Annotated in this window: 44 protein-coding genes, 1 tRNA gene and 1 rRNA gene; 21 read left to right on the top strand and 25 right to left on the bottom strand. The window is 55.5% G+C overall.

The annotated features are described in order from the left end of the window. Both rrf and ACXAIA_RS19595 read left to right on the top strand, forming a co-directional pair. Window positions 1-76: ribosomal RNA gene (gene rrf, locus ACXAIA_RS19590) — 5S ribosomal RNA — on the top strand; the annotation flags it as partial. Window positions 77-259: 183 nt separating this feature from the next. After that, window positions 260-336 (top strand) — tRNA-Met (locus tag ACXAIA_RS19595). Window positions 337-590: 254 nt separating this feature from the next. Here ACXAIA_RS19595 and ACXAIA_RS19600 read toward each other — a convergent pair. Continuing rightward, window positions 591-1,433 (bottom strand): COG3904 family protein, encoded by an 843-nt coding sequence (locus ACXAIA_RS19600; RefSeq protein WP_475350833.1) that lies wholly within the window; start codon window positions 1,431-1,433, stop codon window positions 591-593. Between the two features lie 1,010 nt (window positions 1,434-2,443). Here ACXAIA_RS19600 and ACXAIA_RS19605 point away from each other — a divergent pair. Genes ACXAIA_RS19605 through ACXAIA_RS19615 form a run of 3 tightly spaced genes read left to right on the top strand, consistent with a single transcriptional unit; the run spans window position 2,444 to window position 4,394 of the window. Further along, window positions 2,444-2,962 carry a hypothetical protein gene (locus ACXAIA_RS19605; RefSeq protein ID WP_475350834.1) on the top strand — a complete coding sequence of 173 codons (519 nt, stop codon included), beginning with the start codon at window positions 2,444-2,446 and terminating at the stop codon, window positions 2,960-2,962. A 12-nt stretch (window positions 2,963-2,974) separates the two neighbouring features. Continuing rightward, window positions 2,975-3,409 carry a type II toxin-antitoxin system VapC family toxin gene (locus tag ACXAIA_RS19610; protein ID WP_475350835.1) on the top strand — a complete coding sequence of 145 codons (435 nt, stop codon included), beginning with the start codon at window positions 2,975-2,977 and terminating at the stop codon, window positions 3,407-3,409. A gap of 4 nt (window positions 3,410-3,413) precedes the next feature. Then, window positions 3,414-4,394, top strand: coding sequence for a CBASS cGAMP-activated phospholipase (locus ACXAIA_RS19615; protein WP_475350836.1), 981 nt, complete (start codon window positions 3,414-3,416; stop codon window positions 4,392-4,394). Window positions 4,395-4,709: 315 nt separating this feature from the next. Here ACXAIA_RS19615 and katG read toward each other — a convergent pair whose 3' ends face one another. Then, the gene (gene katG, locus ACXAIA_RS19620; RefSeq protein ID WP_475350837.1) at window positions 4,710-6,893 is read right to left on the bottom strand and encodes a catalase/peroxidase HPI; all 2,184 of its coding nucleotides are present in this window, start codon (window positions 6,891-6,893) and stop codon (window positions 4,710-4,712) included. Between the two features lie 521 nt (window positions 6,894-7,414). Between katG and ACXAIA_RS19625 the strand changes: the two genes are divergently transcribed. From ACXAIA_RS19625 to ACXAIA_RS19650, 6 genes are all read left to right on the top strand, one after another. Further along, window positions 7,415-8,425 carry a cation diffusion facilitator family transporter gene (locus ACXAIA_RS19625; RefSeq protein ID WP_475350838.1) on the top strand — a complete coding sequence of 337 codons (1,011 nt, stop codon included), beginning with the start codon at window positions 7,415-7,417 and terminating at the stop codon, window positions 8,423-8,425. 93 nt (window positions 8,426-8,518) lie between these two features. Next, window positions 8,519-9,481: a 2-dehydro-3-deoxygalactonokinase gene (locus ACXAIA_RS19630; RefSeq protein ID WP_475350839.1), complete on the top strand. Its 963-nt coding sequence runs from the start codon at window positions 8,519-8,521 to the stop codon at window positions 9,479-9,481. Window positions 9,482-9,484: 3 nt separating this feature from the next. Beyond that, the gene (locus ACXAIA_RS19635; protein ID WP_475350840.1) at window positions 9,485-10,138 is read left to right on the top strand and encodes a 2-dehydro-3-deoxy-6-phosphogalactonate aldolase; all 654 of its coding nucleotides are present in this window, start codon (window positions 9,485-9,487) and stop codon (window positions 10,136-10,138) included. A 145-nt stretch (window positions 10,139-10,283) separates the two neighbouring features. Beyond that, a complete protein-coding gene (locus ACXAIA_RS19640) occupies window positions 10,284-11,063 on the top strand; it encodes an SDR family oxidoreductase (RefSeq protein WP_475350841.1) in 780 nt (259 codons plus the stop codon). A gap of 152 nt (window positions 11,064-11,215) precedes the next feature. After that, window positions 11,216-11,488: a GIY-YIG nuclease family protein gene (locus ACXAIA_RS19645; RefSeq protein WP_475350842.1), complete on the top strand. Its 273-nt coding sequence runs from the start codon at window positions 11,216-11,218 to the stop codon at window positions 11,486-11,488. Window positions 11,489-11,585: 97 nt separating this feature from the next. After that, entirely contained in the window at window positions 11,586-11,933 is a 348-nt protein-coding gene (locus tag ACXAIA_RS19650; protein WP_475350843.1) for a hypothetical protein, read from the top strand. A gap of 86 nt (window positions 11,934-12,019) precedes the next feature. Here ACXAIA_RS19650 and ACXAIA_RS19655 read toward each other — a convergent pair whose 3' ends face one another. The 8 genes from ACXAIA_RS19655 to cysD all read right to left on the bottom strand — a co-directional run bounded on the left by ACXAIA_RS19655 (window position 12,020) and on the right by cysD (window position 23,572). Next, complete coding sequence (locus tag ACXAIA_RS19655; RefSeq protein ID WP_475350844.1) at window positions 12,020-13,123, bottom strand: ABC transporter substrate-binding protein; 1,104 nt, start codon at window positions 13,121-13,123, stop codon at window positions 12,020-12,022. A gap of 153 nt (window positions 13,124-13,276) precedes the next feature. Continuing rightward, window positions 13,277-13,915, bottom strand: coding sequence for a CDP-alcohol phosphatidyltransferase family protein (locus ACXAIA_RS19660; RefSeq protein WP_475350845.1), 639 nt, complete (start codon window positions 13,913-13,915; stop codon window positions 13,277-13,279). 118 nt (window positions 13,916-14,033) lie between these two features. Next, window positions 14,034-14,744: a GNAT family N-acetyltransferase gene (locus tag ACXAIA_RS19665; protein WP_475350846.1), complete on the bottom strand. Its 711-nt coding sequence runs from the start codon at window positions 14,742-14,744 to the stop codon at window positions 14,034-14,036. A gap of 121 nt (window positions 14,745-14,865) precedes the next feature. Next, the gene (locus tag ACXAIA_RS19670; RefSeq protein WP_475350847.1) at window positions 14,866-18,246 is read right to left on the bottom strand and encodes an error-prone DNA polymerase; all 3,381 of its coding nucleotides are present in this window, start codon (window positions 18,244-18,246) and stop codon (window positions 14,866-14,868) included. A 4-nt stretch (window positions 18,247-18,250) separates the two neighbouring features. Further along, the gene (locus tag ACXAIA_RS19675; RefSeq protein WP_475350848.1) at window positions 18,251-19,888 is read right to left on the bottom strand and encodes a Y-family DNA polymerase; all 1,638 of its coding nucleotides are present in this window, start codon (window positions 19,886-19,888) and stop codon (window positions 18,251-18,253) included. Beyond that, the gene (locus tag ACXAIA_RS19680) at window positions 19,800-20,597 is read right to left on the bottom strand and encodes an ImuA family protein (RefSeq protein WP_475350849.1); all 798 of its coding nucleotides are present in this window, start codon (window positions 20,595-20,597) and stop codon (window positions 19,800-19,802) included. Before ACXAIA_RS19680 ends, ACXAIA_RS19675 begins: the two co-directional genes overlap by 89 nt. A 162-nt stretch (window positions 20,598-20,759) precedes the next feature. Beyond that, on the bottom strand, window positions 20,760-22,679 hold the full coding sequence (cysN, locus tag ACXAIA_RS19685; protein WP_475350850.1) for a sulfate adenylyltransferase subunit CysN: 1,920 nt from the start codon (window positions 22,677-22,679) through the stop codon (window positions 20,760-20,762). After that, a complete protein-coding gene (gene cysD / locus ACXAIA_RS19690; protein WP_475350873.1) occupies window positions 22,679-23,572 on the bottom strand; it encodes a sulfate adenylyltransferase subunit CysD in 894 nt (297 codons plus the stop codon). The genes cysN and cysD overlap by 1 nt, the downstream gene beginning before the upstream one ends. Before the next feature lie 368 nt (window positions 23,573-23,940). Between cysD and ACXAIA_RS19695 the strand changes: the two genes are divergently transcribed. Next, window positions 23,941-25,134: an MFS transporter gene (locus ACXAIA_RS19695; protein WP_475350851.1), complete on the top strand. Its 1,194-nt coding sequence runs from the start codon at window positions 23,941-23,943 to the stop codon at window positions 25,132-25,134. Between the two features lie 264 nt (window positions 25,135-25,398). Next, entirely contained in the window at window positions 25,399-26,619 is a 1,221-nt protein-coding gene (locus tag ACXAIA_RS19700; protein ID WP_475350852.1) for an aminotransferase-like domain-containing protein, read from the top strand. 112 nt (window positions 26,620-26,731) lie between these two features. On the opposite strand, the gene ACXAIA_RS19705 is transcribed toward ACXAIA_RS19700, so the two are convergent. The 4 genes from ACXAIA_RS19705 to ACXAIA_RS19720 all read right to left on the bottom strand — a co-directional run bounded on the left by ACXAIA_RS19705 (window position 26,732) and on the right by ACXAIA_RS19720 (window position 30,340). Further along, window positions 26,732-26,854, bottom strand: coding sequence for a hypothetical protein (locus tag ACXAIA_RS19705; RefSeq protein ID WP_475350853.1), 123 nt, complete (start codon window positions 26,852-26,854; stop codon window positions 26,732-26,734). After that, window positions 26,854-27,846, bottom strand: coding sequence for a cytochrome d ubiquinol oxidase subunit II (gene cydB / locus ACXAIA_RS19710; protein WP_475350854.1), 993 nt, complete (start codon window positions 27,844-27,846; stop codon window positions 26,854-26,856). Before cydB ends, ACXAIA_RS19705 begins: the two co-directional genes overlap by 1 nt. A gap of 2 nt (window positions 27,847-27,848) precedes the next feature. Then, window positions 27,849-29,237, bottom strand: coding sequence for a cytochrome ubiquinol oxidase subunit I (locus tag ACXAIA_RS19715; RefSeq protein ID WP_475350855.1), 1,389 nt, complete (start codon window positions 29,235-29,237; stop codon window positions 27,849-27,851). Window positions 29,238-29,443: 206 nt separating this feature from the next. Continuing rightward, entirely contained in the window at window positions 29,444-30,340 is an 897-nt protein-coding gene (locus tag ACXAIA_RS19720; RefSeq protein ID WP_475350856.1) for a LysR family transcriptional regulator, read from the bottom strand. 110 nt (window positions 30,341-30,450) lie between these two features. On the opposite strand from ACXAIA_RS19720, the gene ACXAIA_RS19725 reads away from it, so the two are divergent. Then, on the top strand, window positions 30,451-31,455 hold the full coding sequence (locus ACXAIA_RS19725) for a YeiH family protein (RefSeq protein ID WP_475350857.1): 1,005 nt from the start codon (window positions 30,451-30,453) through the stop codon (window positions 31,453-31,455). A gap of 192 nt (window positions 31,456-31,647) precedes the next feature. Here the strand turns inward: ACXAIA_RS19725 and ACXAIA_RS19730 are convergent, their stop codons facing one another. Beyond that, entirely contained in the window at window positions 31,648-32,049 is a 402-nt protein-coding gene (locus tag ACXAIA_RS19730) for a DUF779 domain-containing protein (RefSeq protein ID WP_475350858.1), read from the bottom strand. A 72-nt stretch (window positions 32,050-32,121) separates the two neighbouring features. Beyond that, on the bottom strand, window positions 32,122-33,642 hold the full coding sequence (gene exaC / locus ACXAIA_RS19735; RefSeq protein WP_475345450.1) for an acetaldehyde dehydrogenase ExaC: 1,521 nt from the start codon (window positions 33,640-33,642) through the stop codon (window positions 32,122-32,124). A 364-nt stretch (window positions 33,643-34,006) separates the two neighbouring features. On the opposite strand from exaC, the gene ACXAIA_RS19740 reads away from it, so the two are divergent. The 3 genes from ACXAIA_RS19740 (at window position 34,007) to glpD (ending at window position 39,742) form a co-directional block, all read left to right on the top strand. After that, a complete protein-coding gene (locus tag ACXAIA_RS19740) occupies window positions 34,007-35,911 on the top strand; it encodes a sigma-54-dependent Fis family transcriptional regulator (RefSeq protein WP_475350859.1) in 1,905 nt (634 codons plus the stop codon). A 93-nt stretch (window positions 35,912-36,004) separates the two neighbouring features. Beyond that, window positions 36,005-37,939 (top strand): asparagine synthase (glutamine-hydrolyzing), encoded by a 1,935-nt coding sequence (gene asnB, locus ACXAIA_RS19745; protein WP_475350860.1) that lies wholly within the window; start codon window positions 36,005-36,007, stop codon window positions 37,937-37,939. Window positions 37,940-38,197: 258 nt separating this feature from the next. Beyond that, window positions 38,198-39,742 carry a glycerol-3-phosphate dehydrogenase gene (gene glpD, locus ACXAIA_RS19750; protein WP_475350861.1) on the top strand — a complete coding sequence of 515 codons (1,545 nt, stop codon included), beginning with the start codon at window positions 38,198-38,200 and terminating at the stop codon, window positions 39,740-39,742. Between the two features lie 28 nt (window positions 39,743-39,770). Here glpD and ACXAIA_RS19755 read toward each other — a convergent pair whose 3' ends face one another. After that, window positions 39,771-40,034: a TfoX/Sxy family DNA transformation protein gene (locus ACXAIA_RS19755; protein ID WP_475350862.1), complete on the bottom strand. Its 264-nt coding sequence runs from the start codon at window positions 40,032-40,034 to the stop codon at window positions 39,771-39,773. A gap of 76 nt (window positions 40,035-40,110) precedes the next feature. On the opposite strand from ACXAIA_RS19755, the gene ACXAIA_RS19760 reads away from it, so the two are divergent. Then, complete coding sequence (locus tag ACXAIA_RS19760; protein ID WP_475350863.1) at window positions 40,111-41,898, top strand: Na/Pi cotransporter family protein; 1,788 nt, start codon at window positions 40,111-40,113, stop codon at window positions 41,896-41,898. A gap of 12 nt (window positions 41,899-41,910) precedes the next feature. Here ACXAIA_RS19760 and ACXAIA_RS19765 read toward each other — a convergent pair whose 3' ends face one another. Next, window positions 41,911-42,363 carry a GNAT family acetyltransferase gene (locus ACXAIA_RS19765; RefSeq protein ID WP_475350864.1) on the bottom strand — a complete coding sequence of 151 codons (453 nt, stop codon included), beginning with the start codon at window positions 42,361-42,363 and terminating at the stop codon, window positions 41,911-41,913. A gap of 215 nt (window positions 42,364-42,578) precedes the next feature. Continuing rightward, on the bottom strand, window positions 42,579-43,256 hold the full coding sequence (locus ACXAIA_RS19770; RefSeq protein ID WP_475350865.1) for a hypothetical protein: 678 nt from the start codon (window positions 43,254-43,256) through the stop codon (window positions 42,579-42,581). 209 nt (window positions 43,257-43,465) lie between these two features. On the opposite strand from ACXAIA_RS19770, the gene ACXAIA_RS19775 reads away from it, so the two are divergent. The 3 genes from ACXAIA_RS19775 to ACXAIA_RS19785 all read left to right on the top strand — a co-directional run bounded on the left by ACXAIA_RS19775 (window position 43,466) and on the right by ACXAIA_RS19785 (window position 47,561). Beyond that, window positions 43,466-44,191: a response regulator gene (locus ACXAIA_RS19775; RefSeq protein ID WP_475350866.1), complete on the top strand. Its 726-nt coding sequence runs from the start codon at window positions 43,466-43,468 to the stop codon at window positions 44,189-44,191. Then, the gene (locus tag ACXAIA_RS19780; RefSeq protein WP_475350867.1) at window positions 44,188-45,765 is read left to right on the top strand and encodes an ATP-binding protein; all 1,578 of its coding nucleotides are present in this window, start codon (window positions 44,188-44,190) and stop codon (window positions 45,763-45,765) included. The genes ACXAIA_RS19775 and ACXAIA_RS19780 overlap by 4 nt, the downstream gene beginning before the upstream one ends. A 491-nt stretch (window positions 45,766-46,256) precedes the next feature. Then, window positions 46,257-47,561 (top strand): adenylate/guanylate cyclase domain-containing protein, encoded by a 1,305-nt coding sequence (locus ACXAIA_RS19785; protein WP_475350868.1) that lies wholly within the window; start codon window positions 46,257-46,259, stop codon window positions 47,559-47,561. A 15-nt stretch (window positions 47,562-47,576) separates the two neighbouring features. On the opposite strand, the gene ACXAIA_RS19790 is transcribed toward ACXAIA_RS19785, so the two are convergent. From ACXAIA_RS19790 to ACXAIA_RS19815, 6 genes are all read right to left on the bottom strand, one after another. Beyond that, a complete protein-coding gene (locus ACXAIA_RS19790) occupies window positions 47,577-48,152 on the bottom strand; it encodes a hypothetical protein (protein WP_475350869.1) in 576 nt (191 codons plus the stop codon). 86 nt (window positions 48,153-48,238) lie between these two features. Further along, on the bottom strand, window positions 48,239-48,502 hold the full coding sequence (locus ACXAIA_RS19795) for a RebB family R body protein (protein WP_475350870.1): 264 nt from the start codon (window positions 48,500-48,502) through the stop codon (window positions 48,239-48,241). A gap of 57 nt (window positions 48,503-48,559) precedes the next feature. After that, the gene (locus ACXAIA_RS19800; protein WP_475350871.1) at window positions 48,560-48,883 is read right to left on the bottom strand and encodes a RebB family R body protein; all 324 of its coding nucleotides are present in this window, start codon (window positions 48,881-48,883) and stop codon (window positions 48,560-48,562) included. 83 nt (window positions 48,884-48,966) lie between these two features. Further along, on the bottom strand, window positions 48,967-49,191 hold the full coding sequence (locus ACXAIA_RS19805; RefSeq protein WP_475345462.1) for a RebB family R body protein: 225 nt from the start codon (window positions 49,189-49,191) through the stop codon (window positions 48,967-48,969). Between the two features lie 178 nt (window positions 49,192-49,369). Beyond that, the gene (locus ACXAIA_RS19810) at window positions 49,370-49,678 is read right to left on the bottom strand and encodes a RebB family R body protein (protein WP_475345463.1); all 309 of its coding nucleotides are present in this window, start codon (window positions 49,676-49,678) and stop codon (window positions 49,370-49,372) included. Between the two features lie 11 nt (window positions 49,679-49,689). After that, window positions 49,690-49,989 carry a RebB family R body protein gene (locus ACXAIA_RS19815; protein ID WP_475350872.1) on the bottom strand — a complete coding sequence of 100 codons (300 nt, stop codon included), beginning with the start codon at window positions 49,987-49,989 and terminating at the stop codon, window positions 49,690-49,692. Between the last annotated feature and the right edge of the window lie 154 nt (window positions 49,990-50,143).

Below are 50,143 nucleotides of genomic sequence, written 5' to 3' on the forward strand. Positions count from 1 at the left end.
CCGAACTCAGAAGTGAAACCAGCCTGCGCCGATGGTACTTTGTCTTAAGGCACGGGAGAGTAGGTCACCGCCGGGCCTTCCAAATACAGCAACACATATTCCCTATAAACACACCCAAACATCAAACGCCGCTTCATCCCAGATGCGGCGTTATCTGTTTACTGAGGCTGTAAAGAAATCGCTCCAGTGAAGCGATTTTAAGCCGAAGGTTGAGCACGGCGGAGCCGCGCGCAGACTGTACAGATTAAACACCCACTGACGCGGGGTGGAGCAGCCCGGTAGCTCGTCAGGCTCATAACCTGAAGGTCGCAGGTTCAAATCCTGCCCCCGCAACCAATAAAAAGACCCTGTCACCTCCGGTGGCAGGGTTTTTTATTGCCCGCAGGAACAGTCTTTGAACCTTTGACCTCCTGTGGTTATGAGCCTGCGCTCATAATTGATGGTTTCGAAGGAACCGTGCACCCAGTGGGTGCGCGTAAGTCCTGAGAAAGGCGTTTAAAAAAGGTGCCAGTGGCACCTTTTTAGCTCGAAGGTCAAGCACGGCCGATAGGCCGCGCGCAGACTGCGCTGGTTCAACAGGAGCCACAAGCTCACTCCCCAACCACCCCATCCACAACACCAGCCTCTATCAACTCCGCTGCCTCCGGGAACCAGATCCCGGTATGCGGGGCGAGGAAGACTTGTTCAAGGAAGCTCTCGGCAATGCCCTGGCTGCGATAGAAGGTGATTTCCTTTTCCTGCTGGCCCTTGATGTCATAAAGCGGCACGGGGTAGGCGAGATCGATCTTGTATTGATGGAAGCCCAGCCGGCCATCAGGGCCGAGGTAGCGTTTGGCGCCACCGATAAAGGCGGTTGTGCAGGCGGAACTGCAATCGGCAAACACATAGGTGTCCAAGCCCCGATCACGGATCAGGAAGCCGACACCGCGCCCCTCATAGACATGCCCGCCATCACTGTTAAGGACGATGCCGGTCACACCCGGATTTTCATCCAGCAAGGCTGCCAATCGCTGCGCCATGCCAAGGGCAAAGATGCCGGTGATGTGAATGCGGGTGTTATCGGGACTAAGTGTTAGCGCATACTGGCTGGCGCGGGCATCTTCAAGCTCGGTCAGGTTGACCGGAATGAAACGTTCCGGGGCAAGGGCACGGAAAGAGGCCGCGATGCTGAGGGCGGTAAAGACCAGAGAAAGCCCGATCACCCCATAGGCCACGACGGTCCAGATATTGGCAAGAATGCTCGATTGATGTTGGGTGGCGCGCAGCACGCCGACCACCTGCCAGACAAAAACAACGCCATGAAAGACAAGGATAAACGCAACCGTCGCGATCAGGGCAGGGATGCGGTCAGGGATATAGGGCGGCAGCGTATAGCGATCGGCAAACAGGATCAGAGCCCGGATCAGGATCAGGTTGACGCACAGCGCGAACAACAGAGTGTGCTTTCCTTGCCAGTGATCCCGGATGTATCGCAATTTGGTCTTTTCCTTAAAAGTGTAAAGCCGTAATTAATGATAAAAAATTCCTGTAGTGCCTAATAGGTCAATAGGTGGTTATGCAGTTAATGGCGGTTTAGTTGCATCGCGTGTGCACATCTCGAACGCTGAAATGCAAACATCCTGCATTGAAGGTGCGTTTTCATAAGGAACGGACGAGTAGGGCGGTGACGGCTCCTCCAAATGCAGCATCATATTTCCTATAAGCACATCAAAAAATCAAACGCCGCTTCAAAAATGAACGAGCCGCTATCTGTTTAAGTCAATCGCTAAAACAGAAAACTTCACTAAAGCGGGTTGGGACAGCTCAGCAGTTCGGCAGGTTGATAACTTGAAGTTGGAGTACATATAGAAAACGTGCTTAGGGCACGTTTTTAGTCTGAAGAGTGAGTGCGGGTGATAGGGCATGCAGGCTTCGTTGTCGCCCAGCCATTAGCATATAGGACACCTGTTTTTTTTGGGGGGGCTGTCTAGGGCCGGATACCGGAGATTAGCGAGCGAAGCGAAAGCTATTACTGTTTCTGATGTAAACTAAACCAATGCCTTAGTCGGAAATGGCTAAGTCACCTTTTTATAAGCTGGAAGCAAACACGTATCGCAGGCGTATAAAGATGCTGCCGGCATTTTGTTTCCTTGAGCGAGATTTGCGGGAAGGAATAACAAGACAATTAATAACGTCGATCATAACCAATAGCTGATACTGGCAGTATTCAGAATAGGGGACGACTTGGCGGGCCTTGATTGATCAGGCCGGGCAACTTCTGAAAGCTCCCGCGAGCAACTAATTGTCAGCTTAATGGGCGGTTGCAACACGAGATTTTATCAAATGTACGACAGATCCAGAAGTCAGATATCCAAGCCGATGGAGCAATATGTGACACAAGTGGTGTTGACGTGTACACAAAAACCTCTATATCATTGGTATATTCCAGATAGGAACAATGAAAATGACCGAAGAAAAGTTGATTAAATTGTCCGATTCAAACTTTAAGGTTGATTTGTTGGATCAAACTGTTGCTGAATGGATCCGAAAAGCTATTGTAGTTCGTCCTTCTGGTGCCAAGCGTATGCGTGCGGTGGACTTGTCCCAGTTGGCAAATTTAGAGAGCGTATATGGTTGGCCGATTGCATCTTTACTATTAAAGCATGCTAATCATGTGGATGTTGAGGAGAATGGAGCGGCTATCCGCTGCCTTAACATAAGAGAAGCTCGAAAAGATTTTAGAGCCGTTATGGCTGACAACGCTCTTAAATTTGTTGCGTCTTCGAAGGGCGATAATAATGATCAGGTTCATGTGATGATACCCCTTGGTGAGCTCATAAAAATGCTTGATCGTGCTCACCAAAAAGTTTCGATTGTAGCTGCGATGTCCCCCAGCGATGAATTGCCTAAGGCGGAACCGATCAAGCTTCACACAACGCCCCGTAGCGCGGGGCCAAATATTTCATGTGCACAAGCGGATTAGTAAGGGCGTTCAATGTATCTGCTCGACTCTCAAGCATTTTCTGACTTTGTGAGTGGTGACCAATCAAAAGCGGCTTGGGAATTCGTTGTTCAGGCAGAAAAGTCTGGACGAGATGTTCTCGTGAGCCGAATGTCGATCGGATTATTGAGGGCTGAAATTGAGAATTTGCCGGCCGCGCATCGAAGTAACTGGCGGAAACGTTTAGCCGCTGCTCATCGAGTGTTCGAAGCCGGTGGTTTGATACGGGAAGTGACGAGCCAAGTTGTTGACGAGTGGGCTGAGATTAGAAATTTGGAGCTTCAAGACACTAATGGAGCCCCGCTCGGTGATAGTGAAACGCTGGTGATTGCAACGGCCATAGCCGATCAACTTTCCTTAGTTACGTCGTCGCCTAAAATCTACGAGCTAGTTGTTAATAATAGCGGCCTTTCAGTAACGGGAATATGACCGATTGAGCATTGATCTTGACCAAGCCAAACCACTCCCTCCTCAAGAACGCGAGAGACGTATTCTTGCTTTAACTGGTGGCGGTATACGTGGAATATTTACGGCTTCAGTTCTCGAGAATATCGAATTGCAAACTGAGAAAAACGTTGAGCAACTATTTTCAGTTCTAGCTGGCACATCCATTGGCGGCATTATTGCAATAGGACTGGCAGCAGGAGTAAGGCCCAAGATTATAAGGCAGGCTATCAGAAAATATGCCCCCGTCATCTTCCAGAAGCCGGTCAGAGATCACATCTTCAACCCATTGAATATTTTTAAAGCCGCTTATCGGCAAGAACCGCTTCGAGCTGCAATTGAATCTATTCTCGGAGAGAAGGCAGATATGACCCTCCAAGATTTGAAGACTCCTCTGGTGGTTGCAGCAGTTGAATACAACAGGGCAGTTGAGAAAATTTTCGTATCGGCTCCTTTGGCTGCGCAGGGGGAAGATCTCTCTGTCCGATTGATAGACGTTGCGTTGGCTACCTCTGCTGCTCCAACGTATTTCCCACCACATCGAATTGGTGATCGAGTTTATGTCGATGGGGGGCTTGTTGCAAACTCACCGGATTTAGTGGCGGCTCAAAGATGCTTAGAAAAGTCTGAGGGGGATGTAAGTGATCTCTATGTCATGAGTGTTGGCACTGCGTCCGGGGCCCTTCGTGGAAGAACTGGAATTACTTCTCCTGGACGCGCTGGATGGCTCCTTCGGCATAAGTTGTTCGATGTTACTATTGAGGCGCAAGCTGCGCTATCAATATCTCAACTCAGCACGTTGCTTGGTGACCGCTTTCACCGAATCGACAAAACACCAGAAAAAAGAATTAACCTAGACGAAACTAGCAGTGGGTGTCTAGATGAGTTAGAAAGCCTCGGAAGTGAGGCGGTTGAGGAGTTTCGTCAAAAAAATGCAAAGGACTGGCGCTTTTTCTTTCCACGCAAATAGCTTCTAACGGATTGGTTGTCAGCACCTACTGTGAAATACCGAGGGTACGTTTTTTATTCCATCTGAGGTGATCTAGCCCTTTAGCAAAGGTTGGCGTTGGACACACGCACTCCCAATAATCTGTACTTCTGTAAAACTGGTGCGCCATCTCTTAAGCCGGTAATGGCCTATTCGTCTTCTTAGAGTAATGAACCAGGTTCAATTCAAAGTAGGTTTCGAAAGGTTACCTGCCCAAAAAAAACACCCCCAGCCTAACGACCGGGGGTGTTCTCTTTCCGGAACCCTAAAGCTCCAAGTCACATCAATCCATCGCCCTCACGCCAGATCAAAGCGATCGGCGTTCATGACTTTGGTCCAGGCGGCGACGAAGTCCTTGACGAACTTCTCCTGGTTGTCGTCCTGGGCGTAGACCTCTGCATAGGCGCGCAGGATGGAGTTGGAACCGAAGACCAGATCCACGCGGGTGGCGGTGTATTTGGTTTCGCCGGAGGTGCGATCAACGATGTTGTAAAGGTTGTCGCCCGCCGGTTTCCAGCTATAGGCCATGTCGGTCAGGTTGACGAAGAAGTCGTTCGACAGCACACCGACACGATCCGTGAAGACACCGTGTTTGGTGCCGCCATGGTTGGTACCAAGAGCACGCATGCCGCCGATCAGGACAGTCATTTCATGAGCGGTCAGGCCCATCAGCTGTGCACGGTCGAGCAGCATTTCTTCCGGTGAGACGACATAGTCCTTTTTCGACCAGTTGCGGAAGCCGTCTGCGAGCGGTTCAAGCACGTCGAAGCTGTCGGCATCGGTCATCTCGTCCGTCGCATCCCCGCGGCCCGGTGCGAATGGGACGGTGATGTTAACACCGGCATCATGGGCCGCCTTTTCAACCGCCGCCGACCCGGCCAGCACGATGAGGTCAGCCATCGAGACTTTCTTGGCAAGGCCTGCCTGGAAGTCCTCAAGGGTTTTGAGAACCTTGGCAAGACGGTCCGGTTCGTTGCCTTCCCAATCCTTCTGCGGTGCCAGACGGATGCGGGCACCATTGGCACCACCCCGGCGGTCCGAACCCCGGAAGGTACGAGCACTATCCCAGGCGGTGTTGATCAGATCGGTCGAGGAGATTCCAAGACCGAGCAGCTTGGATTTGAGATCGGCGATCTCGGAGTCCGAGAGGGTGTAATCAACAGCCGGGATCGGGTCCTGCCAGATCAGGTCTTCTTCCGGGACATCCGGGCCGAGATAGCAGGCCTTCGGGCCCATATCACGGTGGGTCAGCTTGAACCATGCGCGGGCAAAGCAATCGGAGAAATAGTCAAAGTCGTTATTGAATTTCTCGATGATGGCGCGATAGGTCGGGTCCATCTTCATCGCCATGTCGGCATCGGTCATGATCGGCATGCGACGGATCGACGGGTCTTCGACGTCAACCGGCATGTGTTCTTCCTTGATGCCGATCGGCTCCCACTGGTTGGCACCGGCCGGGCTTTTCTTAAGCTCCCACTCATACCCCAGCAGAAGTTCGCAATAGCCGTTATCCCACTTGGTCGGGTGGGTGGTCCAGGCACCTTCGATGCCTGACGTTACGGTATCGCGGCCAATGCCACGCTTGGTGTGGTTCATCCAGCCAAAGCCCTGTTCATGGACGTCGGCTGCTTCCGGTTCGGCCTCAAGCAGGTCGGCATTGCCGTTACCGTGGGTTTTACCAACGGTGTGGCCACCGACGGTGAGGGCGGCGGTTTCTTCGTCATTCATCGCCATGCGGGCGAAGGTTTCACGCACCTGACCGGCGGTTTTGAGCGGGTCGGGCTGACCATTCACACCTTCCGGGTTCACATAGATCAGGCCCATCTGAACTGCTGCCAGCGGGTTTTCCATGGTTTCGGGATTTGACACATCGTCATAACGATTGTCAGAGGGGGCGAGCCATTCGCGTTCGGCACCCCAATAGGTGTCCTTTTCCGGGTGCCAGATATCTTCGCGGCCACCGGCAAAGCCAAAGACCTTAAGACCCATCGACTCATAGGCCATGGTGCCGGCGAGAATGATCAGGTCGGCCCAGGAAAGCTTGTTGCCGTATTTCTTTTTGATCGGCCAGAGAAGACGGCGCGCCTTATCAAGGTTGACGTTATCAGGCCAGGAGTTCAGCGGGGCAAAACGCAGGTTGCCCTTACCGCCACCACCACGGCCATCGGCCAGACGGTAGGACCCGGCAGAGTGCCATGCCATACGGATCATCAGGCCACCATAATGGCCCCAGTCGGCCGGCCACCATTCCTGGCTGTCGGTCATGAGGTTTTTGATGTCGGTCTTGACGGCTTCAAGGTTGAGCTTTTTGAATTCTTCAGCATAGTTGAAGTCTTCACCATAGGGGTTCACCTTGGTGTCGTGCTGATGAAGAATGTCGAGATTAAGGGTTTTCGGCCACCAGTCGGTGGCGGTTTTGCCGGTCTCGGTCATGCCACCATGCATTACCGGACATTTCCCTGCGGTATGTTTTCCGTCCATTTTTTCTCTCTCCGTCGTGGCTGAGATGTTTTAAACAGCTCCTGGACCCGTATCGCGTTGATCGCGCGGTAGATGGGGCGCTTTGGTTGGGGTGCGCCCGTATCGTTCTCTCTCCCTGAGGTGATTTAACCAAAACCAGCGAGATGAAACCAGAATTTATGCGTTAAGGTTTCATGTTGTAGGTAATGCTCAACTCAAAGATCGCAATGCGATGCAGATCATTCAATCCGATGCGACGGGTTTCCCTCATCGCTAGGAGAAGGCTAACAATAGTCTGTGTGATAGGGGAAATAGTTATTTCATGTGTTTTTGATAGTTTTTATCGATGAATGTGTAAGGGGGCGGAAAGCCTGGGTTCGTGGGCGCTGTTGGTTGGGGCCGTGACATTTGCCCTCAGTCGGTTAGACTGTGTTCGAGTTCACAGGCTTAAGTGCCTAAACGTTCCGGGTTTTCCTGATCCCGGATGTTGCCTGCCCACCACACTGCCTTGATGCAGCCCCACAGAAAGCGGAAATCCCGACATGTCTCATTCTTCAAAAGGTGCCATTTACATGGCAGCAGCGGCCAATCTGTTGATTGCTGTGGCGAAGTTTGGCGGGGCGGCGATTACCGGCTCTGCCGCGATGATGTCGGAGGGCATTCATTCGCTGGTCGATACCGGCAATCAGGGGCTTTTGCTTTTGGGGTTGCGGCTTTCGACCCGCGAGCCGGATGAACGGCATCCTCTGGGTTATGGCAAGGAAACCTATTTCTGGTCGTTTCTGGTGGCGGTGATGATTTTCGGGCTCGGGGCCGGTGTTTCGATCTGGGAAGGGGTGGACAAGATCATCCATCCGCATGCGCTTGATGTGCATGTGGTGGCAGTGCTTGGCGGGTTTGATGTTAGGACCTATCACGTTGTGTTTTCGATCCTGGCGGTTGCCATTGTGCTGGAAGGCATAGCGTTTCGCACGGCTTACCTGACGTTTCGCGCACAGCACCCCGATATGCCGCTGGTGAGGGCGGTGCGCAGCAGCAAGGATCCGACGGTGTTTGTCATTTTGTTTGAGGATTCAGCCGCGTTGCTTGGCCTTGTCGTGGCGTGTGTCGGGATTGCGGCGGCCTATTTGCTTGAGATGCCCGTCCTTGATGGGCTGGCATCGGTGATGATCGGGCTTATTCTGGCGGTGACGGCCTTCATGCTGGCGGTCGAGTGCAAGGGGCTTCTGATTGGTGAAAGCGCCAGTCGCCAAAGCCGGCAAATGATTGCCGATATGGTCGCGGCCATTCCGGGTATCCTTAAGGTCAACGAGATCATTACCCTGCATCACGGGCCGCAGAGCCTGATGGTGTGTGTCAGTGTGGATTTCGCGGACAAGGTGACCTCCCCACAGGTGGAGGCGGCCGTGAGCCGATTGGAAAGCGAAATTCGCGCCGCGATCCCCGAAGTTTCCAAGGTGTTTATTGAAGCGCAAAGCTGGACCGGGCATCAGGATCTGCTGGGGCAGGCCCGCGCGGCCGAGGACGCACAAGGCGCAGAACATCCAGCTTAACGCCGCATTGTTGCGAAGGTCACCCGCGCGCATTGACCGCGGCTTCGCGCAATAGTATGAGGAATAAAACCAACACTAAAATTCGAGGGCAGGGTGAGCTCGCTAAATCAGGATTACGGACCATCTCTGTCATGGATTGCGGTTGATTGGGGGACCTCCAATCTGCGGGTCTGGGCGATGGATGATAACGCTAACATCCTTGGTTCTGTTGAAAGCCCGCTTGGCATGAATGCGATTTCTGGCGACCCGAAGCTTTCATTTGAAGCGGTTCTAATCGGGCTGATTGACGGGTGGCTGGCTAAGGATGCACTCGGGGTGCCCGTCGTGATTTGCGGTATGGCCGGGGCCAAGCAGGGCTGGCTGGAAGCGCCGTATTGTGATGTTCCGGCTAAACCTTTTGATCTGGCACAAGGGGCTGTGAAACCGGATGTGAGGGACCCTCGCATTTCGGTCTTTATCCTGCCTGGCCTGTGTCAGCGGGGCGACTCTGATGTCATGCGCGGCGAGGAAACCCAGTTGGTGGGCTTCATGGCCGCCCATCCGGATTTTGCCGGCTGGGTCTGTTTGCCCGGCACCCATTCGAAATGGGCGCGGATTTCGGGCGGTGAGATTACCGCCTTTCGCACCTATATGAGTGGCGAGGTCTTTGCTCTGCTGTCGCAACACTCCATCCTGAAGCACTCGGTCGATGATGGCTGGGACGATGCGGCCTTTGCCGATGCGGTGCGCGCAGCACTTACACAACCGACGGCCTTTTTGCATAGCCTGTTTGGTGTGCGGGCCGCGGCACTTGTGGCACCGGTCGGGACCACTGTGGCGCCGGGTGCTTCGGTGCTTTCGGGGACTGTCATCGGTGCTGAAATCGCCGATGTGCTGGGGCTTTTGCAGCCGGGCGAGAATATTGCCCTGATCGGGGCGGGCAAGCTGGCATCGCTGTATCAGGCGGTCTTGGCTGTGCACGATCACAAGGCCACGCCGCAGGACGGGGCGAAAATTACACTTTCAGGGTTGGCGCGGGCACACGCGACCCTTGTTTTGGCATCAACGGAGAACTGAGCCATGACGTCCTATGTAGCAGAACAGATTACCGATCCGGTGACCGGTAAGGGGCGCCGTCGCCTGATCGCGATCCTGCGCGGTGTGCAGCCCCATGAGGCCGCCGATATGGCGCGTGCGCTGGTCGATGCCGGGATCACGATGATCGAGGTGCCGCTGAACTCGCCAGAGCCGCTTAAAAGCATTGCCGCGATGAAAGAGGCGGTCGGTGATACCGCCCTGATCGGGGCGGGCACGGTTCTGACCACCAAGGATGTTGCCGATGTTAAGGCCGCAAAGGGCGAGTTCGTGGTCTCGCCCAATTGCGATATCGATGTGATTGCCAAGACCAAGGAACTCGGCATGGGTTCCTGGCCGGGGGTTTTGACCCCGACCGAATGCTTTGCCGCGATCAAGGCCGGGGCCGACGGGCTCAAGATTTTTCCAGCCAGCATCATCGGGGCCGCGGGCATCAAGGCCATGCGGGCTGTTTTGCCCAAGGATACCCCGGTCTATGCCGTTGGCGGTGTCGGCCCGGATGATTTCGCCACCTACGCCAAGGCAGGCTGTGATGGCTTTGGCCTTGGATCGGGCATCTATAAGCCCGGCATGGCGGCGGGTGATGTATCAAAGGCGGCCATTGCCTATGTCAGCGCGCATGATGCGGTGTTTGGCTGAACGGCTCTTCACCATCTGCAGTGCCTGCAGGTTCCGGAATATTCGGTTTTGAAATAATTCCAAATTATGGAAGGGCGTTTGACCCTTGGTGCACTGCGGGCTAAATTCCTGCCATTGTCTGAATTCCTGAACATGGGAGGATCCATTGGATCTTGGAATTAAGGGCCGCAAGGCCATCGTTTGTGCGTCGTCCAAGGGGCTTGGCCGTGGCTGTGCGATCAAACTGGCCGAGGCCGGTGTAGACCTTGTGCTCAATGCGCGCTCCGAAGGGCCGCTGAATGAAACGGCGGATTATATCCGCGATACCTATGGCGTGAACGTCACCACGGTTGCGTGCGACATTACCACCGAAGAGGGCCGTAACAAGGTTCTGGCCGCAGTCGATGCGCCTGATATCCTTGTTAACAATGCCGGTGGTCCGCCCCCGGGTGTGTGGTCCGATTGGGGGCAGAAGGAATGGGAAGCAGCCGTGCAGTCGAACATGCTGACCCCGATCCTGCTGGCAACGGCCGTATTGCCGGGCATGATTTCGCGTCAGTGGGGCCGGATTGTGAACATCACGTCGGGTTCGGTGAAATCGCCGATCCCGCATCTGGGGCTTTCGAACGGGGCGCGTGCCGGTCTGACCGGTTTTGTCGCGGGCACCTCGCGCCAGGTTGCCAAGGATGGGGTTATTATGAACAACCTTTTGCCGGGCCAGCATGATACCGACCGTATCAATGCGCTGATGACCAACAAGTCAAAGGCCGAGGGTATTACCCTTGAAGAAGCGCGCACCAAAACCCAGGCTGGTCTTCCGACGGGACGTTTTGGTGATCCGCTTGATTTCGGCGCGACCTGTGCCTTCATGTGCAGCGAGCATGCGAAATTCATGGTCGGGCAGAATGTTCTACTGGACGGCGGAGCCTTCAACTCCACCCTTTAATTCGTCCCATGCAGATCTGCAAACGGCTGGCTTCTGCGCTTCCGGTGCTCACGTACCTTTAAGTACGCTGCGCGCCGGTTCTCAAAGTCAGCCGTTTTCGCCACAGCATGAAACGAATTCGGTCGCGCAATTATAAACCGGGTAACTCGCAGATGGCGTCATTCACCTTTGTTTATGTGCTGCGCGAGCTGGATTTTGTGCCGGGGCAGGGCAAGTCGAAACTGCCCCGGACCTATGTTGGCTGGTCGACCGATGTCGAAGCGAGGCTTGCCACGCATAATAGCGGCAAGGGGGCCAAGACGACGCGCGGACGGCAGTGGGAACTGGTTTATGTCGAACGGTTCCGCACATTCGGGCAGGCAATGAGCCGGGAATGGCATCTCAAGCGCGATCGCAAGCTGCGCAAGATGCTGGCTGGTGGTTAGGCCCGCAGAGGGATGGCCAAATCAGCACTTGCATCATCGCGCCAAGTAACAGATATGTGCTTTCCAATAGCTCATTCAAATTAGGGATCCATCCGTCATGGCATTCGTTCGCAAAAATCCGCTGAAACTCAACAAGCTGCAGCTGCGCACCCTTGTGTTGGCACAGGTGATTGCCAAGGATCCCAATTCCGGGAAGATTGATGAAGCCACTGGCGAGGCAACGCTTTTGCGCGTGCCGCACGCCCATGGCGATCACGTTCATGTTGGCAAATTCACCGTGGCGGCCCGCGATGCCAGCGGTTTTGAAAACCCGGCCGTCTGGGTCGCGCTGACCCGCAAAGGTCTGGTCAAGGAAGGCTATCCGGCCGCCATCGTTCTGACCAAGGAAGGCATGGAATATGACACCGGTCTTGGCGATCATTTCCTTGAGGAAAGCGATCACTAAGGCGTCGCTATAAAAGCGATTTGCTTGTTACGGATTTTAAAAAGGCCCCGTTGTTACGGGGCCTTTTGCATGGATCTTTCGGGTGTCTATTCGACGCGGATGAATTTGCCGTCGCGTATTTCAACGAAGTAGATGTTGCGATTGCCATCGCCAAAGGCATCAAACGCCAGTTCCTGATGTAATCCCGGTTGCGGCGGAAGATTGGTCAGCGCATCGGCCAGTGATTGTTCGTCATGCTTGGTGCGTAAAGCTGCAAACAGAACCGTCGCCGCATCATAGGTTAGAACCGCAGTATAGCCGGGGTGATCATCAAACATTGCAGTGTAGTCCTTGATGAACTTCTGGAAGCGCGGATTGGTGTCATAGCGGTCAAACGCCTGCACCAGTCTCATGCCCTCAACAGCGTTCCCGCCAATCTCGATCAAGGTTTCCGACCCGGCCCATTCGGCGGCAGATAACGGGATGCCGGCGTCAAGTTTGCGGATTTCCTGCGCCATATAGGCGCCGTCCGCACTGTTGGTGATTAAAACGATGGCTTCGGGATCATCGGTCAAAAGTTCGGCTGCGGCATCGGCGTGGGTGACATTGTTGACATTGATCCAGACCTTGGAGATCACCCGACCGTCTAGCGCATCAAATTCCAAAAGAAATTCGCGATACCAACTGTCGGTAAAGGCCTGGTTCTGACCATCCAGGGCAAGCGACACTCGGCTGTATCCCGCCTCGATATAATGTCTGGCATAGGCGCGTGCATTTTCGCGCGTTGTGGCATTCATGCGAAACAGGTTGTCGCGAAAACCGGCAAAGTCGGCCGCTGAGATGGTCGGGGATACGGTGACAACGCCAAGCTCATTGATCACCGGCAGCATCGCCATGCCGATCGAGCTGATGATCGGACCAACCACGGCGTCAACGCCAAGGCGCTTGAATTCGCGGACATGGTCCTGCGCAACTTCCGGGGTTTTCAGATCATCGCGGGCAATGATTTCGATCATGCGGCCATTGATGCCACCGTCGCCATTCACCTGCTGGGCCGCAAGTTTTAGCGCATTAAGCGCATCGGTCCCCGCATCCGAGCCGGGGCCAGACAGGCCTGCAATGAAACCGATTTTGACGGGGCCGGATTGATCGCAGGCCACTAGCAAGAAGCAGCCGACAAACACAGAGCACAGAAACCTGATGGACCGCATTTTATTCCTTGCAGCTTTTCTTTTGGGCCAGGAACCATGGCCTGTGGACGTTTAACATTTGATCCTGTCCAGGCAGACAGGATTTGGTGACGATTTCGATATGGCAGTTCCCGGAACGCGTTTCAAGCAGTTGATATCGTGATAATCGCCGCACTAACCAAAGTCGCGCCGTGCCTGCAGAACCCGACCAGCAGTGGTGAGCAGGCACAAGGCGCCGAAAATGGCTGCAATAGTGTCGAACATGGCCGGGAAAATGCATATGAGACATAAGACCAGTATGGTCTCGCTGCCTTCGGTAATACCTGTCAGATAGAAAAAGCTTTTCTTGCCCTGGGCGTCATTGTCGCTGCGGCCCTGTTTGGCGGCGATAATGGCATAGGCCAGAAAGCTCGATCCGGTGCCGACAAAACAGAAGATCAGAAACGCCGCCATAAGCGCATGTTCCGGTCGCCCAATGGCAAAGGCCAAAATCATGCCCGAATAAAACAGAAAGTCGGAGACGATATCGTAATAGCCCCCCAGATCGCTTTCCTGACTTTTCGCACCCGGATGGCGTGATCTGGGGGCAGCATGCCGGGCAACCGCCCCATCAAGCCCATCCATGAAACGCGATGCCAGGATCAGCGCAAGGGCCGCGTAATCGAGTTTGAGCACAAGACAAGCCGCCGCCAGAAGCCCAAGGAAAAAGCCAAACCCCGTAATCATGTTGGGCGTAATGCCCGTGCCCGAAAGCGTTCGCGCAATCGCATTTAACGGCACATCAATCAGCGGGCGCAGGCGGGCATCAAACATCGGAGTGATTTCCATTTAACGTGTTGAGTTGGCGACTATAAGCCGAACAACCGTTAAATGAAAATCATCACTTCGTTTGTTGCGGGTCTGTGTAACCGCAAACGTTTATCGCGAGCGGTCAGGTGCGAAAATCTTCAAGGCGTTTGCGCTGCTTGCCGGTGTCATCAAAGTTTTCCGGCGCCAGCCATGCGTCAAATGCGGCGCGGATGGCGGGCCATTCGTCGGCTGTGATGGAAAACCATGCGGTGTCGCGGTTGCGCCCCTTATAGATCAGGTGATTGCGAAATGTACCTTCATAGGTAAAGCCATAACGGGCTGCTGCGGCACGGGATGGCGCATTCTTGTCGTCGCATTTCCATTCGTAACGGCGATAGCCCAGATCATCAAAGGCACGCTTCATCATCAGATACATCGCCTCTGTCGCGCCGATGGTCTGTGACAGGGCGGGTGAAAAGTTGATGTTGCCGATCTCGATCACGCCATTTTTCGCATCAATCCGCATGAAGGCGGCGACGCCTACGGCTGTGTTGGTCGCTTTGTCGATGATGGCGTGAAGCATCGGGTCATCGCTGGCGGTCATGCTTTCAAGCCATGTCTTGTAAGCATCGAAATCCGCGAATGGCCCGGTCGGGAGATAGGTAAAGCGTGATCCATCAGGCACCGTGCTGTTGGCGTCAAACAGGTGTCGGGCGTCGCGGTCTACATCAAGCGGACTTACGATCACATGGCTGCCGATCATGTCACGGCGCGGTGGCAGGTCACATCCGTTCCAGTTTTCAATCGGGTGGCCAACCGGTTTGCCAAATTCATCCTTGTGGGGCGCGGTCATCAGACATCCTGTTTCATGTGCGGTGTGCAAAGAAGCACAGTGCCGGAAATTGGTTCTGCATCAAAGAGCCATTTCCGCAAATGTCATGGTGCCAATCAAGGCGGCGTTTCGGGGTGATGCGTTAGTGAAAATCATGACTGTCGATCTTAAGGCGTTTGTGATTTTTGCTGTGGTTGGGGCTGTGGTTCGAGCTTGAGGCCTCGCCCTGAGTTTCCAGCTGATCAAGGTCACCGGGTTTGTTTGACGCATTGGTGGCTTCTTGCGCGGGCAGGGCAGTGCGCGGGCTGGCCCAGCGCAGGTTGCGCGGATGGTTGTTGGCATCACGGGCGATTTTGGTGTTTTCGCTCATCGATTGCAGCATATGGGTCAGATCGACCAGTTTGTCGGCAATGATATGCGTCACCCCGTCTTCGCGTTGCAATTTGCCCGTCACCCCCAGAACCGTCGCGGTCATCACCTCGCGGCGGTGCTGTTCCATGACCTTGCTCCAGACCACAAGATTGGTGATGCCTGTTTCATCCTCAAGGGTTATGAAAACCACCCCCGATGCCGTGCCGGGACGCTGACGAACAATCGCAAGTCCCGCATGGCTCAGCCGTTGGCCATCGCGCACATTGGCAATGTCACTTGCTCTGCAGACCCCGGCAGTACTGAGCGCATCGCGCAGCATCGCCATCGGATGGCCCTTAAGCGACAAGCGCAGGCTGGCATAGTCTTCGATAATCTCCTCGCCCGGGCCCATGATCGGCAAATCCACCGGGGCTTCGGCGCCAAATTCGGCCGAGACGCCCATATTGTGGTTAAAGTTCTGGGCCGCTTCAAACAGGGGCAGGGCAGCTGGGGCCTTGCGCCCCTTGCCAAAACGTCGCACCGCCCACAGCGCTTCGCGCCGGGACAGACCAAGTGATCCAAACGCATCGGCCTCGGCCAGTTTTTCAAGGGCGGCGGGCGATAAGCCCGTCTGGCGCGCCATCAGATAGACATCCTGAAACCCGCCTTGGGGCCGGTTGGAAATCAGGGCAAGGGCATCAAGCTCGCCAAATCCCTTGATCTGGCGGAACCCAAGCCGCACCGAATGATACCCCGCCGTACGGCCCGGTTCGCGTTCCAGATTGTTGTCCCAGAAGCTGTGATTGATATCGATTTCAAGCACGCGCACCCCGTGATTGCGCGCATCATTGACCAATTGCGCCGGGGCATAGAACCCCATGGGTTGGGAATTCAGAAGTGCGCATAAAAACACATCCGGGTGATGGCATTTAAGCCAGGATGACGCATAGGCCAGAATGGCAAAACTCGCCGCGTGGCTTTCGGGGAAGCCGTAATCGGCAAAGCCTTCGATCTGTTTGAAACAGCGTTCGGCGAACTCCTCGTCATAGCCATTTTTCAGCATGCCATTGATGAATTTGGTGCGGTGTTCACCGATGGTGCCGGTGCGCTTGAATGTTGCCATGGCGCGCCGCAGGTTGTCGGCCTCGCCCCCGGAATAGCCCGCCGCGACAATGGCAATCTGCATCGCCTGTTCCTGAAACAGGGGCACGCCACAGGTGCGTTTAAGCACGGCTTCAAGTTCTTTGGAGGGGTATTCAACCTTTTCGCGCCCCATGCGCCGTTGCAAAAACGGGTGGACCATGCCGCCCTGGATCGGGCCTGGGCGGACGATGGCGACCTGGATGGTCAGATCATAAATGGTTTGCGGTTTAAGACGCGGCAGCATGCTCATTTGGGCACGTGATTCCACCTGAAAGGTGCCGACACTATCGGCCTTGGACAGCATGCGATAGGTGGCAACGTCTTCTTTGGGCAGGGTCGCCAGATCGTAATCAATGTTCTTGTGCGTGCGCAGCTCATCCAATGCCTTTCGGATGCAGGTCAGCATGCCAAGCGCCAGAATATCGACCTTGAGGATGCCCAATGCATCAATGTCATCCTTGTCCCATTCAATGGTGGTGCGGTCTGCCATGGCGGCATTGGCAATCGGCGAAAGTTCACAAAGCGGCCCGCTGGTAATGACAAAGCCGCCAACATGTTGTGACAGATGGCGGGGAAAACCGGTGAGCTCCCCGGCAAGGTCCAGCACGGCCTTGAGACGCGGTTCATCGGGATGAATGCCTGATTGGCGCATCATATTGTCATGGGCGGGCTTGCTGCTGGACCCCCAGATGGTTTTGGTCAATTTGACGATGGTGTCTTCCGACAGGCCGAATACCTTGCCGACATCACGCATGGCACTGCGCGAGCGATATGAAATCACGGTTGCGGTCAGTCCGGCCCGGTCACGGCCATAGCGTTCATAGATGAACTGAATAACCTCTTCACGGCGTTCATGTTCAAAATCGACATCGATATCGGGTGGTTCATTGCGCGCATTGCTGATGAAGCGCGAAAACAGCAATTCCACCTCGTTCGGATCGACCGAGGTGACATGCAAACAAAAACACACCGATGAATTGGCCGCCGACCCGCGCCCCTGACACAAAATACCCCTGGACCGGGCAAAGGCGACAATGTCATGCACGGTCAGGAAATAGGGGGCATAGCCCAGCTCCTCGATCAGTTTGAGCTCCGTTTCGATCAGGTTTTTGACCTTGTCGGGGATGCCGTTGGGGTAGCGTTTCTGTGCCCCTTCCCAGGTCAGGCGGATCAGGCGTTCCTGGGTGCCTTCGCCGGTGCCGTCATTTTCGTCGGGGTATTCGTAGCGCAGCTCATCCAGACTGAAGCTGCATTGATCGGCAATCTCGACGGTGCGGGCGATCCAGTGCGGGTGCCCCGGAAACAAACGGGCCATTTCACGCGGCGATTTGATATGGCGCTCGCCATTGGGAAACAGACGGTACCCGGCATCCTCAATCGTGCAGTGATGGCGAATACAGGTCAGGACATCCTGCAAAGGTTTGCGCGACCGCAAATGCATATGCACGTCATTGGTGACCACGGCGGGAATGCCAAGCTCAGATTCAACCGCCTCGGTAAATTCAAGGCGTTCGCTGTCAAACCCGTCCATGAACCGCCCGATGGCCAGCCACAGCCGCCCGCCAAAATGCGATTTCAGACTGATTAACTCGGTGCGAAAGGCGTCATCAGGCACTTGGGGCGGCACAGCGATAAACAGCAGCCCTTCGCCATGGGTGACGATATCGGCGAGATAAATCTCGCACGATCCCTTGGGCGCGCGGCGCTTGCCAAGGGTGAGCAACCGGCACAGGCGGGCATAAGCCTGCCGATCCGTCGGATAACACAGCAAGGACGGCCCATCCATCGGATCAAGACGGCAACCAACAATATAGTTCAGCCGATCAGCATAATTGCGATGTGCCGTATGGCCGCGCACCACCCCGGCCAGCGTGTTGTGATCGGTGATCGCAATCGCATGCAGGCCCTTGGTGGCGGCGGTCAGAACAAGTTCCTCAGCGTGCGACGCGCCACGGAGGAAAGAAAAATTGCTGCTGACATGCAGTTCGGCATAGGCCGGGGTGTCGGTGCTGTTGGCTTGCTTTGTCATGGCGTTATCCGGCAAATAAACCATGCACCGACCAGATATCCTGTCCGGCATGGCCGCTTCGAAACAGCCAGATCAGCCGGCCTTTCTGATCGCAGATGCGGAAATAATCGCGTGTCATGTGCGACAGGGCGTAATTGTCACGTTCCAGATGCGTCCACCATTCCGGGCAGATGCGCTCCGGCCCGTCCGCACGCAGAACATCAATCATCATCTTGCGCCAGCGCAGTTTGGTCGGGGCGCCAGTCGCACTGCGTTCCATGACATCGACCGGTTCGGGCGGATCAATCAGCCGCACCGGACGCTTGGGCAGGGGGGCATCCGGGATGCGGGCCGGTTTGACAGGCCCGGTCGGCGATTGCCGGATGGCGGCCCGTTCGGGCAGGTGGCTGGCATGATGGGCCGGGCGATATAAAATGTCCTTGGGGCCCAGATGATGGGTAATGCGATCCAGCAACTCGCCCAATGCAATGGCATCGCTGCTGTCATTTTGCTGGCGGTCCAGGCGGACCTGGCGAAAGGCGACATGTTCGACCCACGGCGCATAGACAATCACCTGTTCGATGCCAAAGCCGGTATCAACCCCGGGCATCTTTTCGGCCAGCAATCGCAGGATATGGCTTTCGGATTGGCAGGGCGTGCCGGTTGTCGTCGTGATGGTGTGAGGATGGCCATCGACCCGAATGGATCGGACGATCAGACGTCGAAGACCAAGGTTTTCGGCGCGCAGTTTCGCACAGAGATCGGCGACCATACTTTCAATCGCATGTGCCAGATTGGCGGCATCCCCCAATGGTTCGCCAAAGTTCTGCCGGATCAGCCACGGGGCATCGGGCAGTTCGAAATTCAGATGTTCGGGCAGGCGGCCATAAAACTGGTCCAGACGATGCAACACATTCGGGCCAAGGCGTGTAGTGATATTGGCACGCGGCAGGGGCGTGATATCACCCAGCTGTTTCAGACCAAGGCGCGCTAAAACCGCGATGATCTCATCCGATAACCGCAGGCACGATACCGGAAACCCGGCGGCAACCCCGTGATCACGCGGCAGGGATAAAATGCGTTCATGGGGCCCTCCCGGATGGCCCCCTGTATGGCAACGTGCCGCGGCCCATGCGGCACCCGCCGTATCGGCAATGGCCGCACGGGCGGTGATGCCTTGGGCATTCATATCCCGCAGGATTTGTTTGATCATGGCGCTTTCGCCGCCAAACAAATGACTGCCGCCGGTGATTTCAAGCCACATGCCCGCATCGCCATTCAGCCCATGTGTGTGCAATTTCCGATCCGGGGCGATCCATGGGCTATAGCGGTCCATGAAACGCACCAGACGGGCAAATTTGCCCTCACAAAGCTCCGGATCCTCGGGGCTGTCTGTAAGCTCGGGCAGGATGCTGCGCGCATCAGAAAGGCGCATGCCACCGTGCAATCCGGCCTTTTGCGCCGCTTCATTCAGGCCGCAGACCAGCACGCCCTTATGATCACTGCGTGTGATCACATGCGGGATGGCGTGTGCCTTTGCGGGCTTTGCTTGGCTGTCAGCATCGCGGGGCTGATCAGGCGTGGGCGTGCCTGTCTTCGGGATTATCTTCTGACAGTCGGTTTTCCAGTGGGTCAGCCACAGATAAAGAAAACGTTGTTGCATCGGTTTTGACTTTCCAGCTTCCCGGTCGGACCCCGCGTCCCCCGATCAGGCTGAGATGATGGTCGTTTCCTGTTGGTCGTTCTGTTGAGTGTGTTGCGTGTGAGGCGTTGAAAGGTGTGATTTGCCAGCGCGTCCATGCACTTGAAGTCGGAATGCGCCCGTTTCTGGCAAGAGGGCGCAAAACAATGATGCGTGTGCCGCCACTTTCACACGCCAGTTGCAGGCGTCGTGCCGTGGTCAGGTCATAGTCGGTGGTTTCAATGATCACCGCCCGGACCTGGCCTGATTTCGCCACTTCTTCGCAGGTCCAAAGCGCGGTGGCCTGTTGATCCACCGTCATCATCAACGGTTCGGGCGCAAGTGCCGTCATGGGCAGGGAAGGCGGATAAAACCCACCCTGATCCAGCGCGCGACGTTGCCGGATCCAGAAGATGCCTTTGCCGGGCATCGCGTGATCCGACAATGTCGCCAGATACCACGCCAGAAGCGATGACGCGCCATCATCATGCCCGCACAGCACTTCATGCAGCCCCACCGGGGCAAGGCCGCCGATGCTGATATGATCGCGCAGGGACGCCCCGCCAAAGGCATGCGAAATCACCCCGTCTGCCTGATCTGGCCCGCCGGACAGACAGGAAACCTGGACCTTCCATTGCTGCTCGGCACGCGCCAGTGCAGCACGGGCCTGATGAATACGTCTGTCTGACATGTGTGATTGTTCCTATTTTGTTCTTTTTTATGTGGTCAAAGCAGAACAGGAGTCAAGACGTATCAAAGGGGTTTCTTACTGCTCAGGAGGGATGTCGTTGAAGCAAAAGAAAACCCGGCAAGATCACCTGCCGGGTTTTCTGAATGTATCTTTGATGCCAGATCAGATTTCTGGGAACCAGGCCCCCAGAACGCCGAACTCTTCGAGTTTGGTAACAATGATCTCGGCGGCTTCTTCTGCACTTTGATCTGCGGTGCTGACCACGATCTCGGCATTTTCAGGCCGCTCATAGGGGCTGTCGATCCCGGTGAAGTTGGCGATCTCGCCCGCACGGGCCTTTTTATAAAGCCCCTTCACATCGCGCTGTTCACAAACCTCAAGCGGGGTGTCGATGAAGACTTCGATGAATTCCCCTTCCTCAACCAGGCTGCGCGCCAGCTGACGTTCGCTTTTAAACGGCGAGATGAAGGACACCAGCGTGATCACGCCCGCATCGACAAACAGCTTGGCGGTTTCACCCACACGGCGGATGTTTTCGACGCGGTCTGCATCGGTAAAGCCAAGATCCTTGTTCAGGCCATGACGCACATTATCGCCATCAAGGGTGTAGGTGTGCTTGCCAAGGGCATGGAGCTTTTTCTCAACCAGGTTGGCGACGGTCGATTTGCCGGCACCCGACAGGCCCGTGAACCACAGAACAGCCGATTTCTGGCCTTTCTGATAGGCACGTGCCCCCTTGTTGATGTCCATTTCCTGCCATTTGATGTTGGTCGCACGACGCAGGGAATGGTTGACCATGCCCGCCCCAACAGTGGCGTTGGTATAGCGGTCAATGATGATGAAGCGGCCCGAATGACGGTTTTCGTCATAGGGATCAAAGGCCAGCGCCTTGTCAGCCGAAATATTGGCAATGCCGACTTCATTGAGCTCAAGCGTTTTTCCCGGTTCATGTTCCAGCGTGTTGACATTGACCTTGTATTTCAGCGCGCTGATCTGCGCATTGGCGACCTGTGCACCCATCTTGATCAGATAGGGACGGCCGGGCAGAAGATGATCTTCATGCATCCAGATGATGCGCGCTTCGAACTGATCTGCGAAATCGGGCTTGGCTTCGGCCTCGGCGATGACATCGCCACGCGAAATGTCGATTTCATCTTCAAGGGTCAGCGTGATCGCCTGACCGGCAATGGCAACATCTAGGTTGCCGTCAAAGGTGACGATTTCCTTGACCTTGCTGGTCTGGCCCGATGCGGTCACGGTAATCTCGTCACCCGGTTTGACACGGCCCGATGAAATGGTGCCCGAAAAGCCCCGGAAATCGAGGTTCGGGCGATTGACCCACTGCACCGGCAGGCGGAACGGCTTTTCAATCGCGTCCTGTTCGACCTGCACATCTTCAAGATGGGAAAGCAAGGTCGGGCCGGAATACCATGGCGTATTGGCACTCGGAGCAATCATGTTATCGCCACGAAGCGCCGAAAGCGGAATTGCGGTGATCGAGCTGTATTTCAGCTGCTTGGCAAATTCCTGATATTCGGCAACGATGGCGTCAAATTTCGACTGGTCATAGTCGATCAAATCCATCTTGTTGACCGCCAGCAACACATGCTTGATGCCCAGCAATGAGGTAATAAAGCTGTGGCGGCGGGTCTGGGTCAAAATCCCTTTGCGGGCATCAATCAGGATGACTGCAACATCGGCGGTCGAGGCGCCGGTTGCCATATTGCGCGTATATTGTTCGTGGCCGGGGGTATCGGCGACGATGAACTTGCGCTTGTCGGTCGAGAAGAAGCGATAGGCAACATCAATGGTGATGCCCTGTTCGCGCTCGGCCTGCAGACCATCAAGCAGCAGGGCAAAATCAATCTCGCCGCCTTGGGTGCCGACTTTGCGGCTATCAGATTCAAGGGCTGTCAGCTGATCTTCAAAGATCAGTTTGGAATCCCAAAGCAGACGGCCGATCAGGGTTGATTTGCCATCATCCACGCTGCCGCAGGTAATAAAACGCAGCAGGCTTTTTTCTTCCTGCGCCTTCAGGTAGCCAAGGATATCATCGGCGATCAAATCAGATTGGTGTGCCATCAGAAATATCCTTCCTGCTTCTTCTTCTCCATAGACCCGGCCTGGTCATGGTCAATCATGCGGCCCTGACGTTCGCTTGAACGGGTCAGAAGCATTTCCTGAATAATGTCGGGCAGAGTGGCTGCCTCGGACTCAACAGCCCCCGTCAGCGGATAGCAGCCAAGCGTTCTGAACCGCACCGATTTCATTTCCGGTTTTTCCCCCGGATTGAGCGGCATGCGGTCGTCATCGACCATGATCAGCGTGCCGTCACGTTCGACCACCGGGCGTTTGGCGGAATAATAGAGCGGCACAATCGGGATCTGCTCAAGATAGATATATTGCCAGATATCAAGCTCGGTCCAGTTCGAGATCGGGAAAGCACGGATGCTTTCACCCTTGTTGATCCGGGCGTTATAGATATCCCACAATTCCGGGCGCTGGTTTTTCGGATCCCAGCGATGGGTCTCGGTGCGGAAGGAAAATACGCGTTCCTTGGCACGGGCTTTTTCCTCGTCACGCCGCGCACCGCCAAAGGCTGCATCAAACTTGTATTTGTTCAGCGCCTGTTTCAGCGATTCAGTCTTCATGACATCGGTATGCAGGCTGGAGCCATGGGTAAACGGACCAATGCCCCGCTCAACGCCGTCCTGATTGATATGCACAATCAGATCAAAGCCATATTCAGCCGCCATCCGGTCGCGAAACGCGATCATTTCGCGGAATTTCCAGGTGGTGTCGACATGCATCAACGGGAAGGGCGGCGGGGCCGGGTAAAATGCCTTGCGCGCCAAATGCAGCAAAACCGATGAATCCTTGCCGATGGAATAAAGCATCACCGGTCGTTCGAACGATGCCGCCACCTCGCGGATGATATGGATACTCTCTGCCTCAAGCTGGCGGAGATGGGTCAGATTGGGCTGCATTCTATTTCCTGCCGATCAATCAAAGCTGGTGCAATCAACACAATTTTATGTGTTTATAAAAGTATTTCACTTGTCTTTGATGGGTAATATGGAATGCCCCGCAACGCAAGTGTGATTTCTATTTTTACACAAAAAAATGGAGTCCAATATTAATTAACATTTCAAGGGTGTTTAATTCGAAAAGTGCAACAAGGCAAGTGTCTTTGAGCCAAAGGACTCTGTTCGCGCGGAGGGTATGTGAAAGTCACTACCCGAAGTTGCGCGGCAGGCATGCAAGATTGCGGCTTTTGGAAATAGTATAATCAACGCAGGGTGCGTGTCAGACTTTTGCACTGATTTCAAAAGGATGCTTCACGGTGCGATTTGATTTCCGAAAGCCTGCCAGTCTGTTTTTCACATCCATGTTTGCCGCAAGGCTCGCCGATCAGTTTCTTTTGTTTGTTGTGCCGCTGGTGGTGTATCAAACCACTCAAAGCGTTTCTCTGTCGGGGTTGGCTTATGCCGCCGAAACCTTACCGCGCGTATTGTTCTATCCGGTATGCGGGGTTTTGTCGGATCGTTATTCCCCACTGCGTTTGATGCAGTTAAGCCAGATCGGGCGTGCTGTGATCTGCGCGCTGGGGCTCGGCGGGTATGCCTTGTTTGACGGGTTGGGCTGGGTTGTTGGCATTTCGGCGATTTGCGGTCTTTTGACCACGCAGGGCTTCATGGCGCGCGAAGTGCTGTTGCCGCAGATCTTTGCCAATGCCCGGTTTGAGAAAATCCAGTCGGTTTCACAAAGTGTCAATCAGGCGAGCATCGTTCTCGGACCGCTTTTGGCCGCCAGCCTGTTTGCGATCAGTGACTGGCAAACGGTTGTGGTTGTTGCGGCGTTCCTGTTTGGCGTTGCCGAACTTTCGATGATGATATGGCGTCACTTCAATCAGACACCGATCGTAGCGACGGACGAAAACCCGTCCTGGGTTGCACCCTTTAAGACAGCCTTTTCACATCTGATCCATCTGCCGGGGCTGAAACGCGTGATCGCGCTCACCGCGAGCGTGAACCTTGTATTTGGCATTACACTTGCGACGTCAGCGGCAATGGTCACGGGGCTTCATGGCCAAAGCGAAGAACACTACGCCCTGTTGCAAACCGTCGGTGCGGCATTCACCATCGTGGTTCTGATGCTGATCGGGGCGAGCCGCCTTTCGGTGGGGCGTATAGGGCTTATATCGTTTGCCGGGGTTTTCCTTGGTGGTGTTTTGACGGCAATCAGCCCGGATTACTGGATTTATATGATCGGCTTTGCCGTGGTGCTTGGATTTGACGGGATGTTTAACATCTATATACGCACCATCCGGCAAAAGATCATTCCGGCGCGCGATTATGGCAAAACGACCGGTGTGATTATTCTCTTCAATAACATGACACAGCCAATCGCTGGGCTTCTTGTCGGGCTCACCGGCAGTCTGGCACAGACCAGTTGGTTGATCCTGATACTGAGCCTCGTCATGCTGGTTTCAGGATTTGTTTTGTCATTGCCGCGCTTCAAGGCGCAGACATCTTAGCAGCGTTAACTTCCGATCACACAACACTCCGGGATGATAGCAGCAGAACAGCGGTGGAAGCTTTTCTTCTGCCGCTGTTCTGCCATGCGCGCAGGGCAGGCGTTGCTACTTGCGGCTTTATTTCGATTTCCGGAATTGTGCTCAATTGGCGAACTTCAGGTAATTTTATTTCAAATTTAATGCGACTATTGAAAATAACTTGATTTCAGGGGGCGGGAAGCCCCATTTAAAGGACATGAATGCTGACCTAATTGGAAGTTTGAAATGTCTGTAAGCTGGAATGATCTGATAGCGCGCGATGCGCGGGTGCTGGTGGCCTCTGAAATTCGGGATCTGTTGAAAGTGGCCGAGCGCCCGGAAGTGATTTCCTTTGCCGGTGGTGTGCCGGATCCCGATCTGTTTCCGGTCGAGACTTTCAGCGAGATCTATGGCGCGATGATGCAGGACGGGACGCAAGCGCGCCGCAGTCTGCAATATTCGGTCAGTGAAGGCCTGCCGGCCTTGCGCCAGTGGATTGTCGATGATCTGGCAGACCAAGGTGCAACCCGCACTATTGAGAATGTCCTGATCACCAACGGCGCACAGCAGGGGCTTGATATCCTGGCCCGCCTGTTGCTCGAAGAAGGACGCGATCTGATTGTCGAAAAGCCAAGCTACCTTGGCGCGATGCAGGCCTTTTCAACCCGTTTGCCGAATTACGTCGGTATCAATGCCGAGGACGAAGGCCCGGTCTTGAGCCAACTGGAAGATGCCTTTGCCAAGGGCGCGCGTGTGGCTTATGTCGCCCCGGATTTCCAGAACCCGACCGGTCGGTCCTGGTCGGTGGCGCGCCGCAAGGCCGTGCTGGAACTGGCGCGCCGTTATGGTGCGGTGTTGCTTGAAGATGCGGCCTATAGCAAGCTTTCCTATAATGGCGCTGAAAGCCTTCCATCCTTGCTGAGCCTTGATAAGGCGGGTAGCGATCCGGCATCGGGGAATGTCATTCAGCTCGGCACATTTTCGAAAACACTCGCACCCGCCCTTCGCATCGGTTGGGTCTGTGCACCGCGTCCGGTGATCGACAAGCTGGTTTTGATGATGCAGGCCGGAAACCTGCATGTTTCCACGGTCAATCAGGAAGCAGCACTTCGCGCTGCCAAGCAACTGTTCCCGGATCACCTTGAAAAGCTGCGGACGTCGTACCGCACCAAACGTGATGTCATGTTGCAAACTCTGGCGGAGACCATGTCTGATGACGTGTCCTGGACGAAGCCCGAGGGCGGTATGTTTGTCTGGCTGACCTTGCCGGACCATATTGATGCCCGTCAGTTGCTTGAAGAAGCGCTGGAGGATGTGCATGTCGCGTTCGTGCCCGGTCAGGCCTTCTTTACCGATGGCAGTGGCAAAAATACCGCGCGGCTTAGCTTCTCGACCGAGAAGGTCGATCGGATCCGGGACGGGATTACGCGTCTGGCTGATCTGATCAAGCGCAAGGACAATCAGTAAGTAAAAAGAACCCGGCAGCGGGTGGGGATTGCTGCCGGGCATAGGGCCTGCTGCTTCTGGGGATTAGCGCAGCAGGTCACGGGAGTTTGCGTGTGTCATGTGCAGAATGTTGTCATGCCTGTCCCATCAGGGCGCGGAGCAACAGTGATGCTGCGCCAAGGACGACAACCCCGCCGACATAGAGGCCGACAAACCACAGCCATTTGCGGGCTTTTGGTGATTTAAGACTTATCATCAGTGATACCCCTCATCCCCGGTTTTGCCGCGGAACACCCAATAGGCATAGGCGGTGTAGGCCAGAATGATCGGCAGCAGAACCACAGCGCCCACCAGCATGAAGGCAAGGCTGTTTTCCGGTGCGGCTGCATCGCGGAAGGTGATCATCGGTGGCACGATATTGGGATAAAGCGTGATCCCGAAGCCAAGATAACACAGGAAGAAAATGCCAAGCGTGATGCCAAATACGGTCTTTTCACGCTTCTTGACCGCATGCCAAAGCCAATAGAGCAAACCAACCGTGACAATCGGGATCGGGGCAAGATAAAGCATGTTTGGCAGTTCAAACCAGCGCTGGGCATAGGCCGGGTTGACGTAGGTCGTCATCAAAGACACAACGCCAAGATTGGCCGCCATCCAGATCACGGCCGGTTTGGCAAGGCGGCGCAGATTGCCCTGAAAATCGCCTTCCATCTTCATGATCAACCAACCGGTGCCAAGCAAGCCATAGCCGACCACAACTGCGGTGGCACAGAAGATCGAAAACGGGCTCAGCCAATCAAACGCACCGCCAACAAAGCGGCCGTTTTCAACGGCAATGCCTTCGATAAAGCCGCCCAGCATTGCACCTTGCATGGCCGCAGCAATGATCGATCCGGCTGAAAAGGCAAAGTCCCAGTGTTTCTGATGGGCCTTGCTTTTGAACCGGAATTCGAATGCCACGCCCCGGAACACAAGGGCGAGTAACATGGTAAAGACCGGAATATAAAACGCCGTCATCAGCAACGAATAGGCCAGCGGGAAAGCGGCATAAAGTCCACCCCCGCCAAGGATCAACCAGGTTTCATTGCCATCCCACACAGGCGCCACGGTATTCATCATCCGCCCGCGTTTTGCCGGGTCCTTGATGAACGGAAACAGGATGCCAATGCCAAGGTCAAAGCCATCCAGCGTGACATAGGAAAAGACGGCAACCGCGATCAGCAGAACCCAGATCAGTTGATAGTCCATGATCATTCTCCTGCGACTGGGGGATGGGCTGCGGTGGACTGACGGCCACCCGCACGCATGATTTCACTGTCTTCGGGCACATGGGCCGAACGCGGATCCTTGACCATGGCGCGCAGGATATAGGCCGTGCCAACCCCGAACACGATGGCATAGACCACCACAAAGGCGATCAGTGATCCGGCAATCGCGGTCGGAACGACGGGCGATCCGGCTTCTGACGTCCGCATCAGGCCATAAACCACCCAGGGCTGACGCCCGACTTCGGTGGTAAACCAGCCCGCCAGAATGGCGACAAAACCGCTTGGCCCCATCAGAAGGGCAAAGCGATGCAAATAGCCACAGCTATAAAGCTTCTTGCGCAGGCGGGCGATCACGCTGGCAATGCCCAGAAGCGCCATCAGAACACCCAGCCCGACCATGATGCGGAAGGTCCAGAACACAATCGGGGCATTCGGGCGATCTTCAGGGGCAAAGTCCTTAAGCCCCGTGATCTTGCCATCCCATTCATGGGTCAGGATCAAGGAACCGAGCTTGGGGATTTCGACCGCGTATTTGGTTTCCTCTTCTTCCATGTCGGGCATGCCAAACAGGATCAGGGGTGCACCTTCGCGGGTTTCAAAATGCCCTTCCATCGCCGCCACTTTGGCGGGCTGATGTTCAAGGGTATTAAGCCCATGCAAATCGCCGGCAAAAATCTGGATCGGTCCAAGGATGGCCGCCATCCACATCGCCATGGAAAACATGATTTTTGCGGCACGGTTTTCACGATCACGCATCAAGTGCCATGCGCCAACCGCACCAACCACAAGGGCGGTGGTGAGGTAGGCTGCCAGCACCATATGCACCAGACGATAGGGGAAGCTTGGATTGAAGATCGCATCGATCCAGCTTGAAACAACCGCACGGCCATTTTCAATGACGTAGCCGTCGGGTGTCTGCATCCAGCTGTTGGCCGACAAAATCCAGAAGGCCGAGAAAAGCGTTCCGATCGCAACCATGGTTGTGGCGGTAAAGTGCAGCTTCGGTCCGACACGGTTCAAACCAAACAGCATGATGCCCAGGAACCCGGCCTCCAAGAAGAAGGCGCTCAGCACCTCATAGGCGAGAAGCGGGCCGATCACACCACCGGTAAATTCGGAAAACGGTCCCCAGTTCGTGCCGAACTGATAGGACATGACAATCCCGGATACCACGCCCATGCCAAAGGCAAGCGCGAAGATTTTCATCCAGAATTTGTAAAGCGAAAGATAGGTCTCGTCCCTGGTGCGCAGCCACAGGGCTTCGAGCACAAACAAAAAGCTGGCAAGTCCGATGGTAAAGGACGGGAAGATAATGTGGAACGAGACGGTAAAGGCAAACTGTATGCGCGCCAATAGTTCTGCATCAAGCATTGGCAGGGTCCTCTAAGGTGGCGAAGCCTCGGGACAACTCTGCATCTTCCGGGATCGGAAGTGCCCTTTGACGGATGCATGTGTCTGTTTTGGGTGGCGCATGCACAGGTTGCCCTGTCAGAACGACCATTAGAACCGCCACCTAAATGCTGCATTGCGAATGCGCAATTTACATTTGGAATATTTTTAAATTCGATTGTAGCGATCTATTTCTGTGAGCCTGAAAGACACAGTTTCTCAAGTGCGAGCGAACTTTGCGTTTGCTGGCGTTCCTTGTGACGCAGGACCATGAATTTACGTGGCGGGATCGGGAAGTTTGCGCGTGCGAGGCGGCCTTGGGCGATCAGTGAACTGACCGCGAACTGTGAAACGGCGGTGGCGGCGATGCCGTTTTCAACTGCGGTAATGACCGCTTCGTTGCTTGGGAGGACAAGGGCGGTGCGCAGGCGGGCGGGATCAACGCCTTGATCCCGCAGAGCGGTTTCAAATTCCGATCTGGTGCCCGATCCGGCTTCGCGCAGGATCCAGTTGGTCTGGGTGACAAGCGCCTGTGGGCTCAGCGCCCGGCCATTGGCCCAGGGGTGTTTGGGGGAAACGACAATTACCAATGCGTCTTCCGCAACTTCGCGTTTGGCAAGGGCCGGTTCATCAATGTCACCTTCAATGAAGCCGATATCGGCCGCCCCGCCGCGCACGGCATCAGACACGGTTTTGGTGTTGCCAATCGTCAGGCGAATTTCAATGCCGGGATACTGATCATGGAATTTCATCAGGAACGGCGGCAGCCAGTAACTGGCAATCGTCTGACTGGCATAGACATTCAGTTCGCCGCGTTGCATGCCGCCCAGTTCGGCCAGCGTCAGTTCCGCCGCGCGGGCGCGGGCCAGGGTTGATTTGGCTTCATCCAGAAACAGCCGTCCGGTCTGGGTCAGCTCAATCCGGCGTCCGACCCGGTTAAACAGCGCCACGCCATAAAAGCCTTCCAGGTTCTTGATCGCGGAACTGACCGCCGATGGCGTAAGTCCAATCGCCTCGGCCGCGCGGGTCAGATGTTCGCGTTCGGCTACGGCGACAAAGATCTGAAGCTGTTCGAGTGTCATCATGGCATGGGCCTAATCATTTAATTTAATCGAATGAAATATGAGTTTTTATTCGATGGAAGTAAATGGTCGGACGTGAGATTTTCCAATCGTGATCGAAACACAGGAAAATCATGTTTTTTACCACCCGCATCAAACCGATCCTGCCCGGGCTTGCCGTGACCCTTCTGGTGGCGCTTGCCGCCAAGCTGGCCGAGCATGCCGAGCGTGTTTTGTTCGGGCGTGGCTGGGTGGAAAGTCTGGTCTTTGCCATTCTGATCGGGGTGGTGGTGCGATCCGTGTTTGGATTGGCCCCCCGCTATTTTGCCGGGATCCGGTTTTGCGCCAAGACGGTGCTTGAAATCGCCATTGTGCTGCTGGGCGCATCAATCAGTGCGCAGGCCATCGGATCAGCAGGCGGCGGCTTGGTGGCATCGATCATTGTGGTCGTCTGTATCAGCCTGTTTGTCAGCTACCATATCGGTCGTGCGCTTGGTCTTTCGAGCCATCTTTCGATGCTGGTCGCGTGCGGCAATTCGATCTGTGGCAATTCGGCGATTGCGGCAACCGCCCCGGTGATTGAGGCGCAATCGGATGATGTCGCCGCCTCAATCTCCTTTACCGCGGTTCTGGGCGTGCTGTTTGTCTTTGTCCTGCCGATGCTTCATGCCGGATTGGGGTTGTCGGCAACCCAGTATGGTATTTTTTCCGGCCTCACGGTTTATGCCGTGCCACAGGTTCTGGCGGCAACTGCGCCGGCAGGAACCCTTGCGGTGCAGGTTGGCACACTGGTCAAGCTGATCCGGGTTTTGATGCTGGGGCCGGTGATCTTTTCCTTGGCGCTGATTGGCGGGCGGGCGCGGGAGACCAAGCTTCCGATTGCGCAGGTCGTGCCATGGTTCATCATCGGTTTTGTCGTGATGATGGCGGCCCGTTCGATCGGGATGCTGCCGGAATTTGCACTGGGCAGCATGAAAACCGCCTCGTCCTTCCTGACCATCGTTGCCATGGCCGCCCTTGGTTTGAGTGTTGATATTCGCAATGTCCTGCATGTCGGCGGTCGTGTGGTGATTGCCGCCGTGTTGTCGCTGACCTTCCTGTGTGCGTTATCTGGCGTTGTGCTGGTCGTTCTGGCGTGAGGATAAAAAGGCCCGCTGCCAGAATGGGGGGGGGGGGACAGCGGGCCAGGAGGAAGAAGCTTCGCATTTTTGGGGATGTGACAGCCTCTTCCGGCGTTTCGTTGGGGGGATAAACACCGTGGGAAGCGGTGCAGGTAAACGAAACGCCGCGGGAAGGAAAAATTCCTGTCGTCCTTTGGGGGGTGTTATGTCTCAGGCGTCGATGGAATTTGTCGCCTCGAACGATTTCAAGGCCTTCCACTCATCGTCGCTAAAAATGCGCGACCGGGTCAGGAAGCGTTTGCCTTCCGGCCCTTCGAGCGAAAACATGCCGCCACGCCCATTGACCACATCAATGATCAACTGGGTGTGACGCCAATATTCGAATTGCGCACGTCCGATATAAAACGGGCTGCCTTCGATCTCACCCAGCAGCACATCCTGATCACCGGTTTTGAATTCCCCATCGGGAAAACACATCGGTGCACTGCCATCACAACAGCCCCCGGACTGATGAAACATCACCGGTCCGTGGATATCCTTGAGCTTCCTGATCAGTTCGATTGCGGCATCTGTCGCAACCACCCTGTCAGGAACGGTTTCTGATCCGTTCAATGTCACCTCCTTCTTTGCAAAAGGCGACCGGACGCAAGGCTGTGCCTGCGTCCGGTTGTGAAGTGGGTCGGATCAGAAGAAGCCCATCGGTTTCGGATCGTAGGAAACCAGAAGGTTCTTGGTCTGCTGATAGTGGTTGAGCATCATCTGATGGTTTTCGCGACCGATGCCCGACTGCTTGTACCCGCCAAAGGCGGCATGCGCCGGATAGAGGTGGTAGCAGTTGGTCCACACACGACCGGCCTTGATTTCGCGGCCGAAGCGGTATGAACGGTTGGCGTCACGGGTCCAGACACCGGCACCCAGGCCGTAAAGCGTGTCATTGGCGATATGAAGGGCTTCGGCTTCGTCCTTGAACGTGGTTGCCGAAACAACCGGGCCAAAGATTTCTTCCTGGAAGATCCGCATGCGGTTATTCCCCTTGAAGATAGTCGGCTGGATATAGAAACCATCCGAAAGGTCACCGCCCAGATCTGCCTTGTCACCACCACAGAGGACTTCGGCACCTTCCTGTTTGCCGATATCCAGATAGGACATGATTTTTTCCATCTGCTCGATCGATACCTGTGCACCCATCATGGTGTCGGTATCAAGCGGGTTGCCCTGTTTGATGCTGGTAACACGCGACAGAACATTATCCATGAACTTGTCATAGATGCTTTCCTGAATGATCGCCCGCGACGGGCAGGTGCAAACTTCGCCCTGGTTAAGGGCAAACATCGCCAAGCCTTCGGCGGCTTTTTGGCGGAAGTCATCATCTGCAGCCATGATGTCTTCAAAAAAGAGGTTCGGCGATTTGCCACCCAGCTCCAAGGTCACCGGAATGATGTTTTCCGATGCATATTGCATGATCAGGCGGCCCGTGGTGGTTTCACCAGTAAAGGCGACCTTGGCCACACGGTTGCTTTGGGCAAGCGGCTTGCCTGCTTCAACGCCAAAGCCCTGAACAACGTTCAAAACACCGGCCGGGATCAGATCAGAAATCAGTTCCAGCAGAACGCAGATCGATGCCGGGGTTTGTTCGGCCGGTTTCAGGACAACGCAGTTGCCCGCAGCCAGTGCCGGTGCCAGCTTCCAGGCTGCCATCAGGATAGGGAAATTCCATGGAATAATCTGACCGACCACGCCAAGTGGTTCGTGGAAATGATAGGCGACCGTATCGTGATCAATCTCGCCGATCGATCCTTCTTGCGCCCGAATGGCACCCGCGAAATAACGGTAATGGTCGATTGCAAGTGGAATGTCAGCGGCAAGTGATTCACGCACGGCCTTGCCATTGTCCCAAGTTTCGGCAACGGCCAGCATTTCAAGATTGGCTTCCATGCGATCAGCAATCTTGTTGAGCATATTGGCCCGTTCTGTGACGGATGTTTTGCTCCAGGCCGGGAAAGCGGCATGTGCAGCATCAAGTGCCTTTTCAATATCTTCGCTGGAAGACCGGGGAATTTCGCAGAATGGTTTGCCCGTTACTGGTGAGACATTTTCAAAATACTGTCCCTTGGTAGGGGCGACCCATTCGCCACCGATGAAGTTTTCATAGCGGCCTTTGAAGCTGACTGGACTGCCGGTGTCATTTGGATTTTTGTAGATCATTTGGGTTCCTCCGAGATAACGGGCGATTGGCCGCCCGCATTTTTGTTTATGACGATCCGTTACCCGCAAAGGTCATGCCACTTGGCCATTTACATACTGATTTAACAGAAACTGTCCGTTTTTCAGGCGGTTGAGCCATGCCAATTGAAAGTGCTGTTCTGTGCCAACCGGACCAATCGAACAGGGCGCGTGGCACAAAGTGTTCCAAAAATGGAACACTCGCGGTTTTGGAAGGTTTCACGCGCGAAACTGTTTGGTGTGAGGGCATTTAAATGTGCTACGATTAACGCTGTGATCGGCTGTGGCAAAAGCCACGCACCGGAAAAATCCGGGCCAAAACACCGACACAAGGGAGATAGCGTCTATGTCAGGAAACCTTCCCGGCGGACGGATAGAAGCAGCGCTGCAGCTAAGCGGTGGGGCGCAAAATCGTGCGGTGCTTGAAAGCTGGCAAAGGTGTGAAGAACGCTTTGGCCTAGCTCATGACACCCTGCGCCGTCCCGAAGTCATATCCGAAAGCCAGACCCGGCAATTGCGGGATCGCAACGGGCGGCTTTATCACCATGCCCACGATTTGGTGCGCACCCTTTATCGCAAGATCGATGCTTCGGGCTATGCGGTCTTTCTGACCGATAATAGTGGTGTCATCCTTGATAGTGTCGCCGCCCAATCACTTTTGCCGTCATTTCGCACCAACGGCCTGTTGCCCGGTGCTGTCTGGAGCGAGGAGCGCGAAGGCACCAACGGGATCGGCACCTGTATCGTTGAAGGCCGCGCGATCACCATCCACAAGGATGAACATTTCCTCGCCCAGCATTCGGTTCTGACCTGTACGGCCGCCCCGGTATTTGATCCGGATGGCAAGGTGTGCTCGGTCCTGGATGTGTCGGCGGTGCGCGCAGATATCAAACGTCCCGATTGCCTGCGCGTGCGCGGCATGGTGGCCGATTATGCCGATGCGCTTGAACGTATCCTGTTTTTTGATGAGCGTGCCGGGGATGTGATCGTCCATCTGCATCCCGATGCCCGCCATGTCGGATCAACCCGTGATGCGATGATTTCGATTGCGCCCGATGGTTCGATCAGCGGGGCGACCTCGACCGCGCGGCGCATTCTGACTACTGCCAACAATTCCAGCGACATTTCCGACATGTTCGAGATGGATGTTGAAAACCTTGTCGCCAAGCTGGCAAACCCGGACGGTCAGGGGGCATCGGCAACGCCGCTTAATATTGCGGGCGGCGGGGTTTTGTTTGGCAGTGTCACCATTCCTGAACGCATGCGACGTCGTTATGTCGGGCGATCAACACCAACTGCACGCAAGGCGCCGTCACTGCCCGCGCGTAAGGTTGCCGATATCCCGGACAAGGATGCGGCCTTGCGGCGTATTTTTGAAATCGGCACGCGCCTGCATGCCAAGGATATCAATGTCCTGATGTCGGGCGAAACCGGTAGCGGCAAGGAATATCTCGCACGTCACATTCACGAAGCGACCCTTGGCAAATCCAAGGCTTTTGTTGCGATCAACTGTGCCGCCCTGCCGGAAGGTTTGATTGAAAACGAACTGTTTGGTCATGCCGGTGGTGCCTTTACCGGGGCGGCACGCGATGGCTTTGGTGGCCGCATTCGCGAGGCCAATGGCGGCACGCTGTTTCTTGATGAAATTGGCGATATGCCGCTGGCTGCCCAAGGCCGATTGCTGCGTGTGCTTGAAAGCCGCACGGTTGAGCCGCTTGGCAGTACCAAGTCCGTATCGGTTGATTTCCGTCTGATTTGTGCGAGCAATGTGGATCTGAACCGCGCGGTGGCCGAGGGCAAATTCCGCGAAGATTTGCTTTATCGGATCAAGGGCGCGCGCCTTTCTGTGCCGCCTTTGCGCGAACGATCTGATCTTGGCGACCTGATCGGGCGGCTTCTGGCGGCTTTGTCAGAGGACTATGTTCAATGCGAAGATGATGTCCTTGCGCTTTTGACCGGGCATGGCTGGCCTGGCAATGTGCGTGAGCTGATCAATGTTTTGCAATATGCCGCGGTCTTTGCTGAGGACGGCGTGATTGATCGCCATCATCTGCCCGACGATTTCCATGCCTCGCAGGCCGATCAAGAAGCCCCGTCGCCGCGCCAGACCATGGCACGCGCCGAGGCCGATGCCCTGCGCCAGCTTCTGGAAGATCAGCAATGGCATATCAGCAACACCGCCAAGGCGCTTGGCATCGGGCGCAACACGCTTTATCGCAGAATGGCGCGGCTCGGGATCGAGCGGCGTTAAAAATCAGCAAATTCCGCTGATTTTGCGAATGTTTTCATTGTAGGGCACGCCGTTATTGTTTTAAGTAACGGCAGGGCTTTACAGGATATTTTCATGTGTGGAATTGCCGGTCTATGGCTGTCTGAACAAGCTGATGCTTCGGGCGTGGGCGATCGTGTATCGCGCATGAATGATGCGCTGTATCATCGCGGACCGGATGGCGGTGACGTCTGGACTGATGATGAAAACGGCTTGGGCCTTGGGCAGCGCCGCCTTGCCATCATTGATCTTTCCGATGCCGGCAAGCAGCCGATGCATTCCGCCAATGGCCGTTATGTCATGGTCTATAACGGCGAGATTTATAACGCTCCGGAACTGCGCGAAAAGCTGGCGGGTGCCAATATTTCATGGCGCGGCCATTCCGATACCGAAGTCATCCTTGAATGCATTGCCCATTGGGGCTTGCGCGATACCATCAAGCGACTGATTGGCATGTTTGCCATCGCCCTTTGGGACCGACAGCAAAAGAAGCTTTTCCTTGTCCGTGATCGTCTGGGCATCAAGCCGCTTTACTGGTCGCGCTATGACGGCCATATCGGCTTCGCGTCCGAGGTCAAAGGACTGCTTGCCGGGGATGCCATCTCGCGCGAGGTCAATCAGACCGGCCTTGATGCCTATTTGCGCTTTGGCTATGTGCCATCCGGGCTTTCGATCTATGCCCATGCCAAGATGCTCAAACCTGGTCATATCCTTGAAATTTCATCGCATGATCAGGCGACCGAGACCGCCTATTGGTCCGTCGAGGATGCGGTTCTCAATGGTCAGACGCATGCCTGGAGCGGTGATGATCAAAGTGCGATTGATGCGCTTGAAGACTTGCTGCGCGATGCGGTCAAGCGCCGCATGGTGGCCGATGTGCCGCTCGGCGCGTTCCTGTCTGGGGGAATTGATTCCTCAACCGTTGTTGCCCTGATGCAGTCGGTCTCAGACCGGCCGGTGAAAACATTCTCGGTGGGCTTTGAGGATGAGGCCTTTAACGAGGCAGCCTTTGCGGGCGAAGTCGCCAGGCACCTCAAGACCGATCACACCGAACTTTACGTGACGCCCAAGGATGCGCTTGATCTGGTGCCGAAGCTTTCGGAAACCTATGACGAGCCGTTCTTTGATAGCTCCGCCATTCCGACCTATCTGATCTCCGCGCTCACGCGCAAGCATGTCACGGTTGCCCTGTCAGGCGATGGCGGGGATGAGACTTTTGGCGGCTATAACCGCTATTTGTGGGCCAAGCAGCTTAGTCGTGCCGCTGGCAGTATTCCGTTTGGTGGCGGGCTCGTATCGCGCGGGTTGACCATGATCTCGCCCGAGAGCTGGGACAAGCTTGTCGGGCTGGTACCGGGCAAGAAAGCCACCAGTGCGATTGGTGACAAGATCCACAAGGCCGCACCGCTTCTGGCGATCGGTGATGATATTGATCGGTATCACGCGCTGATTTCGCTGTTTGATCCGGGCAAGCTGCGCGGCAATCGCGGGGCGACGAAGAAATTCCGCGTGCCGGGCGAGAAGTTCTGTCGCAACCGCCATCTGGATTATGTGTCCTCCATGCAGGCCATGGATACGATGATGTATATGGTCGATGATGTTCTGACCAAGGTCGACCGGGCATCCATGGCCAATTCCCTTGAGGTGCGGGTACCGTTCATTGATCACCGCGTGATCGAGTTTGGCTGGCGACTGCCCGCACGGCTCAAGATGAACGGATCGGTCGGCAAATATGCCTTGCGCCAGATCCTGTATAAATATGTCCCGCGCGAAATGATCGACCGGCCCAAAACCGGCTTTGGTGTGCCGCTCGCGCAATGGCTGCGCGGGCCGCTCAATGAGTGGATGGGCGACCATCTGGCCAACGAGGCGCTTTATAGTGATTTCGGACTGGATCGCCGCCAGATCGAGAAGCTGCGCAAAGAGCATATGTCGGGCAAGCGCAATTGGGGCCATCAGCTCTGGACCATTTCGATGCTCTCGGATTGGCAGAAACGCTGGCTGGCCTGATCGCCGTCGATATAGCCCGGACTTCCATCGCATTTGATCTTTGATAACCCCGTCTGAAGTTCAGGCGGGGTTTTATTTTCGTTCGCGAATGAACGATTGCGGTTTGCGGATTTCCGGGGTTTTCCGCAATGCGGGCGGGCTGTGTGTGCGTTTCCCGCACGGCTGTGTCGAATAAATGTCACAATTCGAAACTTGAAAATTTTCGAAAATGAACTATTTTCATCGTCAAAGAGTTTCCCTTCTGCGATGAGAGACCCCATGGCTGGCACTTCAAACTACGATCTGATCATTATCGGCGGCGGCATTAACGGTGCCGGGATCGCACGCGATGCGGCGGGCCGGGGCCTGAAAGTTCTGCTGTGTGAAAAGGATGATCTGGCCAGCGCGACGTCGTCGGCCAGCACCAAGCTGATCCATGGTGGCTTGCGCTATCTCGAACATTATGAGTTCCGTCTGGTGCGCGAAGCCCTGACCGAACGCGAAGTGTTGCTTGATAACGCGCCACATATTATCTGGCCGCTGCGTTTCGTGCTGCCGCACAGAAAGGATCTGCGTCCGGCCTGGATGATTCGCCTGGGTCTGTTTCTATATGATCATCTCGGGGGCCGTAAAAAACTTCCGGCGTCCGAGGGCATATCATTTGCCAAGCATGTTGCGGGCGAGCCGATCCGTGATGACATGACCAAGGGCTTTGTCTATTCCGATTGCTGGGTGGATGATGCACGCCTTGTTGTTTTGAGCGCCATGGATGCCAAGTCCATGGGGGCTGAAATCCTGACCCGGACGGAGTGCGTTGGTGCAAAACGCGATGGCGATGTCTGGAATGTCACGTTGCACGATCAGGAGACCGCTGAAAACCGCGCAGTTTCGGGCCGGATGTTGATCAATGCCGCCGGACCGTGGTGTGCTGATCTGATCAATCCGCAAAACGGTGTGGTCAAATCCGATACCAAGGCCAATATCCGTCTGGTCAAGGGCAGCCACATCGTCGTGCCCAAGCTGTTTGACCACGATTTCTGCTATATCTTCCAGAACGGCGATGGGCGCATTGTCTTTGCTATTTCCTATCAGGATGACTTCACCCTGATCGGCACAACGGATGTCGATTTCAAAGGCGATCCGGCCAAGGTCAAGATTGATCAGGACGAGATCGATTATCTTTGCAAACTTGCCAGCGGCTATTTCAAAAAGCCGATCGCATCTGATGATGTCGTCTGGACCTATTCCGGTGTGCGGCCGCTCTATGCCGGTGAAGGCGGCGAAGAAAACGCATCGAAGGTATCGCGTGATTACACCCTGAAACTTGAAGCCAACGGTCATAAAGCCCCGGCACTTCATGTTTTTGGTGGTAAAATTACCACCTATCGCAAGCTTGCCGAACATGCGCTTCAGATCATTTCAAAGGAATTGGGCAACAAGGATACGCCGTGGACAGCCAATGCCGTGCTGCCGGGAGGCGACTTCCCCAATGCGTCCTATGAGGCGGCCTTTGCCGATTACGCTGCACGCTTTGACTGGATGGATGCGGTGATGCTCAAGCGCCTGCTGCGCGCCTATGGTACGCGGATCGATCAGGTCATTGGCGATGCCAAGGGCGTTGGTGATCTTGGCAAATGTTATGGTCATGACCTGTATGAAGCCGAAGTGCGCTATCTGATCGATAACGAATGGGTGCGCGACATCAATGATCTGATTTGGCGTCGGTCCAAGCTTGGCTTGCGTCTTACGGGCGATCAGGTTGCTGATCTTGGCGAACGTCTGGCACAGGAAAAGCACGATCCCAAATCGGTCGCGGCCGAATAAGCCATTTCACGCCCGCGAACTGTCAGGCTTAATCGCCAGATAGTTCGCGGCGGACAGCATCAAGTAGGGCTTTGAGTTCCTGCTTGCGCGCGGGCGTGATGTCGCGCCAGTCACGATCATGGATCGCGCCTTCAAGCGCAAAGAGGTAATTCAGACTGATTTTCTTTTCGCTGCCAAAGCGAAACAGCAATCGGCGTGTGGTTTCTTCAATGCCGAGCGCGCGCAATTCATCGCGGTTTTCGATCCCGATTTCGCTGAGTTCATGCGATGATTTGGGCCCGATATTGCGCATGCTACTGCTTCCTTTCAGTCCCTAAATTGCGCTATGGTCGGTTTGTTTTCAACTGATTACCTCGACCGGTTCGCTGATGCCTGCATTCCTGAAACCCATCTTTGCCAGTGCCGTTCTGCTTGTTCTGACCATTCCGGTGGCCAGGGCCGCAGACGACGTTGCCCCCCTTGAAACCTGGTCGATGCTGATAGGTTTGGTGGGTGGGCTGGCCTTGTTCCTTTATGGGATGGATCATCTTGCCGGTGCGCTCAAAACCCTTGCCGGGGCCCGGTTGCGCCGGGTTTTGTCGGGCATGACGCGCAATCGGGTTTGGGCGGCGGTTTCCGGCGCAGTCATTACCGGGTTGGTGCAATCCTCAAGCGTTACGACCGTGCTGGTGGTGGGTTTTGTCTCGGCCGGGTTGATGCCCTTTGCCCAATCGATTGCCGTGATCATGGGCGCGAATATGGGCAGCACCCTGATAGCGCAGATCATTGCCTTTCGCGTAGATGCCATTGCCCCGCTTTTCATCGCAATTGGTTTTGCCATGACGATGTTGGCGGATCGCAAACGCTTTTCGCTGATCGGCAAGGCGGTGCTGGGGATGGGGATGCTGTTCTTTGGCATGGGCATGATGAGCGATGCCATGGAGCCACTTCGGACCTACGCCCCGTTCATCGATTTGATGCGCCAGATGAGCAATCCGTTTCTGGCCATGCTGGTCGCAGCTGCCTTTACCGCGCTCGTGCAATCAAGTGCAGCGACCATGGGGATTGTCATTGTGCTGGCCGGGCAGGGTCTGGTGCCGCTCGAAAGCGGGATTGCACTTATATTCGGGGCCAATATCGGCACCTGTGTCACAGCGCTTCTGGTGACGATTGGCAAGAACCGTGATGCGTTTCGCACCGCCCTTGGACATATCCTGTTTAACGTGGTCGGCGTTGTGATCTGGTTGCCGTTTATTGATCAACTGGCACGCTTGGTTGAGGTGATCACCACCGGCCGCACGCCGGAAAGCACTGATGTCGCGCGCGAAATCGCCAATGCCCACACCATATTCAACGTCGCCAATGTCATCCTGATGATCGGGTTTGTACCCTGGATCGCGCGCCTGATTGAAAAGCTGGTCCCGGCAGAGGTCGACACCGAACCGCGCCTGAGCCCGGAGCCGAAATACGTGATCCACGAGCTGACCGTTGCCCCGGCCGCAGCACTGAGTTTGCTGCGCAATGAAGTGGTGCATATGGGCGATGTGGTGATTGATGTTGTCCGTCGCGGGCGCGAAACCCTGCGCAATCCGACGCGGGCAAAGCTTGAAAAACTGGCCGAACTCGATGACGGGGTCGATAGCCTGCAAGACGCGATTGCGCTGTTCTCGGCAAAACTGCGCCGGGCCGACTTGTTGCCAAGCGACGTGAACCGCCTGCAAAACGAACTGGCAGTCAGCAATCACCTTGAAGCCGTTGGCGATCTGATCAGCGAGGAAATGGTCAAGCTGGTGGGTGAATGGCTTGATATCCGTCATATGCCGTCCGATGAAAGCCGCCAGAAAATGGCGGGGCTTTTCCTGATCGCAGAGGACTGTCTGAAACAATCCATGACCGCCTTCACGGCCGAGGATATCGAGGCCGCCAACCGTGTGCTGGGTCGCAAGGCGGAGTTCGCCGCCAAACTTGAAGCCACCCTGCGCAAGGTCAGCGATGAAATCGGCCCGCGTGATATCGATGTGCGCCGCTATCGGATCGAGGTTGCGATGGTCGAACGCGTCAATCGCCTTTATGAGCGCGCGCGCCGGATCGCACACGCCACCATCGCGATTAAAAATCAGGAAGAACCGGCACCGGACGAACAGAATGCGGCATCGACCATTGCCGATGCCATGTAAGGGCTTAGCGCGTTAACGATCCGCTGGCGGGGTGTCGATATCTTTTTGCATGACCGCGACATCACAGGCCCTATACCCCAGATGGCGGTAGAAATCCTGTGTCGCATGGTTATCGGCGCGCACCATCAATTGCATGCGCCAGACACCCTGATCGCGCAGCCAGTTTTCGCCGATCTCCATCAAACGGCGACCAAGTCCTGATTTCTGCAGGGTTGGCGCAACAGCCATGTAATAGACCCATCCGCGATGCCCGTCATGCCCGGCCATGACCGAGCCGATAATGTTATCGCTGTTATCTTCCCAGACGAAAAGGGTGGCCTCATCACTTTCAAGCGCAAAGCGCACATCCCACTCTGGCGGATTATATGGGCGGTAAAGACCGGTTTCCTGCCAAAGATCTGTTAGAGCGGGGATGTCATCAAGGGTGGCGGTTCTGGGGGTGGGCTTTGGATTGGTCGATGTCATGAGGTGCTTCTTTCATGGGGCAATATTTAGAAGCGCGTAACAATGGTTCGAATGCGCGACATCGTCAAACCCAATTGCGTGACAAGCGGATGAATTTAAACGCCAAAACGCAAAACGCCCCCAAGAGGAGCCTTGGGGGCGCGGTGCGGGTCCGGGGTATCGGTTGGGATGGGGAAGCCCCGGACCGGGGTGGGGATGTTAAAAGGGCAAAATGATCAGCTGATCGGACGGCCGGTCACGCTGCTCAGTTCCATTTCACGGACAATGTCGCCCGCCTGATTGGTAACCGTGGCGGTATAGGTGCCGCGCGGGGTTTCGCTCAGCTCGCCGAGTTTCAATTCACCATTGCCAAACCGGATCACCATGGCATTTGCCAGAAGGTTCATTTGTTCGGCAGTGTATTTGTTGTCAAAGCGTTCTGCCTTGTCAGGACGGGGCATCAGTTTACGCATGTCGCGACGGTCTTCACGTTCCATGCGGCCTGTTTTTGCGTCAAATTTGATGACTTCGACAACGCCACCTTCGGCATTGACCAGCAGGACGTCGATCTTGCCCGGTTCTTCGGCCATCAGTGCATCACCGGTTTTGAAATCCGGGGTTCCGGTTTTCAAAAGCATCGCATCAACCAGAATGCGGGCTTCTGCAGGAGAGAGGGGAACCGAGCGTTCGCGGGCTTCGTGTCCGAATTTTCCACCTTTGTTATGTTCACCATGTTCACCATGTTTGCCTCGCTTATGTTCAAACTTTCCTTCGCAATTGTCGCCGCCTGACATTGCCCATTCAGGGTTGCCGCCACGGTCACCTGGCGATGCATAAGAAGCCGCAATCGGCGTTGCGATCATGGTGGTTGCGATCAGGGCCGCAGCAAGTTTCAGGGTGTTTTTGCGTTTCATGGTAACCTCATCAGGTTTGTGGGGGATCAATGCGTTGAGGACGGTTGTCGCCTATGATTGTCGCGAAATGATCCCGACAAACCGCCAAATTGGTCGCAAGATTTGCCAAACAGGCCGTTTGCGACAATCTGATACAAATTGCTATTTCTGCCGGGATGACCAACGCGTTAAGTTAGGCTGACCAAAGAGTTTTGATTTCAGGACCGCAGATGAGCGACCAGCCCCACATTCTTGTTGTTGATGACCACCGTGATATCCGTGACCTGCTCGGCCGCTATCTGCGCCAGCACGAATATCGCGTGACGCTGGCATCCGATGGGCGCGAATTGCGCAAGCTGATGAATGATGACATCGCACCTGACCTGATCGTGCTCGATCTGATGATGCCCGGTGAAGACGGGCTGAGCCTGTGTCGCTGGCTGCGGGAAAACTTTGATGTGCCGGTCGTGATGTTGACCGCCCTTGGCGAGGAAACCGATCGCATCATTGGTCTTGAAATGGGCGCGGATGACTATCTGGCCAAACCGTTTAACCCGCGCGAATTGCTGGCCCGGATCAAGGCTGTGATGCGGCGTGCGCAAAGTCTTCCGGTTGGGCGCAAGGGGCCACTTCCGGGCGGGCAGGTGCATTTTGATCGCTGGGTTCTCGATCGCACCCGGCATGAATTGCGTGATGCCAATGATGTGGTCGTGCCGCTCAGTGCCGGGGAATATGGCCTTCTGTGTGCCTTTGTCGAACATCCCAACATGGTGCTTAACCGTGATCAGTTGCTTGATCTGACGCGCGGGCGCGAGGCCGTGCCGTTTGATCGCAGCATTGATAATCAGGTCAGCCGCCTGCGCAAAAAGATCGAAATTGATGCCAAGAACCCGGCCCTGATTAAGACCGTGTGGGGTGGGGGCTATATGTTTACCTGCGAGGTGGCTGAAAAATGACCAAGCGCCGCCTCCTTAAACGCCTGTGGCCACAAAGCCTGACCGCGCAGCTGGTTTGCCTGCTGCTGGGCGCGATCATCCTGACCCATATCGTGCTTGGCGTGATGCTGGCCGAGGAACGCCGTGATGCGGTGGCCTCTGAACGCCGCGGTTATGCCCTGTCACGCGTGGCGGCGATTTCGCGCATTCTGACGACAACACCGCGCGAGAACTGGGGCGATGTGTTGCGGGTGGCGCAATCACCACAAAACCGTCTGCGCCTTGTCCCGGAAACCGACCTTCAGGCCGAGGATGGCTTTGTTTCCGACACCCTGAGCCATCGTCTTAATGAAGCCTTGTCCCTTGAAACCGGGGTTCCGGCCAGGGTGGAAATCCTGTCGGAGGATGATTGCTGGGACGAGCGCAAATCACTGCGCCGCGACAAGGAAGAGTTTCTGGAACGTGACCGGCAGCAACGCCTTGGCCACGACGATGATCACAATGAAGATCATGATGACGACGACAACAAAGATGGCCATCACGAACGCGATGATGATCGCCGCGCGCCCTGGTCATTACGTTACCTTGACCGGTTTGATTGCCATACCTCGCCGGTGATGCGTCTTGTTGTGCCGGTCAATGTGGTTGGTCCCGATGGACAGCCGACCGGCTCTGAGCCCGATGTCTGGCTTGAAGCCATGATTGGCGGGGTGATGCCGCCGCCCTGGTTTGTCTTTGATAATTTGCTGCGCGTTCTGGCGTCTGCTTTGGTGATCGCGGTGATTGCCTATTTCCTCGCACGTCGGATTTCCCGGTCGTGGGATGTGTTGACCCGTGCGGCTGATCGCGTCGGACGGGGGGATTATCCCGAACCGGTGCCTGAAACCGGGCCGATTGAAATCAGACGGGCCACCAAGGCCTTTAACCGGATGACCGCGCGCCTCAAATGCTTTGTCGAGGACCGCACACGCATGCTGGCCGCCATTTCTCATGATCTGCGCACGCCGATCACATCGCTGCGCCTAAGGGCAGAGTTTGTTGAGGATGCGGAAAACCGGGCGCGCATCATCGAAACGCTTGATGAAATGGAACAGATGGTCGAAGCGGCGATGACCTTTGCCCGCGAAGAAACCGCCAATGAGGAAACCCGCAAGATCGATCTGACGGCCCTTGTTGAATCCGCGGTCGAGGATCTAGCAGAAACCGGGCGCCCGATTACGTTCACCGGCGAGGTCGATACACGCGTTTATCCATGCCGTCCGCTGTCGATCAAGCGGGCCTTTGGCAATCTGGTGTCGAACGCACTTAACTTCGGCGATATGGTCGAGGTTGCAGTGCGCGACGCCGATGACGGTGGTCTTTGGATCGAAATTGCCGATGACGGGCCGGGCATTCCGATTGAGCAACGCGAACAGGTGTTTGAGCCATTCTTCAGGATTGAAGAATCACGCAATCGTGACACGGGTGGTATTGGTCTGGGGATGGCGATTGCCCGCACGGCCATCCGGGCCCATGGCGGTGAAATCTATCTGGATGAATCGCAGAAAGGCGGGCTTTTGGCGCGTATTTACTTGCCACCGGCACAGCCGCAATAAGGGGGCTTTCGCCCGGTTGGGGTAGGGGTGAAAACTCTCCGGACAAATGGCTTCAGTTTTTTGACAGTTAGCACTTGCAATTTATGTGACCAGTGGTCATTTGTTGCGTGGAATTTCAAGAAATCAAAATCAACAATTGCTAAATTGCCTTGCTGTTCTATTTAGGGTCATGACCTATTAATTTGATTTGAATGGCAGACGTTATATTTACGAAATCCAAGGAAAAGCCCGCCGGTCGGGTCGGCATCCCGGACAAGGGATTTGACGCTGGAGTTTGCAAATATAACGTCTGTCCTCCGGATTAATCGGATTTGCACGGGCTACTTTGTCGTAAAACTTTGAAAGATAAATATCTTCCTGCAGTTTTACTCCGCGTATCCGCACAAATCTGTTTAACCATTCAAACCAAATTAATAGGTCCTGACCCTAGGGTCTGGATTTGGACCCGCGGCGATGCAACAATCAAGCATAGGAACGGACGGAGCGTACCCATGAGCAACAACCAGTCTTCTTCGGGGGTGGTCACCCCGCTACCCGGGACCAATAACGCGCAGGCTGCGCGCGGATTTGTGCGTTCTGTGAATGACTGGCTGATGGAATGCGCGCTTGATGATACCGACATCAGCGAGCTTCTGTCTGGCATGGCCAGCCGTCTGGTCGCATCGGGTATTCCGGTTGATCGCGTTATGGTCGCCTTCAAGACCCTGCACCCGCTTTATGAAGGTGTTTCCTATATCTGGACCAAGGAAAATGGCCAGGTCGAGCGGGCAACGCATATGGGCGGCGATGAGAAAAATCGCGAATGGTCCGAAAGCCCGATGAAATGGATGCTTGATAGCGATGTCAGCTTCATGCGCCGCCACCTGATCGGGCCGAGTGCCGTGGTTGATTTCCCGATCCTTGAAAGCTTCCGCCAGAAACGCGGCACGGATTACTACGCGCTGATGACGCCGTTCGTTACCGACAGCGACAGCACGATGAACAGCAACCGCATTTTCATGACCTATCTGACGCGCCGCCCCAGCGGGTTCTCGGACGAGGATCTGGCGATCCTGTCTGGCATCCAGCGCCGCTTTGCCGTGTCATGCAAGATGCGCATCAATCACGAAGAAACCCGCACCATTCTTGAAACCTATTTGGGCACCGATGCCGGCCAGCGTGTGCGCAACGGCCAGATCAAGCTCGGCGACAGCACCAAGACCCGTGCGGTCATCTGGTTCTCGGACATGCGCAACTCGACCTCGGTCGCGACCCATGTCGGCGATGATGCGTTTCTTGGTGAAATGAACGATTTCTTTGGCGCAACCGCCGGTGCGGTGCTCAAGCATGGCGGGCAGGTTCTGCGCTATATTGGCGATGCGACGCTTGCGATCTTCCCGATCGATGAAGATGAGACCAACCTTGAAACCGCTTGTCATGCGGCGCTTTACGCCGCAGCCGAAGCGCAGCTGAACATCGATACGCTTAATGCCAAGCGCGAAGCGGCCGGAAAACTGCCGTTTGATTATGGTCTGGGAATGCATGTCGGGGATGTGATTTACGGCAATGTCGGCGTGTCTGAACGTGTCGACTTTACCGTGGTCGGGCAGGCGGCAAACGAAGCCGCCCGGATCGAACAGTTGACCAAACAGCTTGGTAAACGGGTTCTGGTCAGCTCGACCGTCGCGCAGTTCATTTCCTGTCCGACGGCGGAAATGGGCGCCTATGAACTTCAGGGGACGGGGCTCAGTGTCAAACTGTTCGCCCCTGATTTCTCTGAGGCCTGCCACCGTATCGAGCTGATGCGCGCAGGCTAATGCCGCATGTCTCTCCTAGGCCAGATTGTCAAAGTCCTTCACAACGCTGCTGGCAGATTCCCCAACACTTGAAAAGGTTTTCTGGGCGTCTGTGACGGCTTCGGTTGCGGCCTTGATGATCTGGGAATAGGGATCGACTTCCTTTTTGGCCAACATCTGCTGCATGGCGACACCAGTGGTGGCGGAGGCCATCGACATGATGTTGCGCAAATAGTCTGTTGAATCCTGCACCGCATAGGCCGCTGCCTGGGCAACCTTTTGATAGGCAACCCCGTTGGCACCGGGGACCGCCCCGTTCAGAACCGCATGATTTGTTGTGCCGACGGCCTGAACGATTTGCGGGTTCAATGCCGTGCTGAGCGGTGGTGTGCCAGACGAGTTGTCAGGCGCCATGGGGTCGGCGGGGCTTGCATCCTTGTCAGCATCATCTGATTTGCTGCCATCGGCATTGTTTTGGTTTTCCGCCGCGTCCTTTTGGGATCCGTCTCCATCACCGCCGCCAGCACCGGCGGCATTGGCGCCACCCTGTGCCGCGTCGTCTTTGTCGCCGGATTTCGGATCTTCGTTTGGTTTGGTATCTTCGTCTGCCATCAGAAACCTCATTTACGGCTGGTCGAAAGACCGAATTGGATCATGTGGCGGTTTGGACGGAATAGGCGGGTCCATTAGCCAGTTGGTTAGCCGCTGTCTTTGCCGCCGCCACCCATGCCGCCACCGGAACTATCCAGAATCATTTTGCAGGCACTGGACGTGACAGCATTGCCGATCTGCTGCAGGCCACCCTGGGTCTGCATGGCGTTTTGCATCGACAGACTGATGGAATGAGCCATCGTCTGATACACAAGCCCCATGGCCTGTGCCGGCGCCTCGCCCAGAACCTTGACGTTGTTCTGGGTCACCGCATCAGTGATTTGTGAATTTACAGGGGTGTTGTCTGCCATTTCACGCCCTCATGTTTGCGACCATTGCCGGTCCAATGAACCGATCGGGTCAGGTGCCTAGCGGCGGGTTGCTGCCAAAATAATAAGAAGTGTCAAAAGCGTATCGCTGTTGTCTGAACGTCCAAGCTTTGCGGTGGCCTGTGCCCCCGCCATAGTGTTGACGGAATAAAGCTGCATCACGCCCTGGTTGGTGGCGGCCTGCGAACACATCGATGCCTGTTGTTGCGCCTGAACCGCGTTCTGGAACAGGATTGACGTCGAGTGCGCGGCACTTTGATAGATCGCGCCCATCGCATTTGCCGGGGCGGAGCCAAGAACGCTGACCGCACTCTGGGTGACAGAGTCGGTAATCTGACCGTTCACCGGGGTTGGAATTGCCATGTTATCCTCCGAAAAAGCGATCTTTCTGACCGCACATCTCTAGACGTCGCACGGACGCGATTGTGATCAAATTTGCCAAGCCATCAGCCCGCCTGGGCGGTAATCATCGCAACAAGCTTGGAGGTCGAGGTGTTGACCACCTGTTGCATGTTGCCTTGTGTCAGGGTGGCGTTTTCCATGGCAAGGCCGGTGGCATGTGAATGCGACTGCATGGCGATGGAAACAGCCTGTGCCGGGCTTTCACCAAGCACCTTGACGTTGGTCTGGGTGACGGCATCGGTGACTTGCGGATTGACGATATCACTCATGCTATGACCTCACTGCTTTCACCGGTTTGTGTTGTGTCACCGGTCTCGCCTTGGCGGGCGGTGCCGCGAAACCGTTCATCGATTTCACCCCATGCGGTTTCATACCAGTGGGCGTCGGTTTCTTGCTCGCCGGTGTCTTCGCCGTCGGACTCCTGACCCAGTGCGCCCGTCGCGCCCTTCAGGTTGGGTTGTTGTTGGCGTCCGACTGCTTCTGCTGGCGCGGAGCCGGGGCGGGGCTGGTAAAAAAATTGGGTTTGGATTCCTGGACTGACAGGGTCGCCTTTGCGCATTCCATGGTGGTTGCCAGGCTGGCGACAGCCTGTTGCTGCTGTTCATTGACCATGTTGGCAAACAGGATCCCCTGCGCCTGGGCCTGTGACAGATAGGACTGCATGGCGCCCATCGCCGGACCATTGGCAATGACCGATGTGTTGGTCTGGGTCACGCTGTCGGTGATCTGTTCGTCGACTTCGTTCGGGTTGCTCATTGCGCTCATCCTTATGGGTTACGACGTTTCATCATTTGCAGAATGCTCTGGGTCATGGTCGTCATGCCGATCATGGCGTTCTGCTTCTGGGCCGAGACCATGTTCGCCATCAGGATGTTCTGTGACTGCGCCTGTCCCAGCATCGATTGCAGGGCGGCATAGCCCGGGCCGGCACCCATGGTGGCGACATTGGTCTGGGCAACGCTGTCGGTGATCTGGTCGGAAACCTCGCACTGATGCATATCGTCACTGTGATCAGCATGGTTGTGCTGGGATTTCTTGCCGTCTTGCGCAGGTGGTGCCGATGGCATGTCCGTCTCCTTGGCTGGCGGAAGTGGTGCGTATCGTGATGACGTGCAGCTGTGGCATTTGTGAAAGAAAAAGCAGCGGTGTTAAGTGTCAAGGACCGCTGCATGATATATGCGCATCCTTGCGTTTGCCCTTACAATGATTTTGCGCATGACG

This window comes from Thalassospira sp. ABL2_045, from assembly GCF_056161285.1.

Coding starts and splice junctions, on each gene's coding strand:
- ACXAIA_RS19625 (WP_475350838.1), top strand. CDS start 7,415: ATGTCTCATTCTTCAAAAGGTGCCATTTACATGGCAGCAGCGGCCAAT.
- ACXAIA_RS19760 (WP_475350863.1), top strand. CDS start 40,111: ATGCCTGCATTCCTGAAACCCATCTTTGCCAGTGCCGTTCTGCTTGTT.
- ACXAIA_RS19655 (WP_475350844.1), bottom strand. CDS start 13,123: ATGCGGTCCATCAGGTTTCTGTGCTCTGTGTTTGTCGGCTGCTTCTTG.
- ACXAIA_RS19650 (WP_475350843.1), top strand. CDS start 11,586: ATGGCATTCGTTCGCAAAAATCCGCTGAAACTCAACAAGCTGCAGCTG.
- ACXAIA_RS19665 (WP_475350846.1), bottom strand. CDS start 14,744: ATGACCGCGCCCCACAAGGATGAATTTGGCAAACCGGTTGGCCACCCG.
- ACXAIA_RS19785 (WP_475350868.1), top strand. CDS start 46,257: ATGAGCAACAACCAGTCTTCTTCGGGGGTGGTCACCCCGCTACCCGGG.
- ACXAIA_RS19705 (WP_475350853.1), bottom strand. CDS start 26,854: ATGATAAGTCTTAAATCACCAAAAGCCCGCAAATGGCTGTGGTTTGTC.
- ACXAIA_RS19680 (WP_475350849.1), bottom strand. CDS start 20,597: ATGTCAGACAGACGTATTCATCAGGCCCGTGCTGCACTGGCGCGTGCC.
- ACXAIA_RS19800 (WP_475350871.1), bottom strand. CDS start 48,883: ATGGCAATTCCAACCCCGGTGAACGGTCAGATTACCGACTCTGTCACC.
- ACXAIA_RS19805 (WP_475345462.1), bottom strand. CDS start 49,191: ATGAGTGATATCGTCAATCCGCAAGTCACCGATGCCGTCACCCAGACC.
- asnB (WP_475350860.1), top strand. CDS start 36,005: ATGTGTGGAATTGCCGGTCTATGGCTGTCTGAACAAGCTGATGCTTCG.
- ACXAIA_RS19645 (WP_475350842.1), top strand. CDS start 11,216: ATGGCGTCATTCACCTTTGTTTATGTGCTGCGCGAGCTGGATTTTGTG.
- cydB (WP_475350854.1), bottom strand. CDS start 27,846: ATGGACTATCAACTGATCTGGGTTCTGCTGATCGCGGTTGCCGTCTTT.
- ACXAIA_RS19770 (WP_475350865.1), bottom strand. CDS start 43,256: ATGAAACGCAAAAACACCCTGAAACTTGCTGCGGCCCTGATCGCAACC.
- ACXAIA_RS19795 (WP_475350870.1), bottom strand. CDS start 48,502: ATGGCAGACAACACCCCTGTAAATTCACAAATCACTGATGCGGTGACC.
- ACXAIA_RS19815 (WP_475350872.1), bottom strand. CDS start 49,989: ATGCCATCGGCACCACCTGCGCAAGACGGCAAGAAATCCCAGCACAAC.
- exaC (WP_475345450.1), bottom strand. CDS start 33,642: ATGATCTACAAAAATCCAAATGACACCGGCAGTCCAGTCAGCTTCAAA.
- ACXAIA_RS19605 (WP_475350834.1), top strand. CDS start 2,444: ATGACCGAAGAAAAGTTGATTAAATTGTCCGATTCAAACTTTAAGGTT.
- ACXAIA_RS19635 (WP_475350840.1), top strand. CDS start 9,485: ATGACGTCCTATGTAGCAGAACAGATTACCGATCCGGTGACCGGTAAG.
- ACXAIA_RS19780 (WP_475350867.1), top strand. CDS start 44,188: ATGACCAAGCGCCGCCTCCTTAAACGCCTGTGGCCACAAAGCCTGACC.
- cysN (WP_475350850.1), bottom strand. CDS start 22,679: ATGGCACACCAATCTGATTTGATCGCCGATGATATCCTTGGCTACCTG.
- ACXAIA_RS19775 (WP_475350866.1), top strand. CDS start 43,466: ATGAGCGACCAGCCCCACATTCTTGTTGTTGATGACCACCGTGATATC.
- ACXAIA_RS19720 (WP_475350856.1), bottom strand. CDS start 30,340: ATGATGACACTCGAACAGCTTCAGATCTTTGTCGCCGTAGCCGAACGC.
- ACXAIA_RS19670 (WP_475350847.1), bottom strand. CDS start 18,246: ATGACAAAGCAAGCCAACAGCACCGACACCCCGGCCTATGCCGAACTG.
- ACXAIA_RS19660 (WP_475350845.1), bottom strand. CDS start 13,915: ATGTTTGATGCCCGCCTGCGCCCGCTGATTGATGTGCCGTTAAATGCG.
- glpD (WP_475350861.1), top strand. CDS start 38,198: ATGGCTGGCACTTCAAACTACGATCTGATCATTATCGGCGGCGGCATT.
- ACXAIA_RS19675 (WP_475350848.1), bottom strand. CDS start 19,888: ATGCAACAACGTTTTCTTTATCTGTGGCTGACCCACTGGAAAACCGAC.
- ACXAIA_RS19740 (WP_475350859.1), top strand. CDS start 34,007: ATGTCAGGAAACCTTCCCGGCGGACGGATAGAAGCAGCGCTGCAGCTA.
- ACXAIA_RS19700 (WP_475350852.1), top strand. CDS start 25,399: ATGTCTGTAAGCTGGAATGATCTGATAGCGCGCGATGCGCGGGTGCTG.
- ACXAIA_RS19810 (WP_475345463.1), bottom strand. CDS start 49,678: ATGAGCAACCCGAACGAAGTCGACGAACAGATCACCGACAGCGTGACC.
- ACXAIA_RS19725 (WP_475350857.1), top strand. CDS start 30,451: ATGTTTTTTACCACCCGCATCAAACCGATCCTGCCCGGGCTTGCCGTG.
- ACXAIA_RS19790 (WP_475350869.1), bottom strand. CDS start 48,152: ATGGCAGACGAAGATACCAAACCAAACGAAGATCCGAAATCCGGCGAC.
- ACXAIA_RS19715 (WP_475350855.1), bottom strand. CDS start 29,237: ATGCTTGATGCAGAACTATTGGCGCGCATACAGTTTGCCTTTACCGTC.
- ACXAIA_RS19755 (WP_475350862.1), bottom strand. CDS start 40,034: ATGCGCAATATCGGGCCCAAATCATCGCATGAACTCAGCGAAATCGGG.
- ACXAIA_RS19610 (WP_475350835.1), top strand. CDS start 2,975: ATGTATCTGCTCGACTCTCAAGCATTTTCTGACTTTGTGAGTGGTGAC.
- ACXAIA_RS19765 (WP_475350864.1), bottom strand. CDS start 42,363: ATGACATCGACCAATCCAAAGCCCACCCCCAGAACCGCCACCCTTGAT.
- katG (WP_475350837.1), bottom strand. CDS start 6,893: ATGGACGGAAAACATACCGCAGGGAAATGTCCGGTAATGCATGGTGGC.